45 protein-coding genes, 1 tRNA gene and 1 pseudogene (2 of these 47 cut by a window edge) are annotated in these 57,671 nt (G+C 52.6%); 26 read left to right on the top strand and 21 right to left on the bottom strand.

The features are described 5' to 3' along the window. From nhaA to HEQ61_RS02165, 3 genes are all read left to right on the top strand, one after another. Positions 1-863: the 3' portion of a Na+/H+ antiporter NhaA gene (gene nhaA, locus HEQ61_RS02170; RefSeq protein ID WP_168019059.1), read on the top strand. The gene continues 322 nt to the left of window position 1, outside the view; 863 of the gene's 1,185 nt are visible here — the last part of the coding sequence; its start codon lies beyond the left edge, outside the window; it ends in the stop codon at positions 861-863. Between the two features lie 199 nt (positions 864-1,062). After that, positions 1,063-1,296, top strand: a complete 234-nt coding sequence (locus HEQ61_RS11160; RefSeq protein WP_245183053.1) for a hypothetical protein — start codon at positions 1,063-1,065, stop codon at positions 1,294-1,296. A gap of 14 nt (positions 1,297-1,310) precedes the next feature. Further along, a complete protein-coding gene (locus HEQ61_RS02165) occupies positions 1,311-1,928 on the top strand; it encodes a DJ-1/PfpI family protein (RefSeq protein WP_245183052.1) in 618 nt (205 codons plus the stop codon). A 181-nt stretch (positions 1,929-2,109) separates the two neighbouring features. On the opposite strand, the gene HEQ61_RS02160 is transcribed toward HEQ61_RS02165, so the two are convergent. The 3 genes from HEQ61_RS02160 to HEQ61_RS02150 form a co-directional block, all read right to left on the bottom strand. Further along, positions 2,110-2,201 (bottom strand) — tRNA-Ser (locus HEQ61_RS02160). Positions 2,202-2,294: 93 nt separating this feature from the next. Continuing rightward, a complete protein-coding gene (locus HEQ61_RS02155) occupies positions 2,295-3,035 on the bottom strand; it encodes an alpha/beta hydrolase (protein WP_168019057.1) in 741 nt (246 codons plus the stop codon). 33 nt (positions 3,036-3,068) lie between these two features. Beyond that, positions 3,069-5,009, bottom strand: a complete 1,941-nt coding sequence (locus HEQ61_RS02150) for a DEAD/DEAH box helicase (protein WP_168019055.1) — start codon at positions 5,007-5,009, stop codon at positions 3,069-3,071. A 224-nt stretch (positions 5,010-5,233) separates the two neighbouring features. Between HEQ61_RS02150 and HEQ61_RS02145 the strand changes: the two genes are divergently transcribed. Then, the gene (locus tag HEQ61_RS02145; protein ID WP_168019053.1) at positions 5,234-5,788 is read left to right on the top strand and encodes an isochorismatase family protein; all 555 of its coding nucleotides are present in this window, start codon (positions 5,234-5,236) and stop codon (positions 5,786-5,788) included. Between the two features lie 204 nt (positions 5,789-5,992). Here HEQ61_RS02145 and HEQ61_RS11065 read toward each other — a convergent pair whose 3' ends face one another. Further along, positions 5,993-6,370, bottom strand: coding sequence for a hypothetical protein (locus HEQ61_RS11065; RefSeq protein ID WP_209315583.1), 378 nt, complete (start codon positions 6,368-6,370; stop codon positions 5,993-5,995). 647 nt (positions 6,371-7,017) lie between these two features. On the opposite strand from HEQ61_RS11065, the gene ykgO reads away from it, so the two are divergent. After that, complete coding sequence (ykgO, locus tag HEQ61_RS02135; RefSeq protein ID WP_081628433.1) at positions 7,018-7,143, top strand: type B 50S ribosomal protein L36; 126 nt, start codon at positions 7,018-7,020, stop codon at positions 7,141-7,143. Positions 7,144-7,328: 185 nt separating this feature from the next. On the opposite strand, the gene pyk is transcribed toward ykgO, so the two are convergent. Further along, positions 7,329-8,753, bottom strand: coding sequence for a pyruvate kinase (gene pyk / locus HEQ61_RS02130; RefSeq protein ID WP_168019271.1), 1,425 nt, complete (start codon positions 8,751-8,753; stop codon positions 7,329-7,331). Positions 8,754-8,949: 196 nt separating this feature from the next. Between pyk and HEQ61_RS02125 the strand changes: the two genes are divergently transcribed. Together HEQ61_RS02125 and HEQ61_RS02120 are read left to right on the top strand one after the other, a co-directional pair. Next, on the top strand, positions 8,950-9,768 hold the full coding sequence (locus HEQ61_RS02125) for an N-formylglutamate amidohydrolase (RefSeq protein WP_168019051.1): 819 nt from the start codon (positions 8,950-8,952) through the stop codon (positions 9,766-9,768). A gap of 140 nt (positions 9,769-9,908) precedes the next feature. Next, on the top strand, positions 9,909-10,151 hold the full coding sequence (locus HEQ61_RS02120; RefSeq protein ID WP_066136850.1) for a DUF2312 domain-containing protein: 243 nt from the start codon (positions 9,909-9,911) through the stop codon (positions 10,149-10,151). 74 nt (positions 10,152-10,225) lie between these two features. Here the strand turns inward: HEQ61_RS02120 and HEQ61_RS02115 are convergent, their stop codons facing one another. Next, positions 10,226-13,693 carry an indolepyruvate ferredoxin oxidoreductase family protein gene (locus tag HEQ61_RS02115; RefSeq protein ID WP_168019050.1) on the bottom strand — a complete coding sequence of 1,156 codons (3,468 nt, stop codon included), beginning with the start codon at positions 13,691-13,693 and terminating at the stop codon, positions 10,226-10,228. Positions 13,694-13,953: 260 nt separating this feature from the next. Next, on the bottom strand, positions 13,954-15,756 hold the full coding sequence (locus HEQ61_RS02110; protein ID WP_322099168.1) for a long-chain fatty acid--CoA ligase: 1,803 nt from the start codon (positions 15,754-15,756) through the stop codon (positions 13,954-13,956). 177 nt (positions 15,757-15,933) lie between these two features. Here HEQ61_RS02110 and HEQ61_RS02100 point away from each other — a divergent pair, with 177 nt between their 5' ends. Further along, positions 15,934-17,748 (top strand): M3 family oligoendopeptidase, encoded by a 1,815-nt coding sequence (locus HEQ61_RS02100; protein ID WP_168019027.1) that lies wholly within the window; start codon positions 15,934-15,936, stop codon positions 17,746-17,748. A gap of 62 nt (positions 17,749-17,810) precedes the next feature. Here HEQ61_RS02100 and HEQ61_RS02095 read toward each other — a convergent pair whose 3' ends face one another. Beyond that, entirely contained in the window at positions 17,811-18,479 is a 669-nt protein-coding gene (locus HEQ61_RS02095; protein ID WP_168019009.1) for a DUF1013 domain-containing protein, read from the bottom strand. A gap of 145 nt (positions 18,480-18,624) precedes the next feature. Continuing rightward, positions 18,625-19,623: an NAD(P)H-quinone oxidoreductase gene (locus tag HEQ61_RS02090; RefSeq protein WP_168019008.1), complete on the bottom strand. Its 999-nt coding sequence runs from the start codon at positions 19,621-19,623 to the stop codon at positions 18,625-18,627. A gap of 93 nt (positions 19,624-19,716) precedes the next feature. On the opposite strand from HEQ61_RS02090, the gene HEQ61_RS02085 reads away from it, so the two are divergent. From HEQ61_RS02085 to HEQ61_RS02060, 6 genes are all read left to right on the top strand, one after another. Then, positions 19,717-19,908, top strand: a complete 192-nt coding sequence (locus HEQ61_RS02085) for a DUF1192 domain-containing protein (RefSeq protein ID WP_168019267.1) — start codon at positions 19,717-19,719, stop codon at positions 19,906-19,908. Positions 19,909-19,945: 37 nt separating this feature from the next. Beyond that, positions 19,946-20,728: a 3-hydroxybutyrate dehydrogenase gene (locus HEQ61_RS02080; RefSeq protein WP_168019007.1), complete on the top strand. Its 783-nt coding sequence runs from the start codon at positions 19,946-19,948 to the stop codon at positions 20,726-20,728. A gap of 173 nt (positions 20,729-20,901) precedes the next feature. After that, entirely contained in the window at positions 20,902-22,437 is a 1,536-nt protein-coding gene (locus HEQ61_RS02075; RefSeq protein WP_168019006.1) for an acyl-CoA carboxylase subunit beta, read from the top strand. 30 nt (positions 22,438-22,467) lie between these two features. Then, positions 22,468-24,468 (top strand): acetyl/propionyl/methylcrotonyl-CoA carboxylase subunit alpha, encoded by a 2,001-nt coding sequence (locus HEQ61_RS02070; RefSeq protein ID WP_168019005.1) that lies wholly within the window; start codon positions 22,468-22,470, stop codon positions 24,466-24,468. A 165-nt stretch (positions 24,469-24,633) separates the two neighbouring features. Then, positions 24,634-26,934: an NADP-dependent malic enzyme gene (locus tag HEQ61_RS02065; RefSeq protein ID WP_168019004.1), complete on the top strand. Its 2,301-nt coding sequence runs from the start codon at positions 24,634-24,636 to the stop codon at positions 26,932-26,934. 144 nt (positions 26,935-27,078) lie between these two features. Beyond that, positions 27,079-28,824, top strand: coding sequence for a putative bifunctional diguanylate cyclase/phosphodiesterase (locus tag HEQ61_RS02060; RefSeq protein ID WP_168019002.1), 1,746 nt, complete (start codon positions 27,079-27,081; stop codon positions 28,822-28,824). On the opposite strand, the gene cysS is transcribed toward HEQ61_RS02060, so the two are convergent. Beyond that, positions 28,819-30,495 carry a cysteine--tRNA ligase gene (gene cysS, locus HEQ61_RS02055; protein ID WP_245183050.1) on the bottom strand — a complete coding sequence of 559 codons (1,677 nt, stop codon included), beginning with the start codon at positions 30,493-30,495 and terminating at the stop codon, positions 28,819-28,821. The genes HEQ61_RS02060 and cysS overlap by 6 nt on opposite strands. Before the next feature lie 125 nt (positions 30,496-30,620). Between cysS and HEQ61_RS02050 the strand changes: the two genes are divergently transcribed. Together HEQ61_RS02050 and HEQ61_RS02045 are read left to right on the top strand one after the other, a co-directional pair. Next, positions 30,621-31,646, top strand: coding sequence for a Fe(3+) ABC transporter substrate-binding protein (locus tag HEQ61_RS02050; RefSeq protein WP_168019000.1), 1,026 nt, complete (start codon positions 30,621-30,623; stop codon positions 31,644-31,646). Next, positions 31,646-33,358, top strand: a complete 1,713-nt coding sequence (locus HEQ61_RS02045; RefSeq protein WP_168018998.1) for an ABC transporter permease — start codon at positions 31,646-31,648, stop codon at positions 33,356-33,358. The genes HEQ61_RS02050 and HEQ61_RS02045 overlap by 1 nt, the downstream gene beginning before the upstream one ends. Here HEQ61_RS02045 and HEQ61_RS02040 read toward each other — a convergent pair. After that, a complete protein-coding gene (locus tag HEQ61_RS02040) occupies positions 33,355-34,740 on the bottom strand; it encodes a D-alanyl-D-alanine carboxypeptidase (protein ID WP_168018996.1) in 1,386 nt (461 codons plus the stop codon). The genes HEQ61_RS02045 and HEQ61_RS02040 overlap by 4 nt on opposite strands. A 20-nt stretch (positions 34,741-34,760) precedes the next feature. Next, a complete protein-coding gene (locus HEQ61_RS02035) occupies positions 34,761-35,396 on the bottom strand; it encodes an extensin family protein (protein ID WP_322099167.1) in 636 nt (211 codons plus the stop codon). A 148-nt stretch (positions 35,397-35,544) separates the two neighbouring features. Between HEQ61_RS02035 and HEQ61_RS02030 the strand changes: the two genes are divergently transcribed. Next, entirely contained in the window at positions 35,545-37,125 is a 1,581-nt protein-coding gene (locus HEQ61_RS02030; protein ID WP_168018994.1) for a peptide chain release factor 3, read from the top strand. A 46-nt stretch (positions 37,126-37,171) separates the two neighbouring features. Here the strand turns inward: HEQ61_RS02030 and HEQ61_RS02025 are convergent, their stop codons facing one another. From HEQ61_RS02025 to gltX, 3 genes are all read right to left on the bottom strand, one after another. Continuing rightward, the gene (locus HEQ61_RS02025; protein ID WP_168018992.1) at positions 37,172-37,888 is read right to left on the bottom strand and encodes a substrate-binding periplasmic protein; all 717 of its coding nucleotides are present in this window, start codon (positions 37,886-37,888) and stop codon (positions 37,172-37,174) included. 95 nt (positions 37,889-37,983) lie between these two features. Further along, a complete protein-coding gene (gene gltA, locus HEQ61_RS02020; protein ID WP_168018990.1) occupies positions 37,984-39,285 on the bottom strand; it encodes a citrate synthase in 1,302 nt (433 codons plus the stop codon). A gap of 75 nt (positions 39,286-39,360) precedes the next feature. Then, a complete protein-coding gene (gene gltX, locus HEQ61_RS02015; RefSeq protein ID WP_168018988.1) occupies positions 39,361-40,776 on the bottom strand; it encodes a glutamate--tRNA ligase in 1,416 nt (471 codons plus the stop codon). A gap of 128 nt (positions 40,777-40,904) precedes the next feature. On the opposite strand from gltX, the gene HEQ61_RS02010 reads away from it, so the two are divergent. Together HEQ61_RS02010 and HEQ61_RS02005 are read left to right on the top strand one after the other, a co-directional pair. Continuing rightward, complete coding sequence (locus HEQ61_RS02010; protein WP_168018987.1) at positions 40,905-41,720, top strand: DUF4131 domain-containing protein; 816 nt, start codon at positions 40,905-40,907, stop codon at positions 41,718-41,720. Further along, entirely contained in the window at positions 41,653-43,128 is a 1,476-nt protein-coding gene (locus tag HEQ61_RS02005; RefSeq protein WP_168018986.1) for a ComEC/Rec2 family competence protein, read from the top strand. The genes HEQ61_RS02010 and HEQ61_RS02005 overlap by 68 nt, the downstream gene beginning before the upstream one ends. 5 nt (positions 43,129-43,133) lie before the next feature. Here HEQ61_RS02005 and lexA read toward each other — a convergent pair whose 3' ends face one another. From lexA to HEQ61_RS01985, 4 genes and pseudogenes are all read right to left on the bottom strand, one after another. Further along, positions 43,134-43,847, bottom strand: coding sequence for a transcriptional repressor LexA (lexA, locus tag HEQ61_RS02000; RefSeq protein WP_168018985.1), 714 nt, complete (start codon positions 43,845-43,847; stop codon positions 43,134-43,136). Positions 43,848-43,972: 125 nt separating this feature from the next. Beyond that, the gene (gene trpC, locus HEQ61_RS01995; RefSeq protein ID WP_168018984.1) at positions 43,973-44,767 is read right to left on the bottom strand and encodes an indole-3-glycerol phosphate synthase TrpC; all 795 of its coding nucleotides are present in this window, start codon (positions 44,765-44,767) and stop codon (positions 43,973-43,975) included. Next, positions 44,764-45,814, bottom strand: a pseudogene (gene trpD, locus HEQ61_RS01990) (anthranilate phosphoribosyltransferase). The gene trpC and the pseudogene trpD overlap by 4 nt, the downstream one beginning before the upstream one ends. A gap of 3 nt (positions 45,815-45,817) precedes the next feature. After that, a complete protein-coding gene (locus HEQ61_RS01985) occupies positions 45,818-46,414 on the bottom strand; it encodes an anthranilate synthase component II (RefSeq protein ID WP_168018982.1) in 597 nt (198 codons plus the stop codon). A gap of 203 nt (positions 46,415-46,617) precedes the next feature. On the opposite strand from HEQ61_RS01985, the gene HEQ61_RS01980 reads away from it, so the two are divergent. The 3 genes from HEQ61_RS01980 (at position 46,618) to HEQ61_RS01970 (ending at position 50,452) form a co-directional block, all read left to right on the top strand. Beyond that, the gene (locus HEQ61_RS01980; RefSeq protein ID WP_168018981.1) at positions 46,618-48,849 is read left to right on the top strand and encodes a heavy metal translocating P-type ATPase; all 2,232 of its coding nucleotides are present in this window, start codon (positions 46,618-46,620) and stop codon (positions 48,847-48,849) included. Between the two features lie 276 nt (positions 48,850-49,125). Then, positions 49,126-50,250 carry a divergent polysaccharide deacetylase family protein gene (locus HEQ61_RS01975; protein WP_168018979.1) on the top strand — a complete coding sequence of 375 codons (1,125 nt, stop codon included), beginning with the start codon at positions 49,126-49,128 and terminating at the stop codon, positions 50,248-50,250. After that, complete coding sequence (locus tag HEQ61_RS01970; RefSeq protein ID WP_168018977.1) at positions 50,243-50,452, top strand: heavy-metal-associated domain-containing protein; 210 nt, start codon at positions 50,243-50,245, stop codon at positions 50,450-50,452. The genes HEQ61_RS01975 and HEQ61_RS01970 overlap by 8 nt, the downstream gene beginning before the upstream one ends. Positions 50,453-50,461: 9 nt before the next feature. Here the strand turns inward: HEQ61_RS01970 and trpE are convergent, their stop codons facing one another. Together trpE and HEQ61_RS01960 are read right to left on the bottom strand one after the other, a co-directional pair. Continuing rightward, positions 50,462-51,994, bottom strand: coding sequence for an anthranilate synthase component I (gene trpE / locus HEQ61_RS01965; protein ID WP_168018975.1), 1,533 nt, complete (start codon positions 51,992-51,994; stop codon positions 50,462-50,464). An 85-nt stretch (positions 51,995-52,079) separates the two neighbouring features. Continuing rightward, entirely contained in the window at positions 52,080-53,954 is a 1,875-nt protein-coding gene (locus HEQ61_RS01960) for a peptidyl-prolyl cis-trans isomerase (protein WP_168018973.1), read from the bottom strand. A gap of 248 nt (positions 53,955-54,202) precedes the next feature. Between HEQ61_RS01960 and tpiA the strand changes: the two genes are divergently transcribed. The 4 genes from tpiA to kdsA form a co-directional block, all read left to right on the top strand. Continuing rightward, positions 54,203-54,964: a triose-phosphate isomerase gene (gene tpiA, locus HEQ61_RS01955; protein ID WP_168018971.1), complete on the top strand. Its 762-nt coding sequence runs from the start codon at positions 54,203-54,205 to the stop codon at positions 54,962-54,964. Between the two features lie 90 nt (positions 54,965-55,054). Then, positions 55,055-55,420, top strand: coding sequence for a preprotein translocase subunit SecG (gene secG, locus HEQ61_RS01950; RefSeq protein WP_322099166.1), 366 nt, complete (start codon positions 55,055-55,057; stop codon positions 55,418-55,420). Positions 55,421-55,598: 178 nt separating this feature from the next. Next, positions 55,599-57,227 carry a CTP synthase gene (locus tag HEQ61_RS01945; protein WP_168018969.1) on the top strand — a complete coding sequence of 543 codons (1,629 nt, stop codon included), beginning with the start codon at positions 55,599-55,601 and terminating at the stop codon, positions 57,225-57,227. A 36-nt stretch (positions 57,228-57,263) separates the two neighbouring features. Then, positions 57,264-57,671 carry the beginning of a 3-deoxy-8-phosphooctulonate synthase gene (gene kdsA, locus HEQ61_RS01940; protein WP_168018968.1) on the top strand. The gene runs 453 nt beyond the window's last position, so 408 of the gene's 861 nt are visible here — the first part of the coding sequence; its start codon is at positions 57,264-57,266; its stop codon lies beyond the right edge, outside the window.

Genomic DNA, 57,671 nt, shown 5'->3' with positions numbered 1-57,671 from the left:
GGCCTGCTCTCGTCTATATCGCTTTCAATATGGCGTGGCCTGACAGGTTGAATGGATGGGCTATTCCCGCAGCAACCGATATAGCATTTGCCTTGGGAGTTATGGCTCTGGCAGGGAAGAGAGTTCCGGCTACGCTCAAGATTTTTCTTTTGGCCTTGGCAGTCATGGATGATCTTGGAGCCATTATTATTATTGCATTTTTTTACACCAGCCACCTTTCCATGCTTTCTCTGGGGTTGGCTGTTATAGCAATCATGATTTTGTTCAGCCTGAACAAGGCGGGAATCAACCGAATAACTCCCTACGTTCTTGTTGGTATCTTTTTGTGGGTTTGTGTGTTGAAGTCCGGTGTTCACGCCACGTTGGCGGGGGTTGTTCTTGGACTGGCTATTCCTTTGCGTGGATCTGGCCAAGCTTCAGAGTCTCCCTTGAAGCATGTCGAGGAAGCGCTTCATCCATGGGTTGCCTTTGGAATTATGCCGATCTTTGCGTTCTCTAATGCAGGCGTTTCATTGGCTGGCGTTACATATGATGTTGTTTTCAGCACCATTACGCTTGGTATTGGTCTGGGGCTTTTCATTGGAAAGCAGGTTGGGGTTATGACCTTTACCTGGTTTGCATCGGTTCGTGGCATAGGCTCCTTGCCCAAAGGGGTGTCGTGGGCTCAGTTTTATGGGATGTCTGTTATTACGGGCATTGGTTTTACCATGAGCTTGTTTGTCGGTACGCTTGCCTTCCCTTCTGGCCTTCACGATGCTGAAATTCGTCTTGGTGTTCTGGGGGGGTCTTTGCTGTCAGCTCTTGTTGGATTGCTTATTCTTAAGAGGGCAACTCCTGTGGAGAAGGTCGAAGAGCTAGCCTAGCTGACACTTGTGCCTTGGTGCTGCGAGGGATTGTGGCACCAAGAGCTTGTGTAAAAGCGTTCAGTTCAAGGGTGATGATTATTATACCGATTACATGCGGATATATATTAAGTAATATTATTATAAATTGTTTTGTAATTTTGTGAGTTTTGATCATTGTCTTATATTGACATCAGAATAAATTAGCATGGAGCGAGTTATGGATTCTGGGAAGAGCGATATGAATCCAACGCCTGACTCTGCAGAAGACAATGCCTTCTTTCCCTCTCCCTATTCTCTCGCGCAATTTACCTCTCAGATCTCCAATCTATCTGATGCAGAGTATCCAAGTGCATACAAGGGTGGGCGGTGGAAAGTATTGGTCATTGGCGCGGATGAGCGCTACCTGCTGCTTGATAATGGAACTTTTTTTCTACGGGGAATCACCCGGTAGAAACCCTGCTTCCTATGTATCATCTTCATAAGGCCGGATTTGAATTCGATTTTGCTACCCTCTCTGGCTATCCGATAAAGTTCGAGTTATGGGCAATGCCTCGTCAGGATACGGAAGTGGTAGGGCTGTATAGAAAGTATAATGCTGCCATGAAGAGCCCAAGGCGGTTGGGGGATGTTGTGGAGACAGCTCTTGGTCAGCACTCTGATTACATAGGCGTTTTTATACCAGGTGGACATGGCGCCCTGATAGGTTTGCCCGACAGCTCTGAGATGAAGGCATTGTTGGAATGGGTTGCGGAGAAGAATAAATTCTTGATCTCTATTTGCCACGGACCTGCAGCTTTTTTGGCTGTTGGTGAAGATAGCCTTCTTTATAGGGGCAAAAAGATTGTTGCCTTCCCCGATGTAATGGATGCAAAAACACCGGAGGTCGGCTATATGCTGGGGCATTTGACATGGAAATTTGGTGAGAAACTGAAGCGGCTGGGCTTTGAAATACTCAATGACCAAATCTCCGGGCAAGTCCATAAGGATGGAAGAATCCTCACAGGCGATAGCCCGCTTGCCGGGAACGCATTGGGAAAGCTGGCTGCGCGGGAGCTCCTAGCCGAGGTGAATAGAAAGGACTGATCCTGTCAACGATTCTGCAGACTTTTGGGGCTATTTTTCTATTTTCTTGCGGGCCCAGAAAATACAGCTAAACGCCAAGGCAACGTAATTATTTTTTCCAGAAGAAGTGTGGTCAAAGTTTGCTCAAACGCAACGGGCGTTCTGTAAACTTCTTATAAATCAATGCTTTAGAGAACGAACATGGCGGAGCGGGAGGGATTCGAACCCTCGGCACGAGTTACCCCGTGCGACAGTTTAGCAAACTGCTGGTTTCAGCCACTCACCCACCGCTCCTTGAATTCACATGGCGCATGACGCTGAACACGGTGTTTTCTATCGAAATATAAACTAGAGGTCAACATGTTAAAGGAAGGTACCGAAAATTTTTCAGGATTCACGTGTTTCCAAGTCATGGAGATGACCTGATTCATTATCTTTAGGAGTAAAGCGTTGTTTCAGGAAGCGAATAGCATGACACAGTCCATACTCGTCAATACCGTGAGGCAGCCCTTGGCATGTGACGGTACCCACATCAACGCAGTTCTCCCGCAGAGCACGTTCAGCTAGTTCCATTGCCAGGTAGGGGACCACAGGATCTGCATCGCCATGAACGAGAAGTACGGGGGGGCGTGATGTCACTTCATTGGGAAGCACCTCCGCCCCAACTAGGGCCCCTGAGAAACCAACGACAGCAGCTAAAGACGTTCTTTGTCGCAGTGCAACATGCATAGCCATCATCGACCCTTGGGAAAATCCAACTAAGGCAATGCGCTCTAACGGAATCTTCTCCTTCTCGGTAATGCTATCCATAAAGTTCTGTAGGTAGGGAGCTGCTGTCCGTGCACCTTGCAGCAGACGGGTGTGGATAGGGGACATGGTTTCGGGCTCCCGCCGCATCATGTCCGGATCATAGGAAGCAAGACTGAACCATTGCCGACCTGAAGGAGACATTTCGCAAGGTTCAGGGGCATGCGGGGAGTAGAAGACCGTTCCGGGCAGGGCTTCTCCCATCTGTGGGGCAAGCCCGATAAGATCATGACCGTCAGCGCCATAGCCATGCAAGAAAATGACCGCTTGCCGGGTGTTGGAGTTGGCAGGGTGACGGTATTCTGGCCCGGAAAGAGACATGGAGTACATCCCTGTTTGTTATGCGCAGTTTTGCTATTCCGGTTTTTCTTTTGCTTTCTTTGCAATCCTGGCAGGCGTGCGCCGTTTTGCAAGTTTCTTGGTGGGCGCCGTCTCTTCAGATGTTTCTTGGGCCTCAGCAGAAGAGGGGGAACGGCGGCGCGTCGACTTCTTGGGGGTTTCTAATGTCGTCTCATTGCCTTCGTCTACTGCAGCGCTATGCTGTACTTGGTTCGCTTCGTCAGAGGCTGGAGTGGAGCGGCGGCGTGCTTTCCGACGAGGCACAGAGTCCTTCTTGGGTGCTTCATTGACCTCGGAAGGTTCTGCTGCAGATTCCGATCCCATATCTTCATGGCTGGTACCTTCCGGCTCAGCAAATGCTGATGCGCCCCGCTTTCTGGAGGGACGCTTGCGTGTACGGCGTGTGCTTACAGGGCGTTCCGCCTCAGGGGTGATTATCTCTTCCTTATGTTCAGCGAACGGCTTTTGTTCTTCTGCCAGTTCTGTCATGCCTGTACTTGGATCTACGTTCCTGTCCGATTTTTCTTCTCTCTCTTCGGGAGGGAAAGGAGCGGGTAACGGTGTGAGACCTGATGCCACCCGCAGGGCATTTTCTTCTGTACGTGTCAGTGGGGCAAGGAGGAAGGCGGGTGTTATCCCACCGAATGCAACGGCATTATCGGAAAAGGTCATCTCTGCAACTTCATAGGCAGGGTGTGTCTTGTCACGTCCACGCCCCTCATGTCGTCTATTGTCACGTGGGCGCCGCTCTCCACGGGCGTTGCCTGACCTCATGTCTTCTTGCTGCCTGCGCGGATTACTCTCATTCCGTACCTCGGGTAACAGAACGGCGGGATCTGCCCCTTCAATGGCAACGCGGGGTATTTCCTTGCCTGTCAGCTTTTCAATAGAGGCAACCAGCTTCGCATCCTCTTCTGTTGCTATGGTCCAGGCAATACCATCGCGTCCGGCACGACCTGTGCGGCCAATGCGGTGCACGTAGTCTTCGGCGTGGAGAGGGACATCAAAATTAAAAACGTGGGACACATCGGCAATGTCAATGCCCCTGGCCGCGACGTCGGAGCAGACCATCAGCCGGATTTCCCCTGCCTTGAAGGCTGCCAGTGTTGCAGTCCGTTCGGATTGGGCCATGTCCCCATGCAGTTGTGCGCAGTCAAAGCCGTGTTTCTTGAGCGAGCGATGCAAAATGGAAACATCGCGTTTGCGGTTACAAAAGATGAAGGCATTCCGGACATCTTCCACCTGAAGAATGCGCCGCAGGGTTTCCCGTTTTGCGCCGGATTGAACAACAAGCATCTTTTGAAGCACAGTTTCAGCAGCAGTCGCTTGGCGCGCGACCTTGACTTCCTTGGGATTGTTCAGGAACACGTTTGTCAGCCTGCGAATTTGGTCATCCATTGTTGCCGAGAAGAACAGGGTTTGCCGCAGGGGAGGCAACAGGGAAACAATGCGTTCAACATCGGGGATGAAGCCCATATCCAGCATGCGGTCGGCTTCATCGATAACTAGAATTTTTACATCGCGGAGGATGATCCGACCTCTTTCAAAGAGGTCGATAAGCCGACCAGGTGTTGCCACAAGAACATCGACGCCCCGGTCAAGAAGTTTTTCCTGCTCGGTAAAGCTTTCCCCGCCGATAAGAAGCGCCATTGAAAGGTTGTGATACTTCCCGTACAGGGTGAAGTTCTCAGCCACCTGGTTCGCCAGTTCCCGCGTGGGGGCAAGAATAAGGGACCGGGGCATGCGCGCCTTGGCACGTCCGTTGGCCAGAATATCGATCATGGGCAAGGTAAAGCTTGCCGTTTTGCCGGTTCCGGTCTGGGCAATGCCCATGACATCGCGCCCCATAAGAACCCAGGGGATGGCCTGTTCCTGGATGGGGGTAGGCGTTGAGTATCCTACTTCGGTAACGGCTTGGAGTGTTTCAGGGCTCAGGCCCAGATCGGCAAAATTCATGGAAGTCGCAGCACGGCCTGTACAGTTGGCGATGGAGCGGCAGTGGCATGGACACGCCCATGCCCGGTTCCATCATCATGGAGTTTGGGGGGCGATAATAGATAGTCCTCCGGCTCTGTCAATCATTGCTGCGGTTCCTTGTCATAACATATTTATCTTTGATTGCTAATGCTGCATCGCGCTATCTTCAATGGCTGTGAATGCCAACTAGGGAGGGTGGTGCAGTGAGGGCGCGGGTACAGGATTCTGTCCTGTTTGTAATTGATGTCCAGGAAGGTCGGTGCCCGATTGTTGATAATCCCCGCAAGGTTATCTTTAATTGTGCCCGATTGCTGAGGGGGGCATCCATGTTCGGGATTCCTGCCGTTGTGACCGAGCTGTGTCCCGATATTTTTGGGCCCGTCATGCCTGATTTGCGCGATCTTCTTTCGGATCATCGCCCTGTTGCCCGACGTGCTCTGTCCTGCTTGGCGGACCAAGATGAGCATTCTGTGGCAACACGGTTGGCAGGGAAGGCCGTACGATCCGTTATTGTTGGCGGCGTAGAGGCCCATGTTTCCGTTCTCCAGACCGTTCTGGACCTTTTGGCTGCGGATTATCGTGTGTTTGTGGTTTCTGATGCCTGCTCATCGCGTCATGCTGACGAAGAGCAGGTTGCCATGGCACGTATGCAAGCGCTGGGGTGTCAGATTATTACAACGGAAATGCTTCTTTTTGAATGGGTTGGTACAGAAGATAGCCCAGTCTTCCGTACTCTGATGGACAGCTTGATCCGGTAGGAAGAGAAGCAGGGGATTGTTGATGCCTTGTAATATAGCCAGTGGGCATTTGATCATCTGTTCAGGCGTGTCCACTTGAAGGTATTGCCAAGCGACGTTCGCTACGTACCACCCGCCATGCCAGCAGCAACACCAGCACGCCGCCGATCAGTGACAGCGTACACGCCGGCGTCAGCAGCGCAGTAACCGGCCAGCGTCTACCGATCAAGAACGTGTTGATCGCGGCGCCGATACTGACCCCGACGCCAGCACCAGACCGGTATAGCCGAGCCACTGCGCCGGCAGTTCCAGCGCTGCAAAGTGGAACGACGCCAGCTGATAATAGCTGAACATGCAGATATTGAATAGTGCCACCAAGAGCGCACTGTGCCAACTATCGGGATCCTTTGTCATTTTTCCCAGGGTGCCGAAAAACGAAATCCGGGCAATCTGTTGCGGGCGTGTTTCCGGCAGCTGCCAGCCGGCATATCCCAACAGCAAGGCTGCCAGCAGTACGCTGAAGCTGCCACTGAACAGCGCGGCGATTGATGCCAGTAGATAAAGAGCCAGCCCAGATAATGCGGTGGGACGACGTCCGGTCACGTCTCACATCCGTCCCCACGCCCAGAGCGAAGGCGAAAAAGTAACAAGAGAGCGTTTGCGCCGCCATTTCGGCGCTCACCCGGAACCCGTCCGCAATGTGCGTCAGCGCCGGGCTGTAAATGGTTTCCACCACCTGGGGAAACATCATCATTGACGTCACCAACGTCAAAGTCAGTTTACGTTGCATGGCTGATCTTGTGGCCAAAAAAGACGGTGTAAGATATTATTTTTAGAATATTATTTTTTATGTTGCTATCTATCATAATGATATAAATCAATAAATTTATAAAGCATCAGACCATAGCCTCTCCTTGTTGCCAAGATGGCTTGTTGTTTGCTTTTTTCATGCCGCCGCTGCAATGCCATTTTAGAATGATTTTTTTATATTTTACTCCTTAAGATATAATCTTTGCTCGTCGAGATATCGGTTCTGTGTGTAGTATTTTGTTATTGTTTGTTTTACATTGACTTGATCTCCAGTCTGTCAGGATCTGTTCCTTGACCGTTTCCTTATGTTGCTGATTGCAGGTCCATGAAGCTGGTTTGATTTCTGATGTACCAAGATAAGTGAAGCTTGACATCTGTGGGTCAAGGAGATAGGGTGCGCCCTCTTTCCAGACCAGAAAGTGTTTGAGGGTGTTGGAGTTATGCGCGTCCGGAATTCTCTTAAGTCGGCCAAGACTCGTGACAAGAACTGCCGTGTAGTTCGTCGCAAGGGCCGTGTGTACATTATCAACAAGAAGAATCCGCGCATGAAAGTGCGTCAAGGCTGATATCTTGTACGGTGTTACATTTTTATAGGTTCCTGTTTTGCTTGATCTCTTGGTAAGATTTGGCAGCCAGTGTCCGTAGAAGGGCCACGCAAAAGCGTGGCTTTTTTATTGTCCGTGTCTACTCTACCCCAAAACAGGGTAGCCCTTCTCTGTTCAGGGCTACCCTGTTCGCTGCGGCCTATCGCTTACAGGTTGTCGCCAATCTCTGCTATGCGCAGGATATTTGTGCTGCCAGGGGTACCGAACGGGACGCCTGCAATGATGACGGCTTTGTCTCCAGCTTGTGCCAATTGGTCCCGTTCAGCAAGCCGGGTTGCCTTTTGCACCATGTCCCCGAAATCACGAACGCCTTCAGCGGTTACGGCGTGAATGCCCCAAACCAGAGCCAGTCGTCGGGCAACCCGGACATCAGGAGTCAGGCCCAGAATGGGTACGGGGGGCCGTTGACGAGCTTGCCGGAAGGCTGTAGAGCCAGACGAGGTAAACGTGACAATTGCTTTGGCTTCAACCGTTGATGCAACTTGGCTTGCTGCGGCACAAATGGCATCAGCGGCGGTATTTTCAGGTTTCAAGGGATGAGAGTTGATAATCTGGCGATATGTTTCATCATGTTCAACGCTGGCTATGATTTTGCTCATGATTGAGACAGCTTCTGCAGGGTATTGTCCTGCTGCGGTTTCCGCCGAAAGCATGACAGCATCGGCTCCGTCATAGACAGCTGTTGCTACATCGGACGCTTCAGCTCGGGTTGGCGTGGGGGCATTGATCATGCTTTCCAGCATCTGGGTTGCCACAACAACGGGCTTTCCCTGTTGGCGGCAGACAGACAGAATTTTCTTCTGCAGGATGGGAACCACTTCCGGTGGACACTCAACTCCCAGATCGCCGCGGGCAACCATAACGGCATCTGACAGGTTTACGATATCGTGTAGGGCGGTAATGGCTTGTGGCTTCTCCAGCTTGGAAATAATACCAACCTGATTACCTGTCAGGGCGCGTGCCTCCGCAACATCCTCTGCCCGCTGCACAAACGACAGGGCGACCCAGTCCACACCAAGAGAAAGGCCGAACATCAGGTCTTTCCTGTCTTTTTCGGTCAATGCAGAAATAGGGAGGACTTCACCGGGAACATTCAGGCCTTTGTTATTGGAGAGAGTGCCGCCGACAACAACAGTTGTCATAGCGTGATTCTCACCGCGCGCTATAACCCGTACCCTGATCTTGCCATCATCCATCAGGAGCTCGGTGCCGACCTTCAGTACCGCGAAAATTTCCGGGTGTGGCAGGCAGACACGGGTCTTGTCACCAGGGTTTTTATCCATGTCCAGACAAAAATTCTGGCCATTTTCAAGAGTAACCTTCCCTTGGGCAAAGGTTCCGACCCGTAGTTTCGGGCCTTGCAGGTCCATGATAATGGAGATCGGCCTTCCGGTTTTCTCTTCGGCGGCACGGATCATATTGTAACGGGTCCGGTGATCCTCGTGTGATCCATGGCTGAAATTCAGCCGGAAAACATCGGCACCTGTGCGTGCCAGCATTTCAATTTGTTCGGCCGTTGAGGACGAAGGGCCGAGGGTGGCAATGATTTTGGCGTGGCGTTCGCGTCTCATGGAGTTACTGTTCTTTTCATAGGGTGATGCAGGATTGATGAAGTCCCGGGTGATCATCTGAATTCTTTTATGAGGTCATGTTTTTAGCAGGACACAGACGCAAAAGCGACCTGTGATTTTCTGCCGGAGAGTGTGATGATGCCAAGGAGTTTTTCTTCAGGTTGTTCCTGTAACTTTATGTTTTGGTACACGGGATATGGTTACGTTTCTTGATACCGCCTCGCTGCTTGATGCCGATGAACCTGCTCCTTTCGAGATTTTTAATCCGGATGGGCGAGCTCCTGTGTTGTTCGTGGCAGATCACGCCAGCAACCGCATTCCACGCTGTCTTGGTGGGCTTGGATTGTCTGTTGCCGATCAGCAAAGACATATCGCCTGGGATATTGGGTCTGCTGATCTGACCATGTCCCTATCCCTTCTTTTGAATGCGCCCGCTGTCTTGTGTGGTTATTCGCGCTTGGTCATTGATTGTAACAGGTTGCCCGGAGACCCGGATTCCATTCCTGTGTCCTCTGACGGAACCGTTGTTCCCGGAAACTGCGATTTATCCGAGGCAGGGCAGGAAATCCGTACAACGGATATCTTCAATCCCTATCATCAGGCTGTGGCTGACACGCTGGCACACATGTGGCGCCGTTGTCCTAGTGTACCACCGGCCCTGCTTGCCATTCATTCCTTTACACCGCAGCTGCTGTCGATCAAGCATCCTCCCCGTCCTTGGCAGGTGGGGCTTTTGTGGAATCGTGACCCCCGGCTTGCGGTTCCACTGATGGATAGGCTGCGCGCATTACAAGGTGGCTTTTGCATCGGAGACAATCAACCTTACAGCGGGCGTGATATTGCCTTTACTGTTGATCGCCACGCAGCCTCTGCCGGTTTACCGCATGCGGGCATCGAAGTCCGACAGGATGAAATTGATACCAAGAATAAGGCGCATGTATGGGCTTGCCGCCTCGTTGAGGTTCTGGGGCCATTGGTCGGTCACCCTGATGTGCATAGGGTTTGTCATTATTAATGCTGCACGGGTGTCCTTTCTCTTGACCAAACCCGGATAGTTCGGAGTAAGACAGAGAAACTGTGAAACCCGTGGCCAAGCCCGGGGCCAGGGGCTTTTCCTGCCTCTGCTGCCCGTGCAAATTTGAGGTACATCTGCATATGGAAAGTATGGACAATTCTGCAGCCGAGCAGCTGCGTTCAATCGTTGAGCGCATTGAGCGGCTGGAAGAAGAAAAAACCAATATTGCCTCTGACATAAAGGACATTTATGGAGAGGCAAAATCAATGGGATACGATGTGAAGATCATACGAAAGGTTATCAGCTTGCGTAAAAAGCAGCCCCATGAGTTGGAAGAAGAAGAGCAGTTGCTGACACTCTATCGTATGGCTGTCGGGGTCTGAGCAAAGTATATAAGGGAACGTATCCTTCCCTGAAGAAAGGCTCCTATAGCTTTCTTCAGGGAAGAGAGACTTTTTTAAGCGGCTTCCATGGCGTGTCGCTTCGCCCGGAACTCGGACAGAAGGTGTTCCTGCTGCCGGCGTGCCTTGCGTACGTTATCTTCCAGTATGTGGCCGTATCCCCGCATGGTAAGCGGTAGTGAAGCCAACTTGACAGCGGTATCCAAGTTTTCGGTGCTCAGGTTGGAAGCTATTTCTGAAAGCAAGGTTTGGAAATCGGTGATCAGTTGTCGTTGCATCTTTCTTTCAGGTGTATAGCCAAAGGGGTCTATGCAGCTTCCCCTTATTATTCGCATCCGGGCCAGAACTCTCATGAAGGGCAAAATCCAGCCTCCGAAGGCTGATTTTTCAAGATGACCGGTTTCACGATTGCGGCGTGCAAGAAGGGGAGGTGCAAGATAGAATGTCAGCTTCAGTTTCCCTTCAAATTGAGCTTTCAGGTTAGACATGAAGCTGCTGTCGGTATACAGGCGGGCAACTTCGTATTCGTCCTTGTAGGACATCAGCTTGAATAAGGAGCGTGCCGCTGCAGCAGTCAGGGCCGTACTGTTGTTTCTCAGCTTTTCTTCAGCCTTGCGCAGTTCTTTGATGCTGGTTTCATAACGATTGGCCCAATGACGATCCTGCCAGCTTTCCAGAAATACAGAACGTCTGGATATAATATCATCCAGTTTTTCTGACAGGCTATGGTGCGCTGGTGCCTTATACGGAGAGGCTATGCTGGCAACCTTTTCTGGTGCTATGGCGGTATGACGCCCCCACATAAATGCCATACGATTGAATTCGGGCCTGATACCATTGAGTTCTATTGCTCTCATGATCGATTCCCAGGAAAGGGGAATAAGGCCCTTCTGCCAAGCATAGCCAATCAGGAACAAGTTGGTTGCCAAGCTGTCCCCCATCAGGGTTGTGGCCAGCTCTGATGCCTTGACAAAGGAGGCGCGCTCTCTGCCGACAGTGCGTTCAATCGTTTGAATAATGTCTGTTCCGGGGAAAACAGCATCGGGGTTACGCGTAAACTCCGCTGTCATGGTTTCCTCTGTATTGATGACAGCTGAGGTGTGCCCGAAACTCATTCTTAGAATTGCGTCATGACCTGCTGCTGTCAGGCCGTCGCACCCCAGCACAAGATGTGCTTTGCCCGGCGAGATACGCGTAGCGTGTACGTGATCAGGCGATTGAGCAATGCGCAGGTAGCTGATAACAGCTCCATTCTTTTGGGCGAGTCCAACCTGATCAAGAACCGAGGCTGTTTTGCCTTCCAGGTGGGCGGCCATGCCAAGTAACGCCGATATGGTAATGACCCCTGTTCCACCAATCCCTGTGATAACAACGTCATAGGAGCCGAGCTCAATAGTGGGAATTGTGGGTTCGGGAGGGCATTCAAGGTGCGAGAGATATGCACTTCCTTGGCGTTGCCGTAGTTTCCCGCCTGTGACTGTAATGAACGAGGGACAAAAGCCTTTGATGCACGAGAAGTCTTTGTTGCAGGAAGACTGATCGATCTTTCTTTTGCGCCCGAACTCTGTTTCCAGAGGTTCGATGGCAACGCAATTGGACTGTGAGCCACAGTCTCCGCATCCCTCACAGACAAGGTCATGAATAAAGACCCGTTTGTCAGGGTCAGGCATTTTGCCTCTTTTACGACGACGGCGTTTCTCGGCAGCACATGTTTGTTCATAAATCAGGACGCTGACGCTTGGTGATTGGCGCAGCTGGCGTTGTAGTTCATCCAGTGTGTCGCGGTGGTGAAGTGTTGTGTACGGCGGTAGGGATGGCATAACCTTTCGGAATACTTCGGGTGCATCGGAAACGATGGCAATCCGTTTGACGCCTTCGGCTGCAACCTGTGCTGCCAGGGACTGAACAGTCAGTGGGCCATCGAAGCGTTGCCCGCCCGTCATGGCAACGGCATCATTGAACAGGATGCGGTAGGTTATATTAACATTGGCTGCGATTGCCTGACGTATGGCCAGGATGCCTGAATGAAGATAGGTACCATCCCCCAGGTTGGCGAACACATGTTTCTCTTCAGTAAAGGGGGCTTGCCCAACCCAGGGAACGCCCTCTCCTCCCATCTGGGTAAATGTGCTGGTTGACCGATCCATCCATGTCACCATGTAATGGCAGCCAATGCCACCGATTGCCCGCGATCCTTCGGGTACCTTTGTTGACGTGTTGTGTGGGCAGCCGGCACAGAAGTGAGGAATTCTTTTAACCGTTATGGGTTCTTTTTGTTTGGCACGTTCAAGGAAGAGCAAGCGTTCCTTGATCGAGGCAAGAGGGTTTATGCTGGAAAGAATAGGGCCGAGGACAAGGGCAATCTGATCTGGTCCCAGTTCTCCTGTGGCTTGAAAAGCGGGCTCTCCGGCAAGGCTATATTTGCCAGTTATTCTTGGGGCGTTATGCCGCAGCTGATTGTACAGCAGCTCCTTGATCTGTGTTTCGATAACAGGACGCTTTTCCTCAATAACAACAAGATGTTCCAGCCCTCTTGCAAAAGAGAGGATGCCATTCGGTTCCAGAGGCCACGGCATGCCAACCTTGAAGAGCCTCAGCCCAAGGCTATGGGCTTCATTCTCCTTGATGCCCATGTCATCAAGAGCTTGCAGGGTATCCAGCCAGCTTTTTCCTACCGCAATAATGCCAATACGTGCTGCAGTGGAGGCAAAGGAAACAAAATTTATTCGATTGTAGCGGGCAAAGGCCACGGCTGCTGGAATCTTGTAGTTTATGAGGCGGTACTCTTGTTCCAGTGGTGAGTCTGGTACGCGGATGTGAAGACCGTCCTCGGGCATGTTTCCCTGTTCAGGATCTGAAAAAGCATAGCGCCCAAGATTAACTTCAACCGTTGATGAGCTATCCAGAACCTCGCTGACGCATTTCAGGGCAACCCAACATCCAGAATAGCGACTCATCTGAATAGCCATAACCCCATAGTCCAGGATATCCTGAACATTGGATGGATATAGAACCGGTATTTGCAGATCCATATAGGTATAATCGGTCTGGCTGGGGACGGTGGATGATTTGGCTGCATGATCGTCACCGGAGAACAGCACAACCCCGCCATGTCGACTTGTTCCTGCCATGTTTGCGTGACGGAAGACGTCGCCGGATCGGTCAACGCCTGGGCCTTTGCCATACCAGTATCCACAGACACCATCATACCGTTGTCCCGGGAACATGGCTCCTTGCTGGCTTCCCCACACGGCTGTTGCCGCAAGATCTTCGTTAAGCCCCGGCTGGAACACGATGTGGTGTTTCTCAAGGTGCTTCCGGGCTGCAAGTAGTGTTGTATCAAGAGTGCCGACCGGTGATCCTCGATATCCCGATATAAAGCCGGCTGTATCAAGTCCATTCCCGAGATCCAGAATGCGCCGTGTCATGGGTATGCGGGCCAAGGCCTGAATCCCCGACAGATAGATTCGTCCGGATGATGCAGCATACTTGTCTTCAAGAGTGACGCGATGATCAATCCCCATGTTTTCCTCCCTGGAACGGCCTTTCTTTTTTCAGGCCGTTCTTTTTCCGCAGTTGTTTTGATCTTGCGGTATATGGTTCCCGGCAAAAGGATAGGGGGAGCAGGAGAAAATACAATAGGACTGTCATGCTGACCTGATTATGGAATCTGATTTGATGAGGTCAACGAATTCGGCGCATCTTTATGTTTTCTTCTGGTCCATAGAAGAACAAAGATTGTTTTGCTTGCGCCCAAGTATTGCAGGCGGGCAAGAATTATCTGTTACGATCGATAGAGCTGATCCAGAGTCGCTCTCCATCGCTCAAGGATAACATGGCGTCTTATTTTCAGGGTGGGTGTCAGCATGGCATTGTCGATGGTGAAGGCTTCGGGGGCAATCACAAAGCGGCGCACGGTCTCTATGGTGGAGAGTTCCTTGTTGACCCTTTCAAGGGCGGCGCTGATACGTCGCAGTACTTCCGGTTCCTTGGTTAGTGCAGTCAGATCGGGAGGCACGCCCTTTTCTGCTGCAATAGCACTGATCAGCTCTTCACTTGGAACGACAAGGGCAACCAGATGCGGACGTTTGTCCCCGTAAACCATGGCCTGTGCAATTTCAGGCTCCAATGTCAGGAAACCTTCTATCCTTTGCGGAGATATGTTGTCCCCGCCGGAATTGACAATGATATCCTTTTTTCTGTCTGTGATGAAGATGTGCCCTTCCGGGTCGATATGCCCGATATCACCTGTATGAAGCCATCCATCAGGGTCAATAACCGCAGCCGTTGCTTCCGGGTTGTTCCAGTACCCCTGCATGACCATTTCGCCCCTGACGCAAATCTCCCCATCCTTTGCGATCTTTGCTTCAACGCCATTCAGGGCAGGGCCAACGCTTTCCATTTTTGGATTGTCCGGCGTATTGACTGAAATCAGGGGGCCTGCCTCGGTTTGGCCATATCCTTGAAGAATGCGGATCCCCAAGGCTGTGAAGAAGTATCCAACATCAGGGTTGAGAGGAGCGCCGCCTGATACAAAGGCCTTCAGGTGCCCGCCGAAGCCTGTTGCGACTTTCCGCCGTACAAGATGTGTACAGACTGCATTTATCAGGAATTCCAAGGGTCCAAGTCGTTTTTTATGACAATATCGCTTTGTGCCAAGGCTAAGGGTCTTGTGAAACAGCCAAGCCTTGAGTCCTGAACTTTTTTCCGCGGACCGCAGCATTTTTGTCCGCATCACTTCATAAATGCGCGGCACGGCGGCCATAAGGGTTGGCTTGGCTGCAGCCATATTGCGACCAAGCGCATCAATGCTTTCTGCGTAATAGATTTGCGCTCCGATTGAAACCGGAAAGAATTGACCTGCGCTGTGCTCATAGGCATGGCTGAGTGGAAGGAAGGACAGGAATCGTTCCTGCCCCAATCCCAGCTTGACCAGAACATCATGGGCGCCACGGCAATTGGCAAGAATGGAGGCATGGGACAGCATAACCCCCTTGGGTGCCCCACCGGTCCCCGATGTATAAATGATGCAGGCGGTGTCTGTACGTTGTGGTGGGGTAGGCAAGGGAAGGTGCTGTTTCTTGGCTCCCCTTGCAATCAGGTCGTCCCAGAAGAACAGCGAGACCCCCGGATTTTGCTTCAGGTCCCCCGCGTTGATCAGGATAACATGCGGCGGGTGTGCGATATGGGCCGCTGCGTGCAACAGAGGCCGCATCAGCCGACCGCTGGAAACAATAACGGCGCGGGCACCTGAATCAGTCAGCACGTGTCTGTGATCATTGGGTGTATTTGTTGTGTAGGCCGGAACGGAAATAGCGCCAGCAGCCATGATAGCTAGATCGCCAAGGCACCATTCCGGCCGGTTTTCCGAGACCAGGACGACACGGTCACCGGTTTTAATTCCAATTTCGGTCAGTCCATGGGCCAAGGACCGCACCGTTATGGCTGCATCTTCCCAGCTTATCGGGCAGTAAGATCCATTTACCACCCTCCATAGAAAGGGGGCGGTACCAAAGAATGCGGCCTGTTCGAAGAACATGGAAACCAGACTGGTTATGGTTTCATAATTGACGGCACGTCCCCTCAAATGCCTTCTCCTGATGGGCCGGTCTTGTTGTCCGGTCTTGTGGAAATCCTCGAGTCTCGGCACACTGGGTGCCATAAACTGGGCGGCAGCACCACAACGGGCTTACGGTGTGTAGAGGCTGTCGTCATCTTTTTGTTCTGCCTCGTGGATCAACGGGGATCATAAGGAGATAATGGGATGTTGCCAATCATCAACCGTGACAGCGAGGGAACGGGTTTTGCAGCCCATAGCGGGGTACCGGAATGGGATCTGTCAGATTTGTACCCGGGCCGTGATTCCGCTGAATTGGCAGCGGACCTTGGTCAGGTTGACACGCAATCCAAAAAATTTGAGGCCAGCTATCAAGGGAAAGTCAGCGCGCTCAGTGCAGTACAGTTCGGTGCCGCCATTGTTGAATATGAAACCTTGTGTGAGCGCCTGTACCGTATTTTGTCATATGCGCAACTTTTGCATGCCGGTCATGTGACCGACCCTGAAACAGGACGGTTTGTTCAGGATATCAATGAGAAGGCGACCGAGGTTCAGACCAGAACGCTTTTCTTTGTTCTGGAAATCAATCGCATGGATGATGCCGCGCTGGCTGCACGGTTGGCGGAAGATTCGGTGGTTGCACGGTATGCTCCCTGGATCCGGGATGTTCGTCTGAGCAAGAATCACCAGCTTTCCGATGAACTGGAAAAGCTGTCGAGCGAGAAGGGAATTACAGGTGCCGGAGCATGGGTTCGTCTGTTCGATGAAACTATGGCGTCGCTGCGTTTTCCTGTTGATGGAAAAGATCTGACCATCACGGAAGCCACCCATCTGCTGGGGGAAACCGATCCACAGCGCCGGAAGAGTGCCGCTAAAAGTATCGGTCAGGTTCTGGGCGATAATATTCGTCTGTTCGGGCTGATTACAAATACCTTGGCCAAGGACAAGGAAATTGATGACCGCTGGCGTGGTTACAAAAGCCCTATGGCTGCCCGTAATCTTGCCAATCAGGTTGAAGAGCCTGTTGTCGATGCTTTGGTTTCTGCTGTGCGGGACGCCTTTCCGCGCTTGTCACATCGGTATTATGCGATGAAAGCCAAGTGGTTCGGTGTTGATGTTCTGGATTACTGGGATCGTAATGCGCCGGTACCAGGGGACAGCAGCCGGACCTGGGGCTGGAAGGAAGCAGCGGACTTTGTTCTTGCTGCCTATGGGCGTTTTTCTCCTGAACTGGCCGCTGTCGGACAGCGTTTCTTTGACAATGCGTGGATTGATGTTCCTGCACGTCCCGGCAAGGCATCTGGTGCCTTTGCCCATCCAACAGTGCCGAGTGTACACCCCTATCTTCTTCTTAATTTTATGGGAAGAGGGCGTGATGTCATGACCTTGGCCCATGAGCTGGGACATGGTTGTCACCAGATCCTGGCCGGCCGTCAGGGATGTTTTATGTCTGATACGCCGCTGACTTTGGCTGAGACAGCTTCTGTTTTCGGGGAAATGCTGACATTCCGCGCCATGCTGGATGCCGAGACCGATACAAGGCGTCGCCGTTTTCTGCTTATTGCAAAAGTGGAAGACATGTTGAACACCGTTGTGCGTCAGATTGCCTTCCACGAATTCGAGAGAAGAGTGCACAGCGAGCGTCGTTCAACGGGAGAGGTGTCGACAGACAGGCTTGGCGAAATCTGGATGCAGACCCAAGCCGAGAGTTTGGGGCCGGCTTTTCGCTTTGATGCGGAATACCAGCATTACTGGGCCTACATTCCGCACTTTGTCCATACGCCATTTTACGTCTACGCTTACGCGTTTGGTGATTGTCTGGTGAACAGTCTGTATCGTGTTTACGAGCAAGGCATGCCCGGTTTCCAGGACAAATACCTGAACATGCTGTCTGCAGGGGGAACCTTGCGTCATCGGGAATTGCTGGAACCCTTTGGTCTTGATGCGTCTGATCCTGGCTTCTGGGCAAAGGGATTGTCTGTGATTGAAGGCTTTATTGATGACCTTCAGGCCATGGATTGACCACAAGAAAGGCCGCTGTACGCAGCGGCCTTTTTGTTACCAGGGAAATGGTGTGGCGAAGACTAGAGTTCGATATCCTCATCCCGCGTATCCGCTTTTGGCTTGCTGCGGAGGAATGCAGGAATTTCTTCTTCCTGTTCCTTGCGGGTGTGGTGCTCGACTTTTTCCTCCGGCTCGTTGCCGTAGTCAACCTGCGGAACGGTGCCGCCGGCACGACGTGGAGCCAAGGCAATTTCCTTTTCCAGGTCAGCTTCGGAGCACATGCCAAGAATAACCGGATTGCGCGGCTTGATGGCCGTGGCATTCCAGTGTGTCTTGCTTCTGACTGACTCAATAGTCGGCTTTGTGGTGCCGATCAGTTTGCAGATCTGGGCATCAGACAGTTCAGGGTGATGCTTCAGGATCCAAGCAATGGCATCCGGGCGGTCATGCCGCTTTGACACAGGCGTATAACGTGCTCCCTTGGAGCGGGCCTGAGGGCGCGGAATATCAGATGCCGAAAGTTGCAGGCGCAGGGCATCGTCTTTCTCACAGCGGGCAATTTCGGCCCGTGTCAACTGACCATTGGCGATGGGGTCAAGACCGACGATCCCGCCAGCTACCTCACCGTCGGCAATGGCCTGGACTTCCAGTTCGTGCATTCCACAGAAGGCGGCAATTTGCTCGAACGAGAGGCATGTATTTTCTACCAGCCAGACGGCCGTTGCCTTCGGCATGAGAGGCAGCGCCATTGTGTTGTCCCTTTCGGATGTGTCTTTGAACGGTAAGCGTCGTGCTTCTTTACGGGAAATTGCAGCCCCGGACAAGGGGTGTGCCCCGCTGCAGGACGAATTAGGGGGAAATATGGAGTGTTTGGGGGTATTTGCCAAGACTGTATTATTTTGAATTGTTTGATAACACGATCTTCCCCTCATGGGTGCGTCTTTCCATGAGGCGGTGGGCATCTGCCGCTTGTTCCAACGGAAATGTGCTATGCAGCAGGGGACGGATGTCGCCCTTCAGAACCTGGGGCCACAGCTGCTGTCGAATCGCTTCTGCCATCTTGGATTTTGCGGTGGCGGACTGTGAACGCAGGGTAGAGCCACTCAGGGTCAGCCTTTTCAGCATGACGGGCATAAGGTCCAACTCAACTCTTGATCCCTCGAGAAAGGCAATGTTGATATGCCTTCCGTCCGGATTCATAAGACGGATATCTTTCTGGATCCGTTCGCCCCCGGCCATGTCCAGGATGACGTCCACGCCGCGTCCTGCTTTCTTGATAACTGCAGCGTAATCCTCCTTGCGCCAGTTGATTGCAAGATCTGCCCCCAGCCGGAGGCATGTAGCGCATTTGTCGTCTGACCCTGCTGTTGCATACACGATTGCCCCAATGGAGCGGGCAACCTGTATCGCTGTTGTTCCAATACCCGAGGCGCCCCCATGGATCAGAAAGACTTCACCGGGCTTAAGCTGTCCGCGTTCAAGGACATTATGGAATACTGTGAACAAGGCCTCTGGAAGAGCTGCTGCTTCTTCTGCCTTCAGTGTACCCGCTACGGGAAGGCACAGGGTGCTGTCTGCCACGGCATATTCGGCATATCCACCCCCGGCCACCAGTGCGGCTACGTCTGTACCGGGCAGGGGCCACGATACATCCGGTCCGGTCGCAACAACGGTGCCGGAGACTTCCAGTCCGGGGAGATCGCATGCATCCGGCGGAGGCGGATATTTTCCCTCCCGTTGCAGGATGTCCGGGCGATTGACCCCTGCGTAATCGACTTTCACCAAGACTTGCCCTGCATTGGGGGTCGGAATTGCACGCGTTACCAAGCACAGAACATCAGGGCCACCGGGAGCGGAAATTTCTATGCAGCGCATGAGATCGGGCTGTGACATGAGAAAAGAGAGTCCTGATGAAAGTGGAAGGTTTGCGGTGCTGTCAGGGTCTGATACTTTCTTGTCCATGTGCGATACGGGGGAGTAACCGTGATGGACATGGATGATCCTCTTTCACAAGCGGCCCTGATCTGTTTTCCTGATCTGGATGCCATGAGTATAGAGCAGTTGCAGGATTATATCACGACCCTTGAGGCAGAGGTTGTGCGTGTGCGTGGGGTTATCGGAAACAAGGTTTCAGCCAGGCAGGCTGCCGAGACCTTGTTCAGGTCCGGGGGGGCCTGACAATAGTCCGACTGAACAGGAAAAGGGGGAGGGGGTTATGCTCAAGGGTAAATCGGCGGTGGTGACGGGATCAACCAGCGGCATAGGGCTTGGAATCGCTTCAGCCTTGGCAGCGCAGGGTGTGCGTGTCATGCTCAACGGGCTTGGTGATGCTGCTGCCCTGGAAAGAACAAGGGGTGAGCTGGAGGGGCGCTATAAGGTGGATGTGCGTCTCTGTCCGGCTGACCTGTCCAAGCCAAACGAGTGTTCGCTTCTGGTCGATGAGGCAATCAAGGCCTTTGGAAGCGTTGATATCGTGGTCAACAATGCAGGAATACAGTTTGTCTCGGCTGTAGAGGCCTTTCCTGTCGAGAAGTGGGAGCAAATTCTCTCTGTCAATCTATCATCTGCCTTTCATATCATCCGGACGGCCTTGCCGGGCATGAAGAAAAACGGGTGGGGCCGTATCATCAATATTGCATCGGCGCATGGGCTGGTGGCTTCTGTCAACAAGGCGGCCTATGTGGCGTCCAAGCATGGTCTGGTCGGATTGACCAAGGTTGTGGCCTTGGAAAATGCCGAGGGCCATATTACCTGCAATGCTATTTGTCCGGGGTGGGTGCGTACGCCGTTGGTCGAGCCACAGATCGAGGCCCGTGCCAAGGCCATTGGTGGGACATTGGACGACGGTGTTCGTTCTCTTGTCGGGGAGAAGCAGCCTTCCATGAGGTTTTCTGCACCGGAAGATATCGGGGCTTTGGCTGCTTTCTTGTGTTCGGATGCTGCCCATAACATCACAGGAACGACTTTGTCGGTCGATGGGGGCTGGACGGCCCAGTGACCTGTCCACGCAATCTGTGGATAACTCTGTTGATTTATTCTTTTTCACTCTGAAATGACTTGTTTTCTACGCTATGCCTCAAAAATAGGCAACGGTGTCATCCCTGTTGGGAAGGTTGCCGTCGTTATTGAGTGCCATTGCCAGTTCTGTTGTCCGGGAAGCGAGGTGCGCCCATGCAGGATATTTTGAGGCAACTTGAAGACAAGCGGTTTGCTGCTTGTATGGGGGGTGGGCAGGAACGTGTTGATACTCAGCACAAGAAAGGCAAGTTAACAGCGCGGGAGCGGCTTGCAGTTCTTCTTGATGCGGGTTCTTTTGAAGAATGGGACATGTTCAAGGAACATCGGTGTACCAACTTCGGCATGGCCGAGGTAGATCCTGTTCCCGGTGATGGTGTTGTAACCGGATACGGGACGATCAATGGCCGTGTCGTCTTTGTGTTCAGTCAGGATTTTACGGTCTTTGGTGGTTCCCTATCGGAAACACATGCCGAGAAAATCTGCAAGATCATGGACCAGGCAATGCGCGTTGGTGCACCGGTTATCGGGCTGAATGACTCAGGGGGGGCACGTATTCAGGAAGGGGTGAATAGCCTTGCCGGATACGCTGACGTGTTTCAGCGCAATGTCTTGGCCTCCGGCGTTATTCCGCAGATTTCCGTCATCATGGGCCCATGTGCGGGTGGGGCTGTCTACTCGCCTGCGATGACTGATTTTATCGCCATGGTCCGGGGAACATCGTACATGTTTGTAACAGGTCCGGATGTTGTCAAGACGGTTACACATGAGACCGTGACAGCCGAAGATCTTGGGGGAGCTGTGATCCATACGGGACGGTCAGGGGTTGCAGACCTGGCGTTTGAAACAGATGTCGAGGCGTTGCTCGAAGTGCGACGGTTGATTGATTTCCTCCCATCAAGCAACCGTGTCAGGGCGCCGGAGCGTCCAACGCCGGACCCTGTGGACAGGGTTGAACCCTCGCTTGATACGCTTGTACCGGCCAATCCACATGCAGCCTATGATATGCGGGAGTTGATCACCAAAGTGGTGGACGAGGGTGATTTTTATGAGATTGCTCCTGATCATGCCCGCAACATCATGACAGGGTTTGGCCGTCTGGATGGACAACCTATTGGGTTGGTTGCCAATCAGCCGCTTGTATTGGCAGGATGTCTTGACATTGACAGTGCCTGCAAGGCCGCACGCTTTGTCCGTTTCTGTGATTCCTTTGATATTCCTTTGGTTACATTCGTTGATGTACCGGGTTTTTTACCCGGTACAACGCAGGAGCATGGGGGAATTATCAGGCACGGAGCCAAGCTGTTGTATGCCTATGCCGAGGCAACGGTTCCCAAGGTAACGGTCATTACCCGTAAGGCATATGGAGGAGCATATGATGTCATGGCATCCAAGCATCTGCGTGGCGATGTCAATTATGCTTGGCCGACAGCTGAAATTGCGGTGATGGGACCCAAGGGTGCCGTTGAAATTATTTTTCGTCATGAGCGTAATGATGATGAAAAAATACAGTCTCGCACAGACGAGTATCGTCGTGCGTTTGCCAACCCTTTCGTGGCCAGTGCTCGCGGTTTCATTGACGATATCATCATGCCACATGCAACACGGAAACGTTTGTGTCGATCACTCTCTATGCTGCGCGGAAAGAAAATAGAAAATCCATGGCGCAAGCACGGCAATATTCCGCTTTGAAATGGACATGCGGCGAATAGGAGGGGAAGCATGTTCAGAAAAATTCTGGTTGCAAACCGTGGTGAAGTTGCCTGCCGCATTATCCGCACTGCCCACAGAATGGGCATTGCAACCGTCGCTGTTTATTCAGAAGCTGATGCAGGTGCCCTTCATGTCGATATGGCTGATGAGGCGGTGTGCATTGGTCCTGCCCCGGCGCGGCAGAGCTATCTGCTGATTGATCGTATCGTCCGGGCTTGTCGTGATGTCGGAGCGGACGCTGTTCATCCCGGCTATGGCTTTCTTTCGGAGAACAGTGTTTTTCCTGAGGCTCTGCAAAAAGAAGGTATAGTTTTTATCGGTCCGCCGGTTGAGGCCATCCGTTTGATGGGAGACAAAATTCGATCCCGGGAGCTGGCCAGGAAAGCAGGGCTTTCTGTCATACCCGGTTATGACGGAGCGGTGTCAACAGAGGATCGAGCGGTTGGTATTGCAAATGATATTGGGCTCCCCGTCATGATCAAGGCCTCTGCCGGTGGGGGTGGCAAGGGGATGCGGATCGCACATACCGAAGCGGATGTCCGGGAGGGCTTTCGTCATGCCGCTTCTGAAGCCCGCTCTGCTTTTGGCGATGATCGTTTACTACTGGAAAAGTATATCAGCAATCCACGGCATATAGAGATCCAGATTCTCAGCGATGGTGAAACCTGTTTGCATGTTTATGAACGAGAATGCTCTATCCAGAGACGCCACCAGAAGATCATGGAAGAGGCACCCTCTCCTTTTCTGGATGGTCCCCTGCGACAGGCCATGGTTAATCAGGCTGTGGTGTTGGCTCGGTCTGTTGACTACCGCTCTGCAGGAACGGTTGAGTTTATTGTCGATGAACAACGGCAATTCTATTTTCTTGAGATGAATACCCGTCTTCAGGTCGAGCATCCGGTTACAGAATGTGTAACCGGCCTTGACTTGGTTGAGTGGATGATACGGATTGCAGCCGGGGAACGTCTGACCCTGTCCCAGGACGAGATTGTCCTGAAGGGATGGGCGATGGAAAGTCGTATCTATGCCGAAGATCCTGGGCGTGGATTCGTCCCTTCCAGTGGTCGTCTGGTTCGTTACCGTGAACCGGAGCCGGAGAACGGGGTCAGGGTTGACAGTGGTGTTTGTGAAGGGGGGGAGATTTCTGTCCACTATGATCCCTTGATTGCCAAGCTGGTGACATGGGGGCAGAACAGGGGCGCCGCTATTCGTGGTATGCAGACTGCACTCGGGGGTTTCTACATTCGGGGCATTACCAGCAATATCCCGCTCTTGTGCTCTATTGTACGTCACAAGACGTTCATGGCTGGTGCCTGTACCACAGGTTTCGTGGATGCACATGGGCAGGAGGTCGTGTCGATGGCTCCGTCTTCGGCCTACAGGGTTACGATGGCTTGTATCATGGCCGTTGTTCATCGTTTGCACACAGAAAGGGTATTTCTGTTTCCAACTCAAAATGGAAACGTGTCTAAACAGGCGACAAGCTACAGTGTTGTTGTTTGTTTTTCTGGTTCATGCGATCTGGAGGTCAAGCTTGAGCGTCAGTCGTGTGTTGAGGGGTTGAATGCGTGGTCCGTTTTCTGTGGGGGGCTTGCTCATCATGTTGTATCGGGATGGCAGATTCATGATCCCATATGGCATGGCACGGTGAATGGAAAAGGCGTTGTGGCGCAGGTGGAACGTAAAGGTACGTCTTTTCAGATGCATGTCGATGGCTTCTGTGCCGATATTATCGTTCTTGATCTGCATGTTGCTGCGCTGAATCGCATGATCCCCTCTCGTGCCAAGCCTGATCTTTCCAGATTTCTGCTGTCTCCAATGCCGGGATTCCTGATCAGCATTGATGTGTCCGAGGGGCAGACCATCAAGGCGGGGGAAAGATTGGCTGTTGTCGAAGCGATGAAGATGGAAAATGTCCTGCGTGCCGAACAGGATGCAACCGTTAAAAAGATTCATGTCGCCGCAGGTGGTTCTATTTCGGTTGATCAGGTGATTATGGAATTTTCATAACTGATACACATATGTGTACGTTAAGATCTACCCGGGCTTGAATTCAGCACAATATTTGCCGTTTCTTGACAATGTGTCGCGCACATCGGAATGACGCTGGTCAGGCGCACAAACAGCCTTTACAGTCAGGCAGTTCTGACTCGCAAACATCTGGTTCGGGCTGTGATGAAAACTCCGAATGAAAACCTTGACGATCTCGCCCTTTACTATCACCGCTCGCCGCGACCAGGAAAGATTGCCGTTGTTGCGACAAAGCCAATGGCAACCCAGCGTGATTTGGCCTTGGCCTATTCGCCGGGAGTTGCTGCGGCGTGTCGGGCAATCGTGGAGAATCCTGCTGCTGCCTATGATGTGACATCACGGGGCAATATGGTTGCTGTCGTGACCAATGGCACCGCTGTTCTGGGTTTGGGGGCAATTGGCCCGTTGGCTGCCAAGCCGGTGATGGAGGGCAAGGCGGCCCTTTTCAAGAAATTTGCTGGTATCGATGCGTTTGACATAGAGATCAACGCTGAGACAGCCGACGATATGGTGCGCATTATTGCCGCGCTCGAACCAACTTTTGGTGCCGTTAATCTGGAAGACATCAAGGCTCCTGAATGCTTTGAGGTCGAGACCCGTTTGCGCGGCATGATGGGGATTCCCGTTTTCCATGACGATCAGCATGGTACGGCGATTGTGGTTGGTGCTGCCGTTCACAATGGGTTGCATTTGGTCGGGAAAAAGATCGAAGACATAAAGCTGGTATCGACTGGGGGTGGCGCTGCCGGTCTGGCCTGTCTTAATCTTCTGGTTGGTATGGGGTTGAAGCGTGAGAATGTCACGCTGTTCGACAAGTTTGGGCTGGTGTATGCGGATCGTGTAGAGGATATGAATCCTCATAAGTCGGTCTATGCCCGGTCTGATTTGCCACGTTCGACCACGTTAGGTCAGGCGATGGAAGGGGCTGATGTATTCCTTGGGCTTTCCGGTCCCGGTGTCCTTGCCAAGGACATGGTTGCAGGAATGGCGCCCCGGCCAATTGTCATGGCGCTGGCCAATCCCACACCCGAGATCATGCCCGATGAGGTAAAAGCGGTAAGGGATGATGCCATTATCGCGACAGGACGGTCGGATTATCCCAACCAGGTCAATAATGTTTTGTGCTTTCCTTTTATTTTCAGAGGGGCGCTGGACGTTGGGGCAACAGATGTCAACATGCCGATGCAAATTGCCTGTGTGGAAGCTATTGCAGAACTGGCACGCTCTGAAACGCATGATGTCGTGGCCAGCGCCTATGTTGGAGAGAAGCTGGGTTTCGGGGCTGAATACATCCTTCCAAAGCCGTTTGATCCCCGCCTGATACAGGTTATCGCCCCGGCAGTTGCACGGGCGGCCATGGAGACAGGCATTGCAACCCGCCCCATTGCTGATCTGGAGCGGTATCGGCAGGATCTTGGGCAGTATGTTTTTCGTTCTGGCCAGACAATGCGCCCGGTTATGGATCGGGCCCGGCAGGAATGTCGCCGTGTTGTTTATGCAGAAGGTGAGGATGATCGCGTTCTTCGTGCAGCTCAAGCCGCTCTGGATGAGCGTGTTGCGCGCCCTCTGTTAATCGGTCGTCGTTCAGCCATTTTAGATCAGATCGCCAATCTGGGTTTGCGGATGCGCCCGGACAAGGATATCGAAATTATCGAAATTATAAGGGATCCCCGCTATCACAACTTTTCAGATGCGTATTGGAGATTGATGCGTCGGAAAGGTGTTTCGCCTGAGCACGCCCGTATGTTGGTTCGTTCAAACTCCACCATTTTTGCGGCCATGATGGTGCGACGTAACGAAGCTGACGCCATGATCTGCGGGACGGCAGGGCGTTATGTCGAGCATTTGACAAATTTGCGCGATGTTCTGGGGTTGCGTGAAGGCGTTGCTGTCTGCGCATCCATGAATGCGGTTATTCTGGAGAAAGGTACTTTCTTCATTGCGGATACCAACGTTAATCATGATCCGACAGCGGAGGAACTCTGCGCCATTACCTTGATGGCTGCGGATGAGGTTCGTCGTTTTGGTATAGAGCCGAAAGTAGCATTGCTGTCACATTCGAATTTCGGGACTTCCAATAGCCCTTCAGCCCTGAAAATGCGCAAGGCATTGGACCTTGTTAACCAGGCAGCCCCTGATCTGGAGATAGAGGGGGAAATGCACGCCGATTCTGCTTTGTCTGAAAACATACGTGAACGTATATTCCCCGGCAGTCGTCTTAACGGGCAGGCAAACCTGCTGATTGCACCTTCTGTTGATGCGGCCAATATTTCCTTTAACATGATCAAGGTGTTGGGGGACGGATTGCCTTTGGGGCCAGTCTTGTTGGGGCTTGGACATCCTGCACACATCGTAACGCCATCGGTTACCGTACGCGGTTTGTTGAATATGACGGCACTTTCGGTTGTTGATGCTCAGATTTTTGCCGCCAAGAAACAGGAGTAGGCTCTAACAGGGCTTTTATGGACAGCGGGAGACAGCGCATAGCACAATAGCGCTAGGGCTTGTCGCATATCTGGGGGGTGTTGTCTGACTGTCACCGGTCAGTTCTGCCAGTAGCGTCTTGTCCCTTTTAGGGGGGGTCTGTGCATGAATGCTGGTGAACAGGTGCTCCGGTCTGCACGGATCGTCGTTGTTGACGATACGCCGGCAAACGTTCTTTTGCTTCAGGCAATGCTGGAGGCAGATGGGTACGAGGCTGTCGAGGGGTTTACAGACCCTGTTGCTGCTCTTGACTCGATTTTGAAAGCACCGCCGGATCTGGTTCTTCTTGATATTCGCATGCCCTTTATGGATGGGCACCAAGTAATGGCGAGAATTACAAGCGAAATAAAAGAGTACCTTCCCATTATTGTTTTGACAGCACAAACCGACGAGGAAACGCGGATCAAGGCATTGGCTGGAGGGGCAAAGGACTTCTTGTCCAAGCCATTTGATCAGGCCGAGGTTCTGCACCGCATTCGGAATACGCTGGAAACCAAGCTGGTTTATAACGAGCGCCGTGAACATGCCTCTCTTCTGGAAGAGGTCGTAAGCGAGAGAACGCAGGAGCTGGCTCATATGGCCAGCCATGATTTGATCACCGGCCTTCCTAACCGTGCATCCATACGGCGTGACGTGGCCCGGATGGAAGGAAAGGGGAAAGGTCTTGTTATGCTGGTTGCCATTGAACGTCTGGGCAATGTCAGCGATGTCATGGGGCCTGCTGTTGGTGAAATGGTGTTACGATCCTGCGCAGAGGAATTGCGCGATCGCATGCCAAAAGATTCACTGATGGGGTACTGGGGTGGCTCTGATTTCTTTGTGTATGTTCCCGGTGGTGACATTGATATTTGCGTTCGCAAGGTTCTGGAATACTTCTCTCAGCCCCTTGTCTATGATGGGGTAGAAGTCGTTTTGGATGCCCGCATCGGCACGTGTGTCTATCCGGACGATGGTGTTGAGGCTGACCGTTTGGTCCAGCGTGCAGGGCTTGCAATGATTACGGGCCGTCGGCATGGTGTTGATCACTATCCGTTCAGCGTTGCCTTGGAAGAAGAAGCGGCAAAACGTCATGGCATTGAACGTGAGCTGAGAAGAGCTGTCGAGCGTAATCAGTTGCAACTCTACTATCAGCCGAAGCTTCGACTCAGTGATGGTGTTGCTATCGGGATGGAGGCATTGGTCCGCTGGATTCATCCCGAAATGGGGTTTGTCTCTCCGGGGCAGTTTATCCCTGTTGCGGAAGAGACGGGCGCAATTGTTCCGGTAGGTGAGTGGGTTCTGAAGCAGGCCATGATTGATTGCACGGCTTGGCGTAAGAAGGGTTATGATATCGTTGTTGCGGTTAACGTTTCCGGCCGTCAGTTTTCTGGCATTGATCTTCCAGGTCTTGTCGAACGCTTTCTGGGTGAAACAGGGCTTGATCCGATCGGCTTGGAAGTTGAAATTACAGAGTCTGCCCTTCTTCATGATCTGGAGCAGGCCAAGAATGTTCTTGATGCCATCCGTGAGCTTGGAATTTCCATTGCTTTGGACGATTTTGGTACGGGGTATTCTTCCTTGTCCTACCTACGCCAGCTTCCATTGACTACCCTGAAGGTGGACCAATCTTTTGTGCGCTATCTGGACCAGAATACTGATGATCAGGCCATGACGCGCACCATCGTCAAGATGGCGCACGGCCTTGGTCTAAAGGCCGTTGCCGAGGGGATTGAAAGCGAGTTTCACGCCAGCTTTCTGCGAGATATTGATTGTGAGATCGGCCAAGGCTACCTGTTTGCCAAGCCCATGCCAAGCTCGGCATTCACAGACTGGGTGAACGTAAAGCCTACACAAAAGTTTGCCGCCTCATGATTCGTGAGGCGTAACCCTCCACTCCCAATCGGTTCTTTCTGTGGTGTCCTTAATCTCGACACCGGCAGCCAGAAGTTCCTCTCTTATTTGGTCTGCACGCGCAAAATCCCTTAGCCTACGGGCTTCGGTACGTTCGACGATTTTTTGTATAATTGTATCTTCACTTATGGATGCTGACAGTGGGCGTACGGAGAGCGCATCCGGGTCAGTATCCAGCAGCTTTGTCCCAAGGACAAGATCGACCAGCGCAACCAGGCGAATGACTGCCTGTGGAGTCAGGGCTGGATCGTCCAGAATTTTTCCCAGTACAACCAGAACTTCCGGGGTATGGAGGTCACTGGAGAGCGCTTGGTCTACAGCAAGGATATAATTACGTTCCTCTTCTGTAGATTCATTCGTCAGTTGTTCAATCAGGAACGTGAACGGCCCCCCGCTCTGGAAGTGCGCATCATGCGTGATAGCCTTGGCCAGTTGCATGGTTCCATTGTCCACGTTTTCCTTGACCCGTGCTATCCGTAGTAACATCCGGCGCAGGTGTGCACGGGTTCCGGCAAGGGCCTCCCAAGAAAACTCAATACTCGAGCGGTACGACGCACTCAGCAAAAACAGCCTGTAAACAAGCGGATGAATGCCACGGTCAACAAGGCTCTGAAGCGTCAGAAAGTTGCCACTTGACTTTGACATCTTCTCGTCCCCGCCTTCGGCACGCAGAACAAGAAATTCATTGTGCATCCACCAGTTCGCACCTGGATGACTACACTGGCTGTAGCCTTGGTTCTGGGCAATTTCATTGCAGTGATGAACGCTACGGTGGTCAATGCCGCCCGTATGAATATCAAATGTCTTTCCCAGATACTTTGCCGCCATGACAGAGCATTCCAGATGCCACCCGGGCGCACCTGTCCCCCACGGAGACTGCCATTCCATCAATCGTTTTGCGTTGGTGGGACTTTTTCTCCAGACAGCGAAGTCTGAAAGGTTCTTTTTGCCACCATGAGCGACACGCTTTCCGGCTTCCTGTCCCTCTAGATTGAGCAATCCCAAAAGCCCATAGTCCGGGACTTTTGATGAATCAAAATACAGGCCGTCTTCCAGCATGTATGTTGTGCCATTCCGTTCCAGAACCTTGGCGAAAGCGATCATTTCCTGGATATGGTCTGTCGCTTTCGACCACAGTGATGGGGGCATGATGTTGAGGCGTTGCAAATCGTTTTTGAAAGCAAGGGTGTAGTGTGCCGCAATGTCCCATACGGATTTCTGATCCCGGGTTGCGGCAGCTTCCATCTTGTCGTCGCCTTCATCGGCATCGGACGTCAGGTGGCCGACATCGGTGATATTGATGACGTGCGTCACGTCGTAGCCTTTCCAGGCCAAGGTACGGCGCAGGACATCAACAAAGACATAAGCCCTGAGGTTGCCAATATGAGCATAGTTGTAAACAGTTGGCCCGCAGGAGTAGACACGCACATGATCAGGGTCAATCGGCGTGAATTCGCGCAGTTCACGTCCAAGGGAATTAAAGAGCTGAAGTGTCTTCGAGATCATGGGGCAATCAATCATATGCATGGCTGTATCAAGGCATGCACCATGCCACGCCAGTACGCATTCGCCAAGATCCGGAATAGCCGGTAACGCGGCTTTTTGTTCTTCTGGCTTGCCATTCAACGCCATATCTGTTAGATGACACTGCGAACTATTTTCACTGCCTTGATGTATTGAGCACATCGTTCTGCATGAGTTGTGCCGGTATTCTTTCAGGGCAGTCGCGCTTATCTTTTATGGACGGGAGCACCGTAATGTTCACTGCCCGCTCTTTGCCTGGTGCTGTTTCGTTTGCAGCGCTTCTTCTGTTTTCTTGTTCGTCCCTGGCTGGGGAAGTGAATGTCTATTCGGCCCGTCAGCCTTTCCTGATCGAGCCCATGCTCAAGGCGTTTACTGACAAGACCGGCATTCGGGTCAATACAGTCTTTGACAAAAAAAGTATTGAAGAACGCTTGAAGGCGGAGGGGCCGGGAAGTCCCGCTGATCTGGTATTGACCGTTGATATCGGGCGGTTGAACGACTTGGTCGTGGCCGGTGTGGCGCAGCCTGTTCTGACGGATACACTGAAAGATAACATCCCGGAACAGTATCACGCTCCTGATGGAGCTTGGTGGGCACTGACATCCCGTGCAAGGGTTTTGTATGTTTCCAAGGACCGTGTTCCGCCTGGTGAAATTTCTTCTTATGCCGAATTGGCCGATCCCAAGTGGAAAGGGCGCATTTGCACGCGTCCCGGCGACAGTGACTATCATGTTGCCCTTACGGCAGCCATGATTGCCCATAAGGGTGTTGATGCAACACGCAATTGGTTGAAGGCCCTGAAGGCCAATCTTGCGCGCAAGCCTCAAGGCAATGATCGCTCCCAGGTCAAGGCTGTAAAAGAGGGCGTTTGTGATATTGCCATAGGTAATACCTATTACATGGCTGCGATGATTAAGGACCCTGAACAACGGGCTTGGGCAGAAGCCGTGCGGATTGTTTTTCCGGACCAGAAAGGGAATGGGACGCACGTGAATGTGTCGGGTATGGTTCTGACCAAATCTGCCCCGAACCGCGAGAATGCCATTCAGCTGATGGAATTCCTGTCATCAGACGAGGCACAAAAAATGTACGCCGAGATTAATAACGAGTATCCCGTCAAGCCCGGTGTTGAATGGTCTGCAACCGTTCGTGCGTGGGGTGACTTCAAGGCTGATATAATTCGTTTGGCCGAAGTCGCAGGTTATCGCACCGATGCCTTGAAACTGATTAATGAAGTTGACTTCAACGCCGGGGCATAATGCGCGCGTATACAGTTGTGCCTGACACGACCAAAGGAGCCGGGTGGGCTACGTCCATCCGGGCCTTTTTTGCTCCAAACTATTGGCTTCTTGGCAGCTTTGCCGTGGCCTGTATTGTTTTGTTGCCCGTTGTATCCGTTACGTATCTCGCCTTCTTCCCGGTTGAGAACATATGGCCACATCTTTTTGATACCGTTTTGTTCGGTTATATCCGCAATACGCTTTTGCTGATGATTGGTGTTGGAGTTGGGACGTTTCTGATTGGTACATCAACAGCATGGCTCGTTACAATGTGTCGCTTTCCCGGCCGTGCTGTGCTTGAGTGGGCGTTGCTTTTGCCATTGGCTGTTCCGGCTTTTGTTCTTGCTTATGTCTATACCGATCTTCTGGAATATGCAGGGCCTGTGCAGATAGCTCTTCGGGCATTATTTGGTTGGCAGTCTGCCCGGGATTACTATTTCCCGGATGTTCGTTCCTTGGGTGGGGCTGTCTTGATGATGACATTGGTCCTCTATCCATATGTTTATCTTCTGGCACGTTCAGCTTTTCTTGATCAATCAGTTGCGGTGATGGAAGCAGCCCGGACCTTGGGATGCACCCCGTGGCAAAGCTTTTTCCGGATTGCTTTGCCGATGGCGCGTCCCTCTCTGGTCATTGGATTGGCTTTGGCCCTTATGGAGACGCTGAACGATTTTGGAACCGTTGATTTCTTTGCAGTCAGAACGTTAACTGCAGGCATTTTTAATGTCTGGCTTCTTATGGGTAATCTGGGTGGTGGCGCCCAGGTTTCTCTCGTTCTTCTATTTTTTGTGGTGTCCCTGATTATCCTGGAGAGATATGGCCGGCGTGGTCGTCGTTATCATGATCTGTCAACCCGCCGTATGTCCTTGGTTCGGTTCTCTTTGCCGGGTATACGGCGGTGGATGGCACTTCTGATATGTGCGCTGCCTGTTGTTCTGGGTTTTATTATACCAGCACTTCAGCTTCTTTTTTTTGCGGTCAAGCGCTTTGAAGAAAGCTGGACCCCACAATTTGCTGATTATGCTTTGAACAGCTTGCTGGTGTCATCTGTTGCTGCGGCTGTGGCAGCCCTTCTTGCCTTGTTCATGGGATATGCAGGCACTATACGTCGGGGGCGGAAACTGGCTTCTTTCTTCGTACAGTCAGCATCCTTAGGGTATGCCATTCCAGGGGCGGTTCTGGGTGTTGGTATTCTGGTGCCGGTTGGTTATTTCAATACAGCCTTGCAGGAGTGGGTTTCCGGAACATTCGGTATTTCGATGGAGCAGATCCTGTCCGGATCTTTTATTGGTCTTGTTGTGGCATATGTGATCCGGTTTCTGGCGCTTTCTCTTGGCACTGTGCAGGCAGGCTTTGGTCGTATCCGGCCTTCTCTGGGTATGGCGGCTCGAACACTTGGCTGTTCACCGCGACGTGTTCTTTGGGCTGTGCATGTCCCTATGCTAAGGGGCAGCCTTTTGACAGCAGTTCTTCTGGTGTTTGTTGATTGTATGAAGGAGCTGCCTGCAACCTTGCTTCTTCGTCCTTTCAATTTTGAAACCTTGGCAACGCACATTTACCAGTTTGCCAGTGAGGAAATGCTGGAACAGGCCGCGTTGGCTTCTCTGGCTATCGTTCTTACCGGTATTGTGCCTGTGATTATTCTCAGCTTCTCCATATCAAGCACACGGTCCAGGAAAGATGCGGTCTAGTACTTCGACTTCCACGTCAGGACAAGCTCTGCCTCTGCCCGTTTGGCGGCCATCAGCCAAGCTTGCACATTATTCCGGACCGGCTCTGTTCGTTGCTCTGTAATTGTCATGCCGTCGTACAAAGATCTTTCTTTTTGATCATCGCTCATGATGCACCAAGCAAGCTGCCTTCCACTGTCAGCCCGGATTGTTCCCGCTAAGGCACGGCCATAGTAAATGGTCCCAGTTTTTGCGTGCAGGGGTGATGAGCTTTCCGGCAATTCATCGGGTCTCCCGAAGGGGATCAGTTTCAGGCCGGGAAGCAAAGCTGACAGTAGCTTGCCGTTGACGCGCGTCGTTGCCATGTAACGAACCATTGCAGCGCATTGTCCCGGCGACATGCGGGCCTCGGACGACAAGCCAGACGCATTAGGAAGTTCTGCGTTTGTCCATGATACGTGAGGCATGACATCCTTGACCTTTGATAGCAGTACGCTTGCAGATTTCTCTAACGTCCTTTCACCGGTTACGGAGAGTGACATCATTTCAAAGGCCACATTATTGGAGTAGTGAAAGGCGCGGCTGATTGCTGTGTACAGGCTATCTCCAAGGTAGGACACTAATTCTGTCCCATCTGGAATAGAGTCAATGCGCTCGGGCGCTGACATTTTGATGCCGTTCTTTTCAGCTACAGCACGAAAGACAGCTGCGGCAAAGGGACCGGGATTATTGACTGGCAGCCATTCGCGGCTTCTGTCTGTGTCAGCTGATTCCAGCAGCTGTGAGCTGACGGGAAGGGGACGGAGAGGAATTTCTACCCCCTCTGCCTGACCATTTCTCCAAGCCACCCGATAGCGATTGAAATTGATGGATAATCCTGAAACTCCGGGATTATAGGGTGCATCGGCAGGCTGCTTGGCATTGATGGCAGGATGATGAGGAAGGGCGCCATCATAAAAAAGGAAGCTTCCACTTATGCTTTTAATTCCTTTTTTTTTCAGATCACCAACCATTTTTTCTGCTGCAGGTGTATCAAACATCGGATCCCCGCTGCCGACAAGGACCAGGTTCCCACGCACAACACCCTTGTTAACGGGGCCCGTTGCAATAATACGGGTCTTGGGCCTTTTTGTCACATCAGTCAGGCTTGTCAGAGCGATGAGAGAAGGGATCTTGGCTACAGAGGCTGGTATGAAGGTCTCTCGTGCCTGTTCCGCATCCAGGACGGCTCCTGTTTTGATATCAATCAGGACATAGCCTGTACGTAGCCCCTTTCTGATCGTCTCTGCCATCATGACCAGGGATGGTTCCGCTTTCTCGATGATATCACCTTCCACATATGCATCGGTATTGCTTGAAGCAGCCAGCGAGGTTCCGGCAAAAAGCCAGATCAGGGTGCTCATGCTCAAGAAGCGGGTCCGGGTCATATGCCGCATTTTTTCCATGGTCCAATATCAAGGTGAAGGTGGTCGTGGTGGTCCCTATCAGAGTTTGGGGTCAATACCACACTGAACCATTTACAGGCCGATTGTGACAGTTTTCTGAGGAATTCAGTTTTCTTGCCAGCATCTTTCCAGTCTTTGGCAACAGAGATCCGGGTGCCATCCCTGAGTTCAAAAACGCCGATGTCCAGTGCTTTGCCATAGCTGTGTTCAGACAGCCGTTTGCGGTTTGAGCTGCGACCCCGGCAAGCATAGGCCCCATAGTGGTGGTAGACCTGCACTTCCTGATGAAAGATCTCTCTTGCCAAGGGTTGGATGGAAGCGGTCTCAAAGACTGAAAAGCGTAAGGCTAACGTACAGTCCATCAGCGCGGGTCTGGACAGGGGAACCTGAGTCCCGGACAGGGAAACTGGTGTTTCGACGGAGCAGCCTGTTTTCATGCCGGTTTTCTTTGCCGCAGTATCAAATGCTGATGCATGATAGGATAAAGAAACAAGGCAGGCAGAGCCACGTTCCCGGGGAATAATGTGGCTGTTTGTATCACTGCTGCAGGCAGAAAGGGCAAGTGCGAGTGATATAAGGCCAACAAGGCGGTAAAGTATTCCAGATTGTGTCACGTGGGCACTACAATCCTTTAGCTGTTCTTTTATATGTGAGAGCACGCCTGAAGATCGGCCTTGTATCCATGGCTCTTGCATGGATTGCCTGCATCGGTTAGGTCTACCTCTTCCCGCTTCTGTTATGTTGCCCAGGCGATCGTATTCCATGTCCAATCTTTCCCATGCCGTATCCCGGCGGCGCACGTTTGCTATTATTTCGCACCCTGATGCCGGAAAAACAACACTGACTGAAAAGCTGCTCCTGTTCGGAGGTGCGATTCAGGTGGCCGGTGCTGTCAAGGCAAGAGGAGAACAAAGACGTGCTCATTCTGACTGGATGAAGGTCGAGCGGGAAAGGGGCATTTCGGTCGCGTCTTCAGTCATGACCTTTGACTATGCAGACTGCACATTCAATCTTCTGGATACGCCTGGTCACGAGGATTTTTCCGAGGATACTTACCGTGTCCTGACAGCCGTTGACAGCGCTGTCATGGTTATCGACGCGGCCAAGGGAATAGAAGAGCAAACCCGTAAGCTGTTCGAGGTTTGTCGTCTGCGTGATGTTCCGATTATGACGTTCATCAACAAGTTAGATAGGGAAGGGCAAGATCCTTTCCACCTGCTTGATGAAATAGAGCAGAGTTTGGCACTGGATGTAACGCCCGCCTCTTGGCCGATTGGAATGGGGAAGGCCTTTCTGGGATGTTATGACCTCTGGAAGGATCAGTTGATTCTGATGGAGCGTTCAAAGGGAGGAATGCCTGGGCTTGGGGCATCCTGTACCGGTCTGGATGACCCCGAGCTGGATCGGCAACTGCCTGCCTTGGCCGTGGAGGCTTTGCGGCATGATGTTGAAATGGCTCGTGCTTTCTGCAAACCATTCGATATCCAGGCGTATCGTGAAGGTCATATGACCCCCGTTTTTTTTGGATCGGCGGTCAATAATTTTGGTGTCCGGGAGCTTCTGGACGGCTTGGCGAGTCAAGCTCCTCCCCCTCGGCCCCAGCCTTGTGTTGAGCGCCCGATCATGCCGACAGAGCCGCATGTTACGGGTGTTGTCTTCAAGGTGCAGGCCAACATGGATCCAAGGCACCGGGATCGTATAGCCTTTGTCAGGCTGGCGTCCGGTCACTTCAAGAGAGGGATGAAGCTCAAGCATGTGCGTTCCGGCAAGATCATGACCATGCACAATCCGGTCATGTTTCTGGCACAGGATCGTGGATTGGCTGAGGAAGCGTTTCCCGGCGATATCATTGGAGTTCCCAATCACGGCAATCTGGCTATTGGTGATGCCCTGACAGAGGGAGAAGAGCTGCATTTTACCGGTATTCCCCGTTTTGCTCCCGAGCTTTTACAAAAAGTTCGTCCACACGATCCCTTGCGGGCAAAACACTTGAGCAAGGCGTTGCTCCAGCTGGCTGAAGAGGGAGCGGCTCGTGTCTTCAAGCCCCGCTTCGGTGCGGACTGGATTGTTGGTGTAGTCGGGGCATTGCAATTTGAAGTCATGGCGGATCGTATTCGTACAGAATATGAGGTGCCGGTTGTTTTTGAACCAACGCCTTTGTATACAGCCCGCTGGGTTGAGAGCACAGATCCTGTAGCCCTGAAAAAAATGATTGATGCCAACCAAGCCTCAATAGCTGATGATCATGAGGACCAGCCTGTTTTCCTCGCCCGCAATGCTTGGCATCTGGATCGTACGGCAGAAGACAATCCTGACGTCCGTTTTCTCAAAATAAAGGGGTAACTGGAAAGGGATAAGCCGGAGACCTCGGTGTGGTTCCCGGCCTATTCTAGAATTTCGACCGGCGGATTGCGTCTGCCTCTCCAGAGTTGTTGAGTGCGTTGAGCGACTGTTGCAGCCTGTCTATTATCATATCATCAATATTGTTGTTGCATGCAATGCCCATGATATTTTTCTCAATCTCAAAGGCTTCTTCGATTTCAACGTCTGCTTTCCGTGCCAAAGTCAGGGCAGAAAATTCTGTTGTTGCCCAGACGTCGATGCTTCCCTGCTCAAGTTTTTTCGGGTTCGCGTCATCAACAGTTTCATAATTGACCTTCAGCCCAAGGCTTTTGACATAGGCGCTGACACTGCCCCCTATATAACCACCAATGGTTTTGCCTTTCAGGTCCCCCAAGTTTTGCAGGGCCAATGTGCTGTCCTTTTTCTTGTAAACAACCCACCGATTCATTTCTATCGGTGCAATCCACTTCAGCTTCTTGCTGGATTCATCAGAGAGGGGCACGGGAAACGAGCAGTTAAAGCTCTTGCTCATCGTCATGTTATAGGATCGTGCCCGTGGATGGACGGCAATTGTGTATGCGATGCCTGCATTCTCGGCCATAAGCCGGACAATCTGTGTCGCAGTTCCCACGAATGTTCCGCGGCTGCTATAGCTGTAGGGGTACCATTCCTCCGTATTGAAGACGAAGGTCTGGGCTTTTACCCCGCCGACATTAAGGACGACAGCCACAGAGACCGCCGCGCCATACAGGGACTTCAGCATCACGACCTCTCGATGAACACATGATCCTCGCAATCATGGCCTGATCCCTGAGAAGGGGAAGCGACCATATGTATCGGTCGCTTCCTTCTGAGAGATCACCGTTTCTTCAGTGGCACAAACTTGCGTTGGGCGTGTCCTGTGAACAACTGGCGTGGGCGGCCAATCTTCTGGTCCGGATCGCCAATCATTTCATTCCACTGCGATATCCACCCGGTTGTCCGGGCCAGTGCAAAGATGCATGTGAACATGCTTACAGGTATGCCCATAGCCCTGAAGATAATCCCGGAATAGAAGTCTACGTTGGGATAGAGCTTCTTCTGGACAAAGTAGTCATCTTCCAGGGCAATACGCTCCAGCTCCATCGCGATCTGAAGAAGAGGCTCATTTTTCATGCCCAGCTCATCGAGCACTTCCTTGCACGTCTGTGCCATGATCTTGGCGCGGGGATCGTAGTTCTTGTAAACACGATGTCCGAAGCCCATCAAGCGGAATGGATCATCTTTGCTTTTGGCGCGTTTGATGCATTCCGGAATCCGCTTCACTGTGCCGATTTCAGCCAGCATTTTGAGAACGGCTTCATTGGCACCACCATGTGCTGGTCCCCACAGGGAGGCAATGCCCGCTGCAACGCAAGCAAAGGGATTTGCGCCGGATGACCCTGTCAGGCGTACTGTTGATGTCGAGGCGTTCTGCTCATGGTCAGCGTGCAGGATCAAGATGCGATCCATGGCTTTTGCCAGTGTTGGGCTGATTTTGTACTCCTCGCATGGAGTGGCAAACATCATCCGCAGGAAATTCTCGGCGTAGCTCAGCTCATTCTTGGGATAGATGAAGGGCTGGCCTATGGAGTACTTATAAGCCCATGCCGCTATGGTTGGCATTTTGGCAATCATGCGGTGCTGGGATATCATGCGATGGTGTGGATCGCTGATGTCCAGTGAATCATGGTAGAAAGCAGACAGCGCACCAACGACCCCGCATATGATGGCCATCGGATGGGCATCCCGGCGGAAGCCTTGGTAGAAGCGTGTCACCTGCTCATGGATCATGGTGTGATAGGTGATCGTGCCCTCGAACTCTTTCAGTTCTTTCGGGTTGGGCAGCTCACCTCTCAGAAGAAGATAGGCAACTTCCAGGAACGTGCAGTGCTGGGCCAAGTCCTCTATGGCATATCCGCGATGACGCAGAATGCCTTCATCGCCATCAATATAGGTGATCCCGGATGCGCAGGACCCCGTTGACGTGAAGCCAGGATCATATGTGAACATGCCTGTATCGGCATAGAACTTGCGGATATCCACGACACTGGGGCCAATGCTGCCGTCCATGACGGGGTATTCCCAGGACTTTCCGTTCCGGTTGTCTGTGACCGTGACTGTCTTCTTGGTTTTCGACATGTTGGTAAACCCCTCTGGAAATGCGTTGGTACAAGGCCTCTTTCTTGAAGAGCAACCTACGGGCAGCAGTGAACATCACGCAATGGCACGGTTGAGCGCATCACGCAGGCGAGCCAGGCTTTCCTGTTTTCCTAAAAGCTCCATAACCTCAAAGATGGGTGGCGATACGGTTGAGCCAGAGAGTGCAGCCCGTAACGGTTGGGCAACCTTTCCCAGTTTCAACAGTTTCTCTTCTGAATAAACACGCGCAAGGTCTTCCAGCGCTTCTCTGGAAAAAGGCTCTGCGCTGTCAAGGCGAACGATCAAATCTTCCAGAACCTGTCGGGCGCCATTGTCGTCCAGTTGCCGCGCTGCTTTTTCCTCAAGCACCAGTGGTCGGGGCTGCACATAGAACAGGGCTGATTGTGCCAGCTCGTTGATCGTTTTTGCCCTTTGTTTCAGGCTATCCATGGCTCGGAGCAGAAGGTCCTTGGCCTTTTTGTCCAGAGATTGGCGTGTCTCTTTCTCAAGGAGCGGAATAATCAGGTCGCACAGGCGGCCATCATCAGCCTGACGGAGGTAAATGCCATTGAGGTTGGTCAGCTTGGCCATGTCAAAGCGGGATGGTGCCCGGCCTACATCGGCAATATCAAACCATTCAATGGCCTGTTGTGTGGAAATAATCTCCTCATCACCACGACCCCAGCCAAGACGCAGCAGGTAGTTGCGCATGGCTTCGGGCAGGAACCCCATGTCACGGTAGGCCTCTGCCCCCAATGCGCCATGACGTTTGGACAGTTTTGCGCCATCCGGTCCATGGATCAGGGGAATATGGGAGAAGACCGGCAAGTCCCAGCCGCATGCATGATAAAGCTGGATTTGTCGGAATGTGTTTGTCAGATGATCATCGCCACGGATGACATGGGTTATGCCCATATCGTGGTCATCGACCACTACGGACAGCATGTAGGTTGGTGTGCCGTCTGCGCGCAGCAGGACCATATCATCCAGTTGTGCATTGGCAATACGCACTTCCCCCTGAACCAGATCGGACAAAACCGTCTCACCGTTCTGGGGTGCCTTCAGGCGGACAACGGGTTTGATGCCGGCTGGCGCATCTGTTGCGGGGCGGTCACGCCAGCGACCATCGTAACGCATAGGCAGCCCGGCGGCTTTCTGCTCGTCTCGCATGGCTGAAAGCTCTTCTGGAGAGCAGTAGCAGTAATACGCCTTGCCCTGCTCCACGAGCGTGCGGGCAACTTCAGCATGCCTCTGGGCTTTGGAAAACTGGAAGACAGGCTCCTCATCCCAGTTTAGCCCCAGCCAGCTCAAGCCGTCAAAGATGGCGTCAACGGCATCCTGGGTTGAGCGAGCGCGATCCGTGTCTTCAATCCGGACAAGAAATTTTCCGCCGTTATGTCTGGCGTACAGCCAGTTGAACAAGGCTGTTCTGGCACCGCCAATATGAAGAAAGCCCGTAGGCGACGGTGCAAATCGTGTAACAACATTCATAGACAAAGCCTAGGTTTGGGGCCGATGCCAAAAAAAGGATCCTATACTGCCCTGCCTCAGAGGCTATTTGCAAGCAGCAGCCCTTCGTAGCATATTCTTTGCGCACTTGCAGCAGGGAGATCGTAAACATGTACGCCCGGACGTGGCTGTCAGCCACGGTGTTCCTTCATCTTTTCCTTCGCATATCACATATTTTTGATCAAATTCGTTGGAAAATGGCTGCGGAGCAGGATTGGGGCTTGCCGTGGGGGGCTGTCTTTCTTGCCAGTGGGGCAGGGGTTTACTTCTCTTTGCATATAGAACCATCCATCTACCTCATCAGCGCATTGGTCTTTATCGCTGTTGTCAGTGCGTGTGTCTTGGCATGGTCTGTTTATGTGCGGCGTGGTTTCTGGATGGGGTGCGCTATTGCCAGCTTGGTTTTTCTGGCTGGTTTTATGTGTGCACATCAGTCTGCGGTGAGGGTCTCCGCCCCGGTCCTGATGCGGGAGGTTCCTCCTGTCATTCTTGAGGGGGTTGTTGTCAGGATCGAGCCATTACCGGTCGGATCCCGTATTCTTCTTGAAGATGTTGTTATTACGGGATTTAAACCTGAAAATACACCGAATCGCGTGCGTTTGATTATGCGCAGGGGCTTTCACGCATTACCAGGCCAGAGAATACGTCTACGGGCGGGTCTTTTGCCACCATCACCGCCGTCTGCACCGGGTAGCTATGACTTTCAGCGTATAGCCTGGTTTGAGAAGATCGGAGCGGTTGGTTACGGTGTCAGTACCCCAGAGTTTATTGGTGAGGATCTGTCTGATTCTGTCTGGGCTTTTGCCGAGACAGTGCGTCAACGTGTTGGCCAGCGACTGAGAGAGGGTATTCCGGGTGATGGGGGGGGCTGTTGCGGCAGCCTTGGTGACCGGAGAGCGGCAGGCTATTTCTTCTGCCACAATTGATGCCTATCGCGATGCCGGACTGTCACACCTTTTGGCTATTTCTGGTTTGAATATAGGAATTTATGCCGGAATTATCTTTGTCGTCGTGCGTGGTGGGCTGGCTATGGTACCCGCCGTGGCGTTGCGGTGGGATGCCAAGAAATTGGCTGCGGTTCTGGCTCTGTTGGCAACAACTGTTTACCTCTTGATCTCCGGAAGTGGCATACCAGCTGTACGTTCTTGGATTATGAGCGGGGTTGTGTTGTGTGCCATTGTCCTTGACCGCAAGGCCCTCTCATTCCGCGTTCTCGCGGTTGCGGCCCTGTTGATCCTGCTTTTCCGGCCTGAAAGTATTCTTGGGCCCAGTTTCCAGATGTCTTTTGCTGCCGTTCTGGCTTTGATATCGGGTTATATGGTTCTGCAACCGCGCCTGACAAACTGGCGTGCCCAGTCAGGTGGCCCAGTGTCGGCGGCTTGGAGATCAGGTGCTGTTTATGTGTTTGGTATTGTTTCTTCCACTCTGTTGGCAACTGTTGCAACGGCCCCATACGCCATTTATCACTTTCATCGTCTCCCTCTTTACGGGCTTCTGGCCAATCTGGTCGCTGTACCTGTAACAGCTGTCTGGATCATGCCTTGGTTAGTTCTGGCCCTGGTTCTGGTGCCGTTTGATATGGAAGCGTTGGCCTTGATTCCCTTGGCGTGGGGCGTGGATCTTGTCCGGGAGCTTGCTATTCTTATTTCAGCTCTCCCGCATGCGAGCCTTCATACACCCCCTATGACCTCGGCTGCCTTGGTTGCAGCAACTTTGTCAGGTTTTTGGCTTTGCGTTTGGCAAGGTGCATGGCGTTGGTGGGGAGTACCTGTTCTGCTGATTTCGCTCGTGTCGCCTTGGATATGGCGGGATATTCCACAGCTTGTTGTCAGCGGAGACGGGAAAGTGACTGCCGTGAGTGACAGCGAAGGATTGATTCTCTTGCCCGGGCGTTCCGGTCGTTTTACCCGCTCTACATGGCTGGAGAGGTGGGGGAAAAGTTCGGAAAGCTGGGATCGCTGGAGTACGGGGGAAGGGCCTTGGCGCTGTGACCCGTATGGTTGCCTGTATAAGCATGGTGGGCATCGTCTTGCACTTGCCTATCGTGAAGAAGCGATCCTTGAAGACTGTAGCCAAGTTGACGTTATTGTAACACCCCTGAAAGTTCCCTCAAACTCTTCCTTGCGAAGCAGATGCAAAGCAAATCGTTTTATCGATGGCTGGGCTCTTGAGCGAGCAGGGACGCATGTTTTCTATTTTTATAATACGGGCATACAGGTCCGTACGGTCGTCGACGACCAGGGGGAGAGGCTATGGAGCCACTCGCAACAGCCCGTATCATGGGGCAATGAAGATGAAACGGAAGGTTCTATGCCAATGGTGGATGTCTTCTGATATCTCTAGTAGCTTCTCAGGAGTCCAACCAGTTGTCCCTGTACCGTAACCCGATCCGGGCCAAATATACGCGTTTCATATGTACGATTGGCGGGCTCGAGCGCGATTGCATTGCCCTTGTGGCGCAGACGTTTGAGGGTTGCTTCTTCGTTATCAACCAACGCAACAACGATAGTGCCGTTTTCGGCTTTCTCGCAGCGCCGTATAATCACGGTATCACCATCAAGAATGCCGGCCTCTATCATGGAATCGCCCTCCACGGTAAGGGCATAGTGATCTCCTCCCGACAGAATGGATGCAGGAACTTCCACCAGGCTTGTTTGGTCACACAGCGCTTCGATCGGCGTTCCGGCAGCAATCTTGCCATAGAGAGGGAGTTGTACGGCCTCGCTGTTACCGGGGATGGGAATCCCTGACAGGGGTTGCCCGAAGTTGCTGCGAACATGACTGATTGTCCGCACTGTTTCGTCAGGCCGTCCTTTTGTTCCTGCTTGCCCAGATGATCTTTCGGGCATGCGTATAACTTCAAGCGCCCGGGCGCGGTGGGGCAGGCGCCTTATAAAGCCCCGCTCCTCCAATCCCGTAATCAAGCGATGAATGCCAGATTTTGATTGTAGTCCCAAGGCATCCTTCATTTCGTCAAACGACGGTGATACCCCATTCTCGCGTAGCCTGAGATCAATAAAGCAGAGAAGCTGATGCTGTTTTTTTGTAAGCATGGACCCCACCCTACCCAGCGCTGTAGGCGCCAGCCAAGAGATCAGAAGAACAATAGTATGTTCTACTTTAGTTCTTTCGTCAGGTCAACGCCAACAGGCTGTATGCGAGAAGAGGTTTTACAGCATCATGCGACAGCAAGCCTCAGTGTAGCAGTCTCAACATCCTCTTGGCGCATCAAGCTTTCACCAACAAGAAACCGTCTGGCTCCTGATTGTGCCATTCTGTCGAGATCTGCTTTTTGTTTCAGCCCACTCTCTGAAACAAGGGTGCGATCTTTACCAACCATGGCAGCCAGTGCCTCGGTTGTTGCCAGATTGGTTTCCAGGGTTCGCAGATTGCGGTTGTTGACGCCGATCAATCCTGATTGTGTATGACGTAAAGCGCATTCCATCTCAGATTCATCATGGACTTCAATCAGGGCATCCATTCCCAGCGACAGGGCCAGTGACTCCATTTCTGCCAGCAAGGCTTTATCCAGTGCTGCAACAATCAATAAGACACAGTCGGCTCCCATGGAGCGGGATTCAACGATCTGCCATGGATCAAGCATAAAGTCCTTGCGCAGGACGGGCAGGGAGCAAGCGGCGCGGGCCGCAACCAGATAGGCATCCGATCCTTGGAAGAAGGGAACATCTGTCAGAACAGAGAGGCATGATGCCCCACCTTTTTCGTAGGCTTTGGCCAGTGCAGATGGATCAAAGTCGGGGCGTATCAATCCACCGGACGGTGATGCCTTCTTGATTTCACAAATCAGGCCATAGCGTCCCTGCTCCACGTGCTGGTCCAAGGCGTTGGCAAAGCCACGGGCCTGGTCAGCGGCTGTAGCTTTGTCTTCCAAGTCACGCAGGGAAAACTTCTTCTTCCTTTGCTCCAGATCCAAACGGGTTTGTGCGCAGATGCGTTCGAGCACATCACTCATACGTTGACCTCACGCACGCTGACAGAGTGATGCGATCCATAGAGGCGTACCAATGAAGCCAGTATGCTGGATGCCTTGCCGCTGTCGATTGCGCGACAAGCCAGCTCGGCACCTTCACGCAAGGTATTGACCCTTTCGGCTGTCACAAGCGCTGCGGCTGCATTCAAAACCACAATATTACGGAATGGCCCCGGCTCACCCCCCAGTATTTTGCGGATCATTTCCGCATTATGCTCGGCGGTTCCCCCTTTCAACTCAGCTAAAGTTGCCCGCGGCAGGCCTGCATCTTCCGGAACAATCTCAAAGCATCGGACGTCGCCATCTCTGAGTTCGGCGGCATAGGTTGGGCCTGTCGTTGTTACTTCGTCCAAGCCGTCGTGACCGCATACGACTGTTGCCCGCCTGAGTCCCAGCTTTCCCAAACAGTGGGCAACCGGTTCAAGCCACTTGCGATCAAATACACCCATCAGCTGATAATCAGCACTGGCAGGATTGGTCAGCGGCCCAAGGAGATTGAAAATCGTCCTTACCCCAATTTCCCGGCGTGCGGGGGCAACATGCTGCATGGCCGAATGGTGGCGAGGAGCCATCATGAAACCAATTCCAATCGTGTGCATGGCCTTTTCGACAACTGTGAAATCGGCGTCCAGATTCAGGCCAAGTGCGCACAGAACATCCGCAGATCCCGAGCGCGACGATGCAGCGCGATTGCCGTGCTTGGCAACAGGAACCCCTACCGCAGCGACAACAAGGGCCGCAGCGGTGGATATATTATAGGTTCCGCTGCCATCACCACCGGTTCCGACAATGTCGATGGCGGCCGGGTGGAGCCTGTATCCGCACAGCATGAGAGCGCATTGTCCTGGCCGCTGCTGTTATTTCATCAACGGTCTCACCTCTCAGGCGCATGGCCATCAGGAAGGCACCGATCTGAGCAGGGGTAGCTCGTCCTGACATGATGACATCAAAAGCCTCGGCGGCCTCTTCTGAAGACAGAACCTCGCCATCAGCCAGGCGCGGCAGAAATTTTCCCAGTCCTCCGCTCATGGTTCAGGCGGCCCTTTCATTGCAAGTATAACCAGCTATATTCAGAAAATTACGGAATATATCATGGCCATGTTCGCTGGCGATGCTTTCCGGATGGAACTGAACGCCATGAATTGGCATGTCGCGGTGCGACAGGCCCATAATCAAACCGTCTTCAGTTTGTGCCGTGATTTCAAGGCAGTCCGGCAGGGAATCGCGAGCGACCAAAAGAGAGTGGTAGCGCGTAGCCCGGAAGGGATTGGGCAGGCCTGAAAAAAGCCCTTGCCCGGTATGGTGGACAGGAGAAATCTTGCCATGCATTGGCTCTGGCGCGCGGACAACACGCCCTCCAAAAACTTGGCCTATGGCCTGATGCCCCAGGCATACCCCCATGACCGGAACCTGTCCGGCAGCCTTTTCAATCAGCTCCAAGCAAATGCCGGCCTTGTCAGGGTCACATGGTCCGGGTGACAGAACAATCCCTCTTGGTTGCCACGCCATGACATCCTTGGCTGTTACAGCATCGTTGCGCACAACTTTTGCTTCCACTCCCAGCTCTGCCAGATAATGCCAGAGGTTCCAGGTAAAGCTGTCGTAGTTATCGATCAAAACCAATGGCATGACTGTCTGTTCCGGGGATTGGGACTGCACGTCTATGGGCATTTTTTTGTTACACCATGCTAACCAGGATACAAGCACACAATGTGGTTGTGCATTTCATTTCTGTTGACCCAATATCCCTGCCTGTTATTACGAAGGGATAGCTTCTGACATGCCTACTGCACGTCGCCCGTTCTTGGTACATCGTGCCCGGAGAGATGTCTATGGATTCTCGTCGCACCCAGGTTGCATCGTCTGCCGGTCATATAGGCCTTTCCGTACAGGGGATGACCTGTGTTGCCTGCGCATCACGTCTTGAGAAAGTCTTGTCCAGGCTGGAGGGCGTGGAGCATGCGAGTGTCTTGTTCCCCCTAGAGCGGGCCGATATCTGGATGAGTGCCTCATTCGCCGGTGGGCAGGAGGCGCTGCATCAAGCAGTTCGGGATGCCGGTTTTATTCCAGGAGACCTGCCCGAAACGGCGGCGGGATTTCGGGCCTACGAGCATGAAAAGAAACAGAGACAGCGCCGTGAGATTGTTCTTCTTGTTGGTGTTGGACTGCTTTCTCTTCCCCTTGTCGCTGATATGGTTTTGCACCTGCTGTCTTCTCCATGGCGTGTTCCTGTACTGATACAGGCGGTATTGGCGACCGTTGTGCAGATAGCCGGAGGAGCCCGTTTTTATCGTGGTGCCTGGTCTGCCCTGAAGAAGGGGTATGCCACAATGGATTGCCTTGTGGCCCTTGGAACATCTGCTGCGTGGGGTCTGTCCGTCCAAAGGGTCATATGGGGCACCGGGGGACATCACCAGGACTTGTACTTCGAGGGATCTGCGGTGGTTATCACCTTGGTTCTTCTTGGAAAGTGGCTGGAGGGAAGGGCACGTGACGCATCCGGTGCAGCACTGCAGTCCCTGATGAAGCTGCGTCCTGATGAGGTGTGCGTCCATATACCGGACAAGGGGCTGTACATGCTGCCCGCTGCACAGGTAGTCCCGGGAATGGTGATTTGCGTTCGTCCGGGCGAGAGAATACCGGTTGATGGATGTCTTGAGGAGGGAATGGGCGATGTGGATGAATCCCTTCTGTCCGGTGAGAGTATGCCGGTATCAAAACGTGTTGGTGATGCCGTTGTCGGTGGGTCCCTGAATATCAATGGTGTTCTGAGAATTCGCGCACAGGCCGTTGGTGCAGAATCTGTGCTGAACCGCATCATTCATCTTGTCGAGACCGCCCAAGCTTCAAAGCCACCCGTGCAAGCTTTGGTGGACAGGATTTCAGCGATTTTCGTGCCCTGCATTATGGTTCTTGCCTTGATGACCATTACGGGGTGGTGGGTGATTGCCGGAAATCTCGAGGTGGGGATGATCGCGGCAATTTCGGTGCTGGTGGTTGCCTGTCCTTGTGCACTGGGCCTTGCGACACCAACGGCACTTGTTGTCGGTACATCTGTTGCTGCCCGCCATGGTGTTCTTCTGCGTGATGCGGCGGTGCTTGAGAAGATACGTACGCTCTCTACCGTTGTTATGGACAAGACAGGAACCTTGACGGAAGGCCGACCAGTCGTGGTTGATTGTCTCGCTGATGATCTTGGTGCCATGCTGACTGTTGCCGCCAGCCTTCAGCAGGGGAGCCTTCATCCCCTTGCCCGTGCTTTTGTGGAAAAGGCAGAGGAGGAAGGGTGTGAGGTCACGCATGTTACAGACTGGATTGAAATGCCCGGCCTAGGTATACGCGGAAAGATTGGGGGGCGCGGCTGGGTTCTGGGATCATCGGTCTGTATGCAGCAGGAAGGCAAGGAATGTGAGCCATGGCAGGAGTGGGCCGATCTTCGGCGGGACAAGGGGCAGACTTTGGTATGGCTGGCCCCGGATGATGGCCCGGTAGCAGCAGCTTTTGCTTTGGCAGATCGTATTCGTCCTGAATCGCCGGGAGTTGTTCGGTGGCTGAAGTCCCGTGGCCTGGATGTTGTGATGTTGACAGGTGACAGCGTGCGTTCTGCTCGCTCTGTTGCCATGGCTGTCGGAATTTCCAATGTCTATGCCGAGACGCTTCCACAGAAAAAAGCGGACATTATTGTATCTCTCAAAACTGCAGGGCATGGCGTTGGCATGATTGGCGATGGTCTCAATGATGCCCCTGCACTTGCGATGGCTGATGTTGCGATTTCAATGGGATCGGGTGTAGATGTCGCTATGGAATCATCGTCTGTTGTCTTGATGCGCGGGGATATTGCCCTGTTGCCATATGCTTTTGCTATTGCTGAAGCAATTCTGGGTAGAGTACTTCAAAATCTTTTTTGGGCTTTTGTATACAATATCTCGGCTGTTCCAATGGCTGTTGCGGGTCTTCTTGATCCGGTGATTGCCGGAGCAGCCATGGCTTTTTCCAGCGTCAGTGTTGTTCTGGGCTCGTTGGTGCTTTTGCGCTGGAGCCCTCCCGATTTATCCCGCAGGTGACACACCGGGATAGAACAGGGGTGGCACCTTGAATCCTTGGCACGTATACTGCCCCCTTTCATAATAGAGTAAAGACAAAACAGGATCAGGACCTTGCCAAAACAGCGCCTTTCGCGTACCGGACCGACGCGCTCCAAGGTTTCGTCTTCCCGCAAAACCGTACGAGGACGAAAGGAAAGGCGAAGTGTCCGGAAAGGGGCAGGTAGCTTGGGAGGGCTTTTATCCTTCTTTCGTTTTTTTGAGAGAATTTCTCAGCGTCCTGCGATATTTGGTGGCATGGTCGCTGTTGTACTGGTTCTGGCTGTCGTCATCGGCTTGGTGATCGGGCATATTTACCGTTCTGGTTCGCCTGTATTTTTAGCTGCTCAGGGCATTGATCCCATTGGAGTCATGGCAGATAACATAACCCGTGGCCGGGATCCGTTGTTTCCAGAACGTGCCGATGTCCCTTTGCAAGGTGTTTCGCCCTTGGCAGAACCAGAGGCGTACTCGGATCAGTGGCGCTCTGCCCCACGCGAAGCGCCTTCAAAGCCATCGCCAAGTACGTCGGCAGAGAGTGCGGTTGCCCCGTTGTTGCCTGTGTCTGACTCTGCCAAGGAGAAGGCAGCGTTACCACAAACACAGAAGCCTGAAGTAAAAATCGCGTCCTTGCCTCCTGCCTCTTCACATCCTAGATCACCACATTCCACTGTTTTTGTTGCTATTGTCATTGATGATATGGGCGTTGACCAGGTTCGAAGTCGGCGTGTTATTGATTTACCGGGACCGTTGACGACATCTTTTCTTACGTTTGCGCGTGACCTGAAGCGTCAGGCGCGTTCTGCTGCCGCTGCTGGACATGAGTTGATGATGCATATGCCGATGGAGCCGAAGGGAAAGGTATCTCCTGGTCCAGATGCGTTGCTTGTTCGCATGGGGAAAGAAGAGATTGCAAGCCGGGTACACAACATGTTGGACCGTATGGAAAACTATGTTGGTATCAATAATCATCAGGGAAGCAAATTTACAGAGGATGAAGCCGGTCTGAAAGTTGTGATGACTGCCCTGAAGCAGCGAAGGCTGTTCTTCCTGGATTCACGCACCAGTGGGCAAAGTGTCGGTGGTCGCGTTGCAGAGGAGGCGGGTGTGCGTACCATTGATCGCGACATTTTTCTCGATCATGAGAACAGGCCGGGTTATGTCGAGAAACAATTGGCACTGACAGAGGCTTTGGCCAAGAGGCGTGGATACGCCATAGCCATTGGTCACCCGCGCGACGCCACCATAGGGGCCCTGCGTCGCTGGTTGCCAACTCTTTCCGGCAAGGGTATCGACTTGGTTCCTGTGTCGATGCTGATTGACATGCGCTACGGAACCCCGGCCGCTGATTTAATCAAACCAAAGAGAGCAGGTAATGGTTAAGCTTACAATAAAGATTTCCGGTGTGACGTGCACTGGCTGTGCCCGTACTGTAGAAAAAGCCGTTATGAGCATTCCCGGTGTGAACTCGGCTCGCGTTGATCTGTCGCGCCAAGAAGTAACTTTTGAGGCCCAAGAGGCTCTACAGCTTTCCGCTGTGCAACAAGCTGTAGAGCAAGCAGGATTCGATATTCGGGCAGACTAGGTATTCCAGTCAGATACAGGCTTGCTCTTCTGCTCTGGACAGAGACTCTTCCGCTGTCTGTGCAGAGCGCACGAGCGCCATCGCCTTGTTGATGCACTCTTCATATTCGCTGTCAGGGTTGCTATCAGCGACAATGCCAGCACCAGCCTGTATAATCAATTCACCGTCCTTGATCAGACCGGTCCGTAGTGTAATACAGGTATCAAGCTGCCCATTTGCCGAGATATAGCAAAAAGCACCCGCATAGAAGCTGCGTTTCTCACTTTCCAGTTCATCAATAATTTCCATGGCCCTGACTTTCGGGGCTCCTGATACTGTTCCGGCGGGGAAACCAGCCATCAGTGCAGCAACGGCATCATGGTTGTCTGCAATCTGTCCTTCGACATTGGAAACGATATGCATAACGTGCGAATAGCGTTCGACAGACATTTTTTGGGTCACGCGAACGGTTCCGGGGCGTGCAACGCGCCCGACATCGTTCCGCCCAAGATCCAGAAGCATCAGATGTTCTGATATTTCCTTTGTATCCGCAAGAAGGTCTTCTTCCAGCAGCTTGTCTTCTTCTGGCGTTGCGCCGCGCTTTCGTGTCCCTGCCAAAGGACGAACCGTTACAGTCTTGTCATGGAGGCGGACGAGTATCTCAGGGCTGGATCCAACCAGCGAGAATTCACCTTGGTCAAAAAAGAACAGAAACGGGGATGGGTTCGTGCGGCGCAGGGCTCTGTAAAAAGAGAGAGGTGATGCCTTGAGCGGGATGCGGAAGCGTTGCGACAGAACAACCTGAAAGACGTCGCCACTTGCAATATACTCCTTTGCCCGTTCCACCATGCCCCTGAATTGTTCGCGCGTTGTGTTCGAGCTTGGAGCAAGGGATCTGTTATTGGCCGGCAAATCTTCTTTCCAAGCTGCGGTGGTTTCCGTGGCGGGCTTTTGCAAACGTGCAATGGCTTCATTGATACGGCCCAAGGCTGCTTCAAACGCATGTTCCGCAGACATCGCACGATCTGGCCTGACAGGCGTTATGATTGTCAGGATATCACGCGCGTTGTCCAGAACAGCCATGATCGTTGGCCTGATAAAAAGGCTATCCGGTATGCCAATGGTATCGGGGTTCGGATTGGAAAGCTTTTCAGCCAGCCGGACCATGTCATACCCCATATAGCCCGCCAAACCGGCTGACATTGGGGGTAGGTGGTCCGGAAGATCAATGTGGCTTTCTTCGATAAGGCGCCGCAGTGATTCCATTGACTTCCCGTCATGCGTAAAGCAGTTGGGGTCAAGGCTGGCTGCGCGGTTAATTTCGGCACTGCCAGACAGACTGCGCCACACAAGATCAGGATTGAGGCCCATAAAGGTATAACGCCCCCTGATAGCTCCACCTTCGACGGATTCCATGATAAAGGCGAGGGGATCTGACTGCTTCAGCTTGATAAAGACGGACAGGGGGCTGTCCATATCTGCGGATATGCTGCGCCAGAGAACCTGTGCTTTTCCAGCCTTCCAAGAGGACTCAAACGTCTGGAATGACACATTGGTTTGCATGGCGCGCAAGACTCCTTATAAGGGAACAGTGCGGGGCCTTGGTGTAAGCCCCGCACACGTCTGCGGTTAAAGCATGCCGTATGATTTATGGCAACAGGTTGTTTATAACGTCTTGATTGACATGCATGCCATAACGGTCAAGCAGAGTATCTGTAATGATTCTGGTTACATCGTTGACCAGTGCAGAGTGTACATTATTCCGCATGGTCGTTACCTCGTGGCTGTCTTTGCTTGGATCTGCCGGTTTGATCATGTCCATACGCAAGACGTAGACATTCTGATCATCCTTGACCACAGAAGTTTTTCCAGTAGGCAGGGTAAAGAGGGCCTGCACAATCTGTGGGGGCATGGGGGTGTCTGTCTTGTTGACTTGCCGTCCGTCCCGGCCAATTCCCGATATTTTGCTGACCGTTATGCCGCGTGCCTTGTTAATGATGTCGTTCGGCACCTTCCCGGATGTCAGTTCGGCTGCAAGTTGTTCGGCCATAGCAGCAGCAGCAGTCTTTTGTGCATTTTTCTTCCACAAGGCCTCAACTTTTTCCCGTACATCTTGAAATGGCTGGATTGTCTGCGCATGAACGGCATTGACCTTCACAACGAAAGCGCCGCCATCCACGTGAATAAGGCGGCTTTCTTCGCCCTGTGCCAACGCAAAGGCTTCTTTCAGAACATCTTCTTCCAGATCGGCTGGCAAGAGGCTCGATCCATCCGCCGCAATTGAATCAGCAGCTACAAGCTTGATGCCGAACGTATCCGCAATCTCCCTGTGGTCTTTTCCAGAGGCAAGGCTATCTTCAATGCGCTGTGCGATATCATAGAATGCCTCGGCAGCTTTTTCACGCTTCAGCTGGGCCTTGATCTCTTCTGACACAGTTTCCAGTCGTTTTGTCTGTGCCGGAACAAGAGGTCCAGCAGAAAAGACATGCCACCCCACAGCTGACTGAACAGGCTGTGACACGCCATTTCCGGGCAAGGACCAGACGACGGCTGCAATATCTTCAGGTAGGCTATTTTTGGTAATGAGCCCCATATCCAAAGGCTTCCCTGAGCCTGTTTTGATCGCGGCATCAGCAAGGCTTGAGCCGGCCTTTACCTGCCCCAAGATATGGTTGGCGGTATCTTCGGTTTCAACAATGACCTGCGTAACCGGCCTGCTTTCTGGGGTCGTGAAGAGATCCTGGTTTGTACTGTAATAGTTGGCAACATCCTCATCGCTAATCGTTATTCTGCTTTCAAGCATGGTTGGATTCATGACGAGAACAGAAAGATCCCGTGTCTCTGGCACTGCAAACACACTTTTATTCTCTTCGTAGAAGGCATGCAGAGTGCCGTCATCCGGCCGAGCTGCCACGTCCTGTGCGGCTGTACTGATTTGCAGGACATGAGCGTCGCGGCGTTCCTCGCGAATGCGGTATAATACTTCTGCCATTTTGAGCGGTGTCACAATGCCGCTGGTCAAGGCATCCTCAAGGCGGGCGCGAACCAAGTCCTTGCGGGCTATGTCAAGCCAGCCTTGTTCTGTCAGGTTATTGGCGGCAAGAACTTGGTTAAATCGTGTACGGTCAAATGTGCCCTCGGCATTCTGGAAAGCTGGCTGTTGTATGGTGACTTCTCTAAGGGCGGTATCAGAAACGACGATGCCAAGATCACGTGCCAGCATTTCCTGAGCGGCAGAGGCTGAAAGCGATGAGACAGTGCTTTCTATCAAGCCAATCTGCCGGGCTGAATCAGCATCAAAACCGGGACCAAAGATCTGACGGAGCCTGTCCATCTGGCGTGCCAGTTGGTCCTTGAGCATAAGGCCGCTGATATCTATAGCGCCTACCGTGATGGCAGGCTTGTTGTTGGCTCTGGAATTGACAACATCCCCGATCCCCCAGATGCCAAAGCTGAGTATCAGAACAGCAAAAAGAATTTTCGCCACCAGAGAGCCGGTGGATTTACGCAGCGCATCAAGCATGTTTGTTCCTGGTTCAGTCCAGAGTGACATCGGGAAGCATATGATAAGCATACCATGGCGTACGGGCAACCGGCATCCTGGATCGAGCGTGATGTTCAGCATGGAAATTTTCTTTGCAAATCCATTTTCTGGCGCGTTCGTTCATTGGAAAGGTGCTCTCAACGTGTTAGATAGGGGGGCTTTTGTTCGCTCCATTGTTGTGCGAAATCAAGTAGACAGACATGAACAAGAAGGTAAGGAGCTGACCCATGGGGCAGAAGCGCCTTTTGGTTGCCGGAAACTGGAAAATGAATGGCCTGCGTGCCGACGCCGAGCTTATGGTGGAAGGCCTTGCATCCTGCTGCCATGCCATGGGGAATGTTGCTGTTGATATTGCGCTCTTTCCCCCGGCAACCCTGCTGGACTACATGGTACGTGCCCTTGATGATACGCCTGTTGCCATAGGAGGACAGGACTGCCACCGTGCCGAGAAGGGTGCCTTTACCGGTGATCTGTCGGCTTGGATGTTGCGCGATGTTGGTGCTTCTCATGTTCTGCTGGGTCACTCCGAGCGGCGTACGGGACATGCAGAGAGCAGTGCGCAGGTCAAGGACAAGGCTCAGGCAGCCCAAGCTGCTGGCTTGGTTGCGATTATATGCGTTGGCGAGAACAGCTCGGAAAGAGACAGGGGGGAAACTCTTGCTGTTGTCGGGCGACAGGTGCAGGAATCACTCCCAGCAGGTGCGACGTATGCCAACACGATCATAGCGTATGAGCCCGTGTGGGCCATCGGATCCGGTCAAGTGCCGACGATGGAAGAGATTGCGAATGTGCATGGAGAGATACGGCGTCTTCTTGCAAAGATAATCGGGGATGATGCTGGTGCCACACGCATTCTCTATGGTGGTTCTGTGAAGCCTTCCAATGCGGCAGAGATCCTTGGCCTGGGGGATGTTGATGGTGCCCTTGTCGGTGGAGCCAGTCTTATCCTGGATGATTTCTGGGCCATTGTGACTGCCGCTGTCAGATAAATGGTAATTTGTTCTGGCATCCTGACATCAAGGGCATTAAAAATGCCCGTTTGATGATTCAGGCCGTGCGTTGAAGTCCCTGATGTCCATGTGAGTTTGGATTCGGGTGTCGCAGACCAGCCCTTTGACAGGTTGCACTATCTCATGATTACGGTTGTCCTTGTTATTCATCTTCTGATTGCCATGGCTCTTGTGGGCGTCATTTTGCTTCAGCGTTCCGAGGGAGGTGCTCTTGGCATCGGTGGGAATGCGGGCTTTGTCTCGGGGCGTGCAGCGGGCAACATTCTGACCCGCGCTACAGCCCTTCTGGCTGTTGCATTCTTTTCGACCAGCATGATCCTGGCTGTTCTGGCGGGTGGGAACCGGGCTGGTTCCATTCTGGATGTTCCGGAGCAACCTGCTTCTGCACCGTCTGGCCAGCGTTCGGGTGAGCCTTCGGTTCCCCTTTCTGAGTAAAGTCAGGGGTGGCAGACACCCTGCTTGTGCAGGGATTGTCGGGCATTATTCCCTTGGCCTTGTTCTGGTCTGTGGCAGTTCTGCGTGTTGGCTGTATGCAATATCCAAGCTTTGTTCCGGTGCTTGTCAATCTGGGCTTCTGCGTCGTTTTTATTTTGAAGGCAAGAGTTAGCGGACCATGACCCGTTTTATTTTTATTACAGGCGGTGTAGTTTCCTCCCTTGGCAAGGGGCTTGCCTCTGCCGCGCTGGGGGCCAGTCTGCAGGCAAGGGGATACAAGGTACGGCTTCGCAAGCTTGACCCCTATCTTAACGTTGATCCCGGCACCATGAGTCCGACCCAGCACGGTGAGGTTTACGTCACCGATGATGGTGCGGAAACTGATCTTGATCTCGGTCATTACGAGCGTTTTACAGGCGTCGCATCGCGTCGTTCCGATAACGTAACCGCGGGTCGTATTTATCGTACCGTTCTGGAGAAAGAGCGTCGGGGCGATTATCTGGGGGGAACCGTTCAGGTTATTCCCCATGTTACGGACCAGATTAAAACCTTTATTCTGTCTGATCTGACCGATGAGGACTTCTGCTTGTGTGAAATTGGGGGTACGGTTGGTGACATAGAAAGCCTGCCGTTCCTTGAAGCTATTCGCCAGCTGGGTAACGAGCTTGGTCGCGAACGGGCGATGGTGATCCATGTTACTCTTCTGCCCTATATTCCGACGGCTGGTGAGCTGAAGACCAAGCCAACGCAGCATTCCGTCAAGGAGCTTTTATCGGTCGGGATCCAGCCTGATATTCTGATGTGCCGTTCCGATAGGCCTATACCGGAAAGTGAACGTCGGAAGATTGCGCTGTTTTGCAATGTCAACGAGAAGAACGTAATTGCGGCCCTTGATGCTCCCACGATTTATCAGGTGCCAATAGACTATCACGCACAGGGTCTTGATACGCAGGTTTGCCGTCATTTTGGCCTGCCCTCTGATGTTTCCCCGGATCTGGGGCGTTGGCACACCATCGTCGGACGGGTTACAAAGCCCGAAGGGGTTGTGACGATTGGTATTGTTGGCAAATACACAAGCCTTCTTGATAGCTACAAGTCTCTTTCCGAGGCTTTGGTTCATGGCGGTATCGCCAATAATGTCAAGGTTCAGCTTGAGTGGTTTGATTCCGAGATTTTCGAACGAGAGGATGCTGCGCGTTTTCTTGAGTCCGTTGATGGCATTATGGTGCCCGGTGGCTTTGGAGAACGCGGAGCTGAGGGCAAGATCCGTGCCGCCCGCTTTGCGAGAGAGCACAAGATTCCTTATTTCGGCATTTGTTTCGGTATGCAGATGGCCGTTATTGAATGCGCACGCCATCTGGCCAATCTGCCTGATGCGTCGTCCTCGGAGTTCGGTCCGACCAGTGAGCCTTTGGTTGGGTTGATGACAGAATGGCTGCGCGGCACAGAGCTTGTCAAAAGATCCTCTACCAATGACATGGGCGGAACCATGCGCTTGGGGAGCTATGAGTGTCTATTGGCAGAGGGTAGCAAGGTACGGTCTATATATGGGCATGAGCGTATTTCTGAGCGCCATCGGCACCGTTACGAGGTGAATGTTCACTACCGTGAGCAGCTTGAAGCGGCTGGCCTGCGTTTCTCCGGGCTTTCTCCGGATGGCTTGTTGCCGGAAATTGTTGAGTATTCAGATCATCCGTGGTTCATTGGCGTACAGTTTCACCCGGAGTTGAAATCCAAGCCATTTGATCCGCATCCACTGTTCACATCCTTTATTCAGGCTGCGGTTACAAAGTCCCGTTTGGTTTGATGGATTGTGTGGCTTAACCCTGTCAGGACGGTTTTGATGTCAAACCCAGTTACTCCGCCGCGCCATGTTTCTATCGGCAGTCTTGTTCTTGGCAATGATCTGCCGATGGCTCTCGTCGCAGGACCGTGTCAGATGGAGAGCCGTGCTCATGCACTGGATACAGCCGGTCGTCTCGTCGAGATCTGTGCCGAGGCTGGTATCCCGCTGATTTACAAGACGTCTTTTGATAAAGCCAACAGGACATCTTCCAGTGGGAAGAGGGGAGCAGGTCTGGAGGCAGCTCTTCCTGTTTTTGACGACGTTCGCAGGCTCTTCTCGATCCCGGTTCTCACAGACGTGCATGAGCCGTGGCAGTGTGCGGAGGTGGCCTCAGTCGTTGATGTATTGCAGATTCCGGCTTTCTTGTGCCGACAGACAGACCTGTTGGTAGCGGCGGCCGGTACG

The organism is Haematospirillum sp. H4485 (assembly GCF_012102745.1).
Classification (GTDB): domain Bacteria; phylum Pseudomonadota; class Alphaproteobacteria; order Rhodospirillales; family Rhodospirillaceae; genus Haematospirillum.
Note: the sequence above shows the minus strand (reverse complement) of the source record. Positions and strands in the feature narration are given on the sequence as shown.

Coding starts and splice junctions, on each gene's coding strand:
- HEQ61_RS02060 (WP_168019002.1), top strand. CDS start 27,079: ATGAATGCTGGTGAACAGGTGCTCCGGTCTGCACGGATCGTCGTTGTT.
- HEQ61_RS02005 (WP_168018986.1), top strand. CDS start 41,653: ATGGGGGGGGCTGTTGCGGCAGCCTTGGTGACCGGAGAGCGGCAGGCT.
- HEQ61_RS02165 (WP_245183052.1), top strand. CDS start 1,311: ATGTATCATCTTCATAAGGCCGGATTTGAATTCGATTTTGCTACCCTC.
- HEQ61_RS02125 (WP_168019051.1), top strand. CDS start 8,950: ATGGTTACGTTTCTTGATACCGCCTCGCTGCTTGATGCCGATGAACCT.
- HEQ61_RS01945 (WP_168018969.1), top strand. CDS start 55,599: ATGACCCGTTTTATTTTTATTACAGGCGGTGTAGTTTCCTCCCTTGGC.
- ykgO (WP_081628433.1), top strand. CDS start 7,018: ATGCGCGTCCGGAATTCTCTTAAGTCGGCCAAGACTCGTGACAAGAAC.
- HEQ61_RS02080 (WP_168019007.1), top strand. CDS start 19,946: ATGCTCAAGGGTAAATCGGCGGTGGTGACGGGATCAACCAGCGGCATA.
- HEQ61_RS02100 (WP_168019027.1), top strand. CDS start 15,934: ATGTTGCCAATCATCAACCGTGACAGCGAGGGAACGGGTTTTGCAGCC.
- gltX (WP_168018988.1), bottom strand. CDS start 40,776: ATGAATGTTGTTACACGATTTGCACCGTCGCCTACGGGCTTTCTTCAT.
- HEQ61_RS02070 (WP_168019005.1), top strand. CDS start 22,468: ATGTTCAGAAAAATTCTGGTTGCAAACCGTGGTGAAGTTGCCTGCCGC.
- HEQ61_RS02115 (WP_168019050.1), bottom strand. CDS start 13,693: ATGGGGATTGATCATCGCGTCACTCTTGAAGACAAGTATGCTGCATCA.
- cysS (WP_245183050.1), bottom strand. CDS start 30,495: ATGGCGTTGAATGGCAAGCCAGAAGAACAAAAAGCCGCGTTACCGGCT.
- HEQ61_RS02065 (WP_168019004.1), top strand. CDS start 24,634: ATGAAAACTCCGAATGAAAACCTTGACGATCTCGCCCTTTACTATCAC.
- lexA (WP_168018985.1), bottom strand. CDS start 43,847: ATGCTTACAAAAAAACAGCATCAGCTTCTCTGCTTTATTGATCTCAGG.
- HEQ61_RS02075 (WP_168019006.1), top strand. CDS start 20,902: ATGCAGGATATTTTGAGGCAACTTGAAGACAAGCGGTTTGCTGCTTGT.
- trpC (WP_168018984.1), bottom strand. CDS start 44,767: ATGAGTGATGTGCTCGAACGCATCTGCGCACAAACCCGTTTGGATCTG.
- trpE (WP_168018975.1), bottom strand. CDS start 51,994: ATGCAAACCAATGTGTCATTCCAGACGTTTGAGTCCTCTTGGAAGGCT.
- HEQ61_RS02150 (WP_168019055.1), bottom strand. CDS start 5,009: ATGAATTTTGCCGATCTGGGCCTGAGCCCTGAAACACTCCAAGCCGTT.
- HEQ61_RS01980 (WP_168018981.1), top strand. CDS start 46,618: ATGGATTCTCGTCGCACCCAGGTTGCATCGTCTGCCGGTCATATAGGC.
- HEQ61_RS02025 (WP_168018992.1), bottom strand. CDS start 37,888: ATGCTGAAGTCCCTGTATGGCGCGGCGGTCTCTGTGGCTGTCGTCCTT.
- HEQ61_RS02090 (WP_168019008.1), bottom strand. CDS start 19,623: ATGTCACAGCCCGATCTCATGCGCTGCATAGAAATTTCCGCTCCCGGT.
- HEQ61_RS02085 (WP_168019267.1), top strand. CDS start 19,717: ATGGACATGGATGATCCTCTTTCACAAGCGGCCCTGATCTGTTTTCCT.
- gltA (WP_168018990.1), bottom strand. CDS start 39,285: ATGTCGAAAACCAAGAAGACAGTCACGGTCACAGACAACCGGAACGGA.
- HEQ61_RS02155 (WP_168019057.1), bottom strand. CDS start 3,035: ATGTCTCTTTCCGGGCCAGAATACCGTCACCCTGCCAACTCCAACACC.
- pyk (WP_168019271.1), bottom strand. CDS start 8,753: ATGAGACGCGAACGCCACGCCAAAATCATTGCCACCCTCGGCCCTTCG.
- HEQ61_RS01985 (WP_168018982.1), bottom strand. CDS start 46,414: ATGCCATTGGTTTTGATCGATAACTACGACAGCTTTACCTGGAACCTC.
- HEQ61_RS02040 (WP_168018996.1), bottom strand. CDS start 34,740: ATGAGCACCCTGATCTGGCTTTTTGCCGGAACCTCGCTGGCTGCTTCA.
- HEQ61_RS01975 (WP_168018979.1), top strand. CDS start 49,126: ATGGTCGCTGTTGTACTGGTTCTGGCTGTCGTCATCGGCTTGGTGATC.
- HEQ61_RS01970 (WP_168018977.1), top strand. CDS start 50,243: ATGGTTAAGCTTACAATAAAGATTTCCGGTGTGACGTGCACTGGCTGT.
- HEQ61_RS02030 (WP_168018994.1), top strand. CDS start 35,545: ATGTCCAATCTTTCCCATGCCGTATCCCGGCGGCGCACGTTTGCTATT.
- HEQ61_RS02120 (WP_066136850.1), top strand. CDS start 9,909: ATGGAAAGTATGGACAATTCTGCAGCCGAGCAGCTGCGTTCAATCGTT.
- HEQ61_RS02050 (WP_168019000.1), top strand. CDS start 30,621: ATGTTCACTGCCCGCTCTTTGCCTGGTGCTGTTTCGTTTGCAGCGCTT.
- HEQ61_RS02010 (WP_168018987.1), top strand. CDS start 40,905: ATGTACGCCCGGACGTGGCTGTCAGCCACGGTGTTCCTTCATCTTTTC.
- HEQ61_RS02095 (WP_168019009.1), bottom strand. CDS start 18,479: ATGGCGCTGCCTCTCATGCCGAAGGCAACGGCCGTCTGGCTGGTAGAA.
- HEQ61_RS02045 (WP_168018998.1), top strand. CDS start 31,646: ATGCGCGCGTATACAGTTGTGCCTGACACGACCAAAGGAGCCGGGTGG.
- HEQ61_RS01960 (WP_168018973.1), bottom strand. CDS start 53,954: ATGCTTGATGCGCTGCGTAAATCCACCGGCTCTCTGGTGGCGAAAATT.
- HEQ61_RS11160 (WP_245183053.1), top strand. CDS start 1,063: ATGGATTCTGGGAAGAGCGATATGAATCCAACGCCTGACTCTGCAGAA.
- tpiA (WP_168018971.1), top strand. CDS start 54,203: ATGGGGCAGAAGCGCCTTTTGGTTGCCGGAAACTGGAAAATGAATGGC.